Origin of the sequence: Nonomuraea sp. ZG12, assembly GCF_052068115.1 — a bacterium.
Classification (GTDB): Bacteria; Actinomycetota; Actinomycetes; order Streptosporangiales; family Streptosporangiaceae; genus Nonomuraea.
The window spans coordinates 171558-229228 of sequence record NZ_JBQHCW010000002.1; the positions used below are offsets into that span (position 1 = coordinate 171558).

41 protein-coding genes (2 of these 41 cut by a window edge) are annotated in these 57671 nt (G+C 69.8%); 19 read left to right on the plus strand and 22 right to left on the minus strand.

Annotated elements, in window-relative coordinates; translation table 11 throughout:
• The 3 genes in view from ACTMTF_RS07915 to ACTMTF_RS07925 are tightly spaced (at most 27 nt apart) and all read left to right on the plus strand, a layout consistent with a single transcriptional unit that may run on beyond the window.
• Nucleotides 1-7937, plus strand: partial view of an amino acid adenylation domain-containing protein gene (locus ACTMTF_RS07915; RefSeq protein ID WP_441109973.1) — the 3' portion only. It extends 1513 nt beyond the left edge of the window; 7937 of the gene's 9450 nt are visible here — the last part of the coding sequence; the start codon falls outside the window, past its left edge; the stop codon is at nt 7935-7937.
• 27 nt (nt 7938-7964) lie between these two features.
• Nucleotides 7965-8201 carry an MbtH family protein gene (locus ACTMTF_RS07920; protein ID WP_441109974.1) on the plus strand — a complete coding sequence of 79 codons (237 nt, stop codon included), beginning with the start codon at nt 7965-7967 and terminating at the stop codon, nt 8199-8201.
• Nucleotides 8198-8956, plus strand: coding sequence for a thioesterase II family protein (locus ACTMTF_RS07925; protein ID WP_441109975.1), 759 nt, complete (start codon nt 8198-8200; stop codon nt 8954-8956). Before ACTMTF_RS07920 ends, ACTMTF_RS07925 begins: the two co-directional genes overlap by 4 nt.
• 142 nt (nt 8957-9098) lie before the next feature.
• On the opposite strand, the gene ACTMTF_RS07930 is transcribed toward ACTMTF_RS07925, so the two are convergent.
• The 3 genes from ACTMTF_RS07930 to ACTMTF_RS07940 are packed head-to-tail and all read right to left on the minus strand — an operon-like array spanning nt 9099 to nt 12419.
• The gene (locus ACTMTF_RS07930; protein ID WP_397012719.1) at nt 9099-9611 is read right to left on the minus strand and encodes a flavin reductase family protein; all 513 of its coding nucleotides are present in this window, start codon (nt 9609-9611) and stop codon (nt 9099-9101) included.
• Nucleotide 9612: 1 nt separating this feature from the next.
• Nucleotides 9613-11163 carry a tryptophan halogenase family protein gene (locus ACTMTF_RS07935; protein ID WP_441109976.1) on the minus strand — a complete coding sequence of 517 codons (1551 nt, stop codon included), beginning with the start codon at nt 11161-11163 and terminating at the stop codon, nt 9613-9615.
• The gene (locus tag ACTMTF_RS07940; protein WP_441109977.1) at nt 11160-12419 is read right to left on the minus strand and encodes an MFS transporter; all 1260 of its coding nucleotides are present in this window, start codon (nt 12417-12419) and stop codon (nt 11160-11162) included. The genes ACTMTF_RS07935 and ACTMTF_RS07940 overlap by 4 nt, the downstream gene beginning before the upstream one ends.
• A 208-nt stretch (nt 12420-12627) precedes the next feature.
• On the opposite strand from ACTMTF_RS07940, the gene ACTMTF_RS07945 reads away from it, so the two are divergent.
• The 3 genes from ACTMTF_RS07945 to ACTMTF_RS07955 are packed head-to-tail and all read left to right on the plus strand — an operon-like array spanning nt 12628 to nt 20377.
• Nucleotides 12628-16599, plus strand: a complete 3972-nt coding sequence (locus ACTMTF_RS07945) for a non-ribosomal peptide synthetase (protein WP_441109978.1) — start codon at nt 12628-12630, stop codon at nt 16597-16599.
• On the plus strand, nt 16596-19784 hold the full coding sequence (locus ACTMTF_RS07950) for a non-ribosomal peptide synthetase (protein ID WP_441109979.1): 3189 nt from the start codon (nt 16596-16598) through the stop codon (nt 19782-19784). Before ACTMTF_RS07945 ends, ACTMTF_RS07950 begins: the two co-directional genes overlap by 4 nt.
• Nucleotides 19781-20377, plus strand: coding sequence for a TIGR00730 family Rossman fold protein (locus ACTMTF_RS07955; RefSeq protein ID WP_441109980.1), 597 nt, complete (start codon nt 19781-19783; stop codon nt 20375-20377). Before ACTMTF_RS07950 ends, ACTMTF_RS07955 begins: the two co-directional genes overlap by 4 nt.
• A 26-nt stretch (nt 20378-20403) precedes the next feature.
• Here ACTMTF_RS07955 and ACTMTF_RS07960 read toward each other — a convergent pair whose 3' ends face one another.
• On the minus strand, nt 20404-21432 hold the full coding sequence (locus tag ACTMTF_RS07960) for an aldo/keto reductase (RefSeq protein ID WP_441109981.1): 1029 nt from the start codon (nt 21430-21432) through the stop codon (nt 20404-20406).
• Between the two features lie 127 nt (nt 21433-21559).
• Between ACTMTF_RS07960 and ACTMTF_RS07965 the strand changes: the two genes are divergently transcribed.
• Nucleotides 21560-22138 (plus strand): TetR/AcrR family transcriptional regulator, encoded by a 579-nt coding sequence (locus ACTMTF_RS07965; RefSeq protein WP_441109982.1) that lies wholly within the window; start codon nt 21560-21562, stop codon nt 22136-22138.
• A gap of 15 nt (nt 22139-22153) precedes the next feature.
• Here the strand turns inward: ACTMTF_RS07965 and ACTMTF_RS07970 are convergent, their stop codons facing one another.
• From ACTMTF_RS07970 to ACTMTF_RS08005, 8 genes are all read right to left on the minus strand, one after another.
• Nucleotides 22154-23059 carry an alpha/beta fold hydrolase gene (locus ACTMTF_RS07970; RefSeq protein WP_441109983.1) on the minus strand — a complete coding sequence of 302 codons (906 nt, stop codon included), beginning with the start codon at nt 23057-23059 and terminating at the stop codon, nt 22154-22156.
• A gap of 168 nt (nt 23060-23227) precedes the next feature.
• Complete coding sequence (locus tag ACTMTF_RS07975) at nt 23228-25102, minus strand: serine/threonine protein kinase (protein WP_441109984.1); 1875 nt, start codon at nt 25100-25102, stop codon at nt 23228-23230.
• 131 nt (nt 25103-25233) lie between these two features.
• Nucleotides 25234-25641 carry a class I SAM-dependent methyltransferase gene (locus ACTMTF_RS07980; RefSeq protein WP_441109985.1) on the minus strand — a complete coding sequence of 136 codons (408 nt, stop codon included), beginning with the start codon at nt 25639-25641 and terminating at the stop codon, nt 25234-25236.
• 55 nt (nt 25642-25696) lie between these two features.
• Nucleotides 25697-26074: a MerR family transcriptional regulator gene (locus ACTMTF_RS07985; protein ID WP_441110629.1), complete on the minus strand. Its 378-nt coding sequence runs from the start codon at nt 26072-26074 to the stop codon at nt 25697-25699.
• A 181-nt stretch (nt 26075-26255) separates the two neighbouring features.
• Nucleotides 26256-27239: an SDR family NAD(P)-dependent oxidoreductase gene (locus ACTMTF_RS07990; protein WP_441109986.1), complete on the minus strand. Its 984-nt coding sequence runs from the start codon at nt 27237-27239 to the stop codon at nt 26256-26258.
• Nucleotides 27240-27432: 193 nt separating this feature from the next.
• Nucleotides 27433-27756, minus strand: a complete 324-nt coding sequence (locus ACTMTF_RS07995) for a DUF4387 domain-containing protein (RefSeq protein ID WP_397012742.1) — start codon at nt 27754-27756, stop codon at nt 27433-27435.
• Nucleotides 27749-29155 (minus strand): acyclic terpene utilization AtuA family protein, encoded by a 1407-nt coding sequence (locus ACTMTF_RS08000; RefSeq protein WP_441109987.1) that lies wholly within the window; start codon nt 29153-29155, stop codon nt 27749-27751. Before ACTMTF_RS08000 ends, ACTMTF_RS07995 begins: the two co-directional genes overlap by 8 nt.
• 61 nt (nt 29156-29216) lie before the next feature.
• On the minus strand, nt 29217-30509 hold the full coding sequence (locus ACTMTF_RS08005) for an MFS transporter (RefSeq protein ID WP_441109988.1): 1293 nt from the start codon (nt 30507-30509) through the stop codon (nt 29217-29219).
• A 100-nt stretch (nt 30510-30609) separates the two neighbouring features.
• Between ACTMTF_RS08005 and ACTMTF_RS08010 the strand changes: the two genes are divergently transcribed.
• Both ACTMTF_RS08010 and ACTMTF_RS08015 read left to right on the plus strand, forming a co-directional pair.
• A complete protein-coding gene (locus tag ACTMTF_RS08010; RefSeq protein WP_441109989.1) occupies nt 30610-31344 on the plus strand; it encodes a GntR family transcriptional regulator in 735 nt (244 codons plus the stop codon).
• A 45-nt stretch (nt 31345-31389) separates the two neighbouring features.
• Nucleotides 31390-33063: an FAD-binding dehydrogenase gene (locus ACTMTF_RS08015; protein ID WP_441109990.1), complete on the plus strand. Its 1674-nt coding sequence runs from the start codon at nt 31390-31392 to the stop codon at nt 33061-33063.
• A 226-nt stretch (nt 33064-33289) separates the two neighbouring features.
• Here ACTMTF_RS08015 and ACTMTF_RS08020 read toward each other — a convergent pair whose 3' ends face one another.
• From ACTMTF_RS08020 to ACTMTF_RS08035, 4 genes are all read right to left on the minus strand, one after another.
• On the minus strand, nt 33290-35395 hold the full coding sequence (locus tag ACTMTF_RS08020) for a hypothetical protein (protein ID WP_441110630.1): 2106 nt from the start codon (nt 35393-35395) through the stop codon (nt 33290-33292).
• Nucleotides 35396-35460: 65 nt separating this feature from the next.
• The gene (locus tag ACTMTF_RS08025) at nt 35461-35682 is read right to left on the minus strand and encodes a hypothetical protein (protein ID WP_441109991.1); all 222 of its coding nucleotides are present in this window, start codon (nt 35680-35682) and stop codon (nt 35461-35463) included.
• 59 nt (nt 35683-35741) lie between these two features.
• Nucleotides 35742-36506, minus strand: coding sequence for an ABC transporter permease (locus tag ACTMTF_RS08030; protein ID WP_441109992.1), 765 nt, complete (start codon nt 36504-36506; stop codon nt 35742-35744).
• Complete coding sequence (locus tag ACTMTF_RS08035; RefSeq protein WP_441109993.1) at nt 36503-37447, minus strand: ABC transporter ATP-binding protein; 945 nt, start codon at nt 37445-37447, stop codon at nt 36503-36505. Before ACTMTF_RS08035 ends, ACTMTF_RS08030 begins: the two co-directional genes overlap by 4 nt.
• A gap of 111 nt (nt 37448-37558) precedes the next feature.
• Between ACTMTF_RS08035 and ACTMTF_RS08040 the strand changes: the two genes are divergently transcribed.
• The 4 genes from ACTMTF_RS08040 (at nt 37559) to ACTMTF_RS08055 (ending at nt 40071) form a co-directional block, all read left to right on the plus strand.
• Nucleotides 37559-38680, plus strand: coding sequence for a sensor histidine kinase (locus ACTMTF_RS08040; RefSeq protein WP_441109994.1), 1122 nt, complete (start codon nt 37559-37561; stop codon nt 38678-38680).
• A complete protein-coding gene (locus ACTMTF_RS08045; RefSeq protein WP_441110631.1) occupies nt 38680-39330 on the plus strand; it encodes a response regulator in 651 nt (216 codons plus the stop codon). The genes ACTMTF_RS08040 and ACTMTF_RS08045 overlap by 1 nt, the downstream gene beginning before the upstream one ends.
• A gap of 65 nt (nt 39331-39395) precedes the next feature.
• Nucleotides 39396-39719, plus strand: coding sequence for an ArsR/SmtB family transcription factor (locus ACTMTF_RS08050; RefSeq protein WP_441109995.1), 324 nt, complete (start codon nt 39396-39398; stop codon nt 39717-39719).
• Nucleotides 39685-40071 carry a VOC family protein gene (locus tag ACTMTF_RS08055; RefSeq protein WP_397012765.1) on the plus strand — a complete coding sequence of 129 codons (387 nt, stop codon included), beginning with the start codon at nt 39685-39687 and terminating at the stop codon, nt 40069-40071. The genes ACTMTF_RS08050 and ACTMTF_RS08055 overlap by 35 nt, the downstream gene beginning before the upstream one ends.
• Nucleotides 40072-40075: 4 nt before the next feature.
• Here ACTMTF_RS08055 and ACTMTF_RS08060 read toward each other — a convergent pair whose 3' ends face one another.
• The 3 genes from ACTMTF_RS08060 to ACTMTF_RS08070 all read right to left on the minus strand — a co-directional run bounded on the left by ACTMTF_RS08060 (nt 40076) and on the right by ACTMTF_RS08070 (nt 44212).
• Complete coding sequence (locus ACTMTF_RS08060; protein WP_441109996.1) at nt 40076-41236, minus strand: ROK family protein; 1161 nt, start codon at nt 41234-41236, stop codon at nt 40076-40078.
• Between the two features lie 44 nt (nt 41237-41280).
• Nucleotides 41281-42774, minus strand: a complete 1494-nt coding sequence (locus ACTMTF_RS08065) for a glycoside hydrolase family 36 protein (RefSeq protein ID WP_441109997.1) — start codon at nt 42772-42774, stop codon at nt 41281-41283.
• A gap of 79 nt (nt 42775-42853) precedes the next feature.
• On the minus strand, nt 42854-44212 hold the full coding sequence (locus tag ACTMTF_RS08070) for an ABC transporter substrate-binding protein (RefSeq protein WP_441109998.1): 1359 nt from the start codon (nt 44210-44212) through the stop codon (nt 42854-42856).
• A gap of 146 nt (nt 44213-44358) precedes the next feature.
• Between ACTMTF_RS08070 and ACTMTF_RS08075 the strand changes: the two genes are divergently transcribed.
• Together ACTMTF_RS08075 and ACTMTF_RS08080 are read left to right on the plus strand one after the other, a co-directional pair.
• Complete coding sequence (locus ACTMTF_RS08075) at nt 44359-45750, plus strand: DUF4832 domain-containing protein (protein ID WP_441109999.1); 1392 nt, start codon at nt 44359-44361, stop codon at nt 45748-45750.
• Between the two features lie 61 nt (nt 45751-45811).
• Nucleotides 45812-47770 carry a DUF4832 domain-containing protein gene (locus ACTMTF_RS08080; RefSeq protein ID WP_441110000.1) on the plus strand — a complete coding sequence of 653 codons (1959 nt, stop codon included), beginning with the start codon at nt 45812-45814 and terminating at the stop codon, nt 47768-47770.
• 58 nt (nt 47771-47828) lie between these two features.
• Here ACTMTF_RS08080 and ACTMTF_RS08085 read toward each other — a convergent pair whose 3' ends face one another.
• Nucleotides 47829-48710 (minus strand): carbohydrate ABC transporter permease, encoded by an 882-nt coding sequence (locus ACTMTF_RS08085; protein WP_441110001.1) that lies wholly within the window; start codon nt 48708-48710, stop codon nt 47829-47831.
• Nucleotides 48711-48721: 11 nt separating this feature from the next.
• The gene (locus ACTMTF_RS08090; protein WP_441110002.1) at nt 48722-49663 is read right to left on the minus strand and encodes a carbohydrate ABC transporter permease; all 942 of its coding nucleotides are present in this window, start codon (nt 49661-49663) and stop codon (nt 48722-48724) included.
• Between the two features lie 622 nt (nt 49664-50285).
• Here ACTMTF_RS08090 and ACTMTF_RS08095 point away from each other — a divergent pair.
• Entirely contained in the window at nt 50286-50921 is a 636-nt protein-coding gene (locus ACTMTF_RS08095) for a hypothetical protein (protein WP_441110003.1), read from the plus strand.
• A 225-nt stretch (nt 50922-51146) separates the two neighbouring features.
• Here the strand turns inward: ACTMTF_RS08095 and ACTMTF_RS08100 are convergent, their stop codons facing one another.
• The gene (locus ACTMTF_RS08100; RefSeq protein WP_441110004.1) at nt 51147-51296 is read right to left on the minus strand and encodes a hypothetical protein; all 150 of its coding nucleotides are present in this window, start codon (nt 51294-51296) and stop codon (nt 51147-51149) included.
• 176 nt (nt 51297-51472) lie between these two features.
• On the opposite strand from ACTMTF_RS08100, the gene ACTMTF_RS08105 reads away from it, so the two are divergent.
• The 3 genes from ACTMTF_RS08105 to ACTMTF_RS08115 form a co-directional block, all read left to right on the plus strand.
• Nucleotides 51473-54817 (plus strand): family 16 glycoside hydrolase, encoded by a 3345-nt coding sequence (locus ACTMTF_RS08105; protein WP_441110005.1) that lies wholly within the window; start codon nt 51473-51475, stop codon nt 54815-54817.
• Nucleotides 54818-55074: 257 nt separating this feature from the next.
• On the plus strand, nt 55075-57393 hold the full coding sequence (locus ACTMTF_RS08110; RefSeq protein WP_441110006.1) for a hypothetical protein: 2319 nt from the start codon (nt 55075-55077) through the stop codon (nt 57391-57393).
• 139 nt (nt 57394-57532) lie between these two features.
• Nucleotides 57533-57671 carry the 5' portion of a DUF2945 domain-containing protein gene (locus ACTMTF_RS08115; RefSeq protein WP_441110007.1) on the plus strand. The gene runs 107 nt beyond the window's last position, so only the first 139 of its 246 coding nucleotides appear in the window; it begins with the start codon at nt 57533-57535; the stop codon falls past the right edge of the window.

Genomic DNA, 57671 nt, shown 5'->3' on the forward strand with positions numbered 1-57671 from the left:
TGCTCGCCCGGCATGGAGCCGGCCCCGAACGGGTGATCGGGTTGATGGTGCCGCGCTCGCTGGCCCTGGTCGAGACCTTACTGGCAGTGCTGAAGACCGGTGCCGCCTATGCGCCGCTCGACCCGGGGCATCCGGCCGAACGGCTGGCGTTCCTGATCGGAGATGTGGCGCCCGAGGTCGTCGTCACCGTGAAAGCTCTGGCGGCGACCCTGCCGGTCGGCATCGAGCGTGTCATCGTGGACGATCCCGACGTCGTCGCCTGCCTCGCCGATACCGCCGCGACCGCGCCGACACCGGGAAAGGTCTCCGTCCACCCGGACGGCGCGGCCTACGTCATGTACACCTCGGGATCCACCGGCCGCCCCAAAGGCGTGGTCGTCACCCACCGCAATATCGTCGATCTGGCGACCGACCGGTGTTTCCGGGCCGAGGAGCAGTCCGGAGTCCTGGTGCACTCTCCCCAGGAGTTCGACGCCTCGACCTACGAAGTCTGGGCACCGTTGCTGAACGGCGGCCGGCTCGTGGTCGCCCCACCCGGCCACCTGGACGTGCTCGAATACCAGCGCCTGATCGCCGGCGCGGGCATCACCTGTCTGTGGCTCACCGCCGGGCTGTTCACCGTCCTGGCCGAAGAGGCGGCCCCGTGCTTTCGCGGGGTGCGTCAGGTCTGGACGGGCGGTGACGTCGTGCCGGCCGCCGCGGTGCGCCGAGTCCTCGACGCCTGCCCGGACGTCGAGATCGTCAACGGCTACGGCCCCACGGAGACCACCACCTTCGCCACGAACGGGCCGGTCGACCGGGATCACCTGCCCGCCACCGTCCCCATCGGCCGTCCGCTCGACGACACGCGGGTCCATGTCCTCGACGCCGCTCTCCGGCCCGTCCCGCCAGGCGTGACCGGCGAGCTGTACATCGCCGGCGCCGGCCTCGCCCGCGGCTACCTCCGGCGCCCCGGGCTGACCGCCGAGAAGTTCGTCGCCGACCCTTTCGCAGCGGACGGCTCCCGGATGTACCGGACCGGCGATCTCGTGCGCTGGCGCGCGGACGGGCAGGTGGAGTTCGTCGGCCGAGCCGACGCCCAGGTGAAACTGCGCGGCTTTCGCATCGAGCCGGCCGAGGTCGAAGCGGTGCTGGCCGTCCAGGAAGGCGTCGCCGCCGCGCTCGCCGTGGTCAGGGAGGACCGTCCCGGCGATCGACGGCTCGTCGCCTATGTGGTCGCCCAGCGCGGCATGACCGTGGACCCACCGCGGATCCGCGCCGCCATGGCCGGGTCGGTACCCGACTACATGGTGCCCGCCGCGGTTGTGGTGCTGGACGAGCTTCCCCTGACAGGGAGCGGAAAACTCGACCGCAAGGGCCTTCCAGCGCCTGACTATGCCCCGGCAGCCAAACACCGCGAACCGCGCAGCCTGCAGGAGGAGATCCTGTGCGGCCTGTTCGCCGACGTGCTCGGCCTGCGCACGGTCGGCCCCGATGACGGCTTCTTCGAGCTCGGCGGCCACTCGCTGCTCGCCACCAGATTGGTCAACCGCATCCGCGCCGCGTTCAAACGCGAACTGTCGATCCGTACGCTGTTCGAGGCCACCACGCCGGCCGCGCTCGTCGTGCTGCTCGACGAGGCCCCGGACGCGCGGCCGGAGCTGGGCCGCGAAACCCGCCCGGCCCACCTCCCCCTGTCCTACGCCCAGCAGCGGCTCTGGTTCCTGCACTGCGTGGAGGGTCCCAACGCCACGTACAACGTGCCGTTCGTGTTGCGGATAACCGGGGAGCTCGACCGGGCCGCCCTCCAGGCCGCTCTCGGCGACCTGCTGGCCAGGCACGAACCGCTACGCACCACCTTCTCCGACGTGGACGGCGAGCCGTACCAGATCGTCCACGCGCCGGAGCGCGCTCACGTCGCGCTGGATGTGATCGGCATCGAGCCGGGCGAGCTTGACGCGATGTTGGCCGAGGCGGTGGCACACCGTTTCGACCTGTCGACCGACCTGCCCCTGATCGCACGGCTCCTGGTCGAAGGCCCGGACGAAGCCGTCCTGGTGCTGATCGTGCATCACATCGCCTGCGATGGATGGTCGGCCGAGCCGCTGGCCCGCGACCTGTCCGCCGCCTACGCGGCCCGCCGGCGAGGCCAGGCCGAGGCGGCCGCCCTGTCCGTGCAGTACGCCGACTACGTGCTCTGGCAGGACCGGATCATCGGTCGCGAAGACGACCCGCGTTCCCGGCTGGCCCGCCAATCGGAGTTCTGGCGGCATACTCTGGCCGATCTGCCGGTGGAGCTGAGGCTGCCGATCCGGATCGACCGGCCGGCCGTCCCCGGCGCCCAGGCCGATGTCGTTCGCCTGGCCGTACCGGCGGACCAGCACGCGGCTCTCGTCCGGCTGGCCCGTGGCGAGCAGGCGACGCTGTTCATGACGATCCAGGCGGCGCTGGCCGTCGCGCTCACCGGCCTCGGCGCCGGCACCGACATTCCCCTGGGCACGGTGGTGGCCGGCCGGGCCGACGACGCTCTGGACGACTTGGTCGGGTTCTTCGTCAACACCCTGGTGCTGCGTACCAGCACGGCCGGCGATCCGACGTTCCGCGATGTGCTGCGCCGGGTCCGCGAGATCGACCTCGCCGCATTCGCCAACCAGGACATCCCTTTCGACCGGATAGTCGAGGTCGTGAACCCGCCGCGGTCCCTGGGGCGGCACCCGATGTTCCAGGTCATGCTGGTGCTGCAGAACAACGCCGACCCGGTGTTCGCCCTGGAAGGCGCCGAGGTCACCGTGGAGCGGCTGGGCATGGCGGGCGCGGCGAAGTTCGATCTGACCGTGACGTTCCGGGAACTGCCGGAAGGCGGTCTCGACGGCACGGTCGAGTTCCGTACCGACCTGTTCGCACGCGAGACGGCTGAGGAACTCGGCGGCAAGGTGGCCCAGTTCCTCGCGGCCGCGATTTCGTCACCCGACGTGCCGATCAGCCGGTTGGGCGCGAACCCGGGCCTGCCCGCCCCCCTGGCTCACGCCTCCTACGGCACACCCGCGGACAACGGGCGCGGCGAGCCTCCCGGCGCCGCCGCCCTGCCACGCCTTCCCCGGCCGAGCGCCCAAGAAGAGATCCTGACCGGCCTGTTCGCCGAAGCCCTGGGCGTGCGGACGGTCGGGCCCGACGACCACTTCTTCGACCGGGGCGGGCACTCGCTGCTCGCGCTGAAGCTGGCCGCGCGGATCCGCAGCACGTTCGGGGTCGAGCTCACCGTCGCCGACGTCTTCCACACGCCGACCGTGGCCGGCCTGCTTCCGGCCCTGTCCAACGGGGCCTCGCCACCGCTCGCCGTGATCGCCGGCGATCGCCCCGAGGTGCTTCCCCTGTCGTTCGCACAGCAGGGTCTGTGGTTCCTCAACAGGATCGGGGACGAGCACGGCGTCTACAACGTCCCGCTCGCTTTCCGGCTCAGCGGGTCCCTCGACACCGGTGCCCTGACAGCGGCGGTCGGCGATGTGGCCGTCCGGCACGAAAGCCTGCGCACCGTGTTTCCCGAGGTGGACGGCGTGCCCCGGCAGGTCGTCCGCGACGCCCCTGCCGGGCTCCCCCCGGTGACGATCGTCCCCGTCACGGAGGCTCGGCTCGCCGACCGGGTGGCCGAGCACGCGCGCCGGGAGTTCGACCTGACCGAGGAACTGCCGCTGCGGGTGGCTCTGTTCACGCTCACGCCGACAGAGTCAGTGCTCTCGATCGTGATCCACCACATCGCCGTGGACGGGCTGTCGGCCGAGCCGCTCCTGCGCGACCTGGCGACCGCCTACACCGCTCGCCTCGCCGATGACGAGCCGCGGTGGGCACCGCTACCGGTGCAGTACAGCGACTACGCCCTGTGGCAACGGAAGGTGCTCGGCCAGGATGACGACCCGGACAGCCCGCTGTCCGCACGGCTGGCGTTCTGGCAGCAGGCGCTGGAAGGCCTCCCGGAACAGCAGAATCTCCCGATGGCGCGTCCGCGTCCGGCGGTGGCCAGCCATCGCGGCGACGTGGTCGACGCGTGGCTGCCGGCCGCGCTGCACGCCGATCTGGTGAGCCTGGCGAAGGCTCACCGGGTGAGCCTGTTCATGGTGCTGCAGGCGGCCCTGGCCACCGTCCTGTCCCGTGCGGGGGCGGGCCCGGATCTCTCCATCGGCACCTCGGTCGGCGGGCGGCCGGACCCCGTGCTGGACGACCTGGTCGGCGTGTTCCTCAACACCCTCGTCCTCCGCACCGACGTGTCCGGCGATCCCACCGTCAGTGACCTGCTGGCCCGGATCCGCGCCACCGACCTCGCTGCCTACGCACACCAGGACACGCCGTTCGAACGTCTGGTGGAATGGCTCAACCCGCAACGCTCACCGAGCTACAACCCGCTGTTCCAGGTCATGCTCGAACTCCACCACGGGGCCGAGCCCACCCCGGCCCTGCCCGGCGTCCGGTCCGCGGCGTACCCGCTGACCTACGCGGCCGCGAAAGTCGACCTGTCGTTCACGCTGCGCGAGACGTACTCGCATGACGGGGCTCCAGCCGGACTGGAATTCGGGCTCGAATACGCCACCGACCTGTTCGATCGCGCTATGGCGGAGCGCCTGTCCGAATGGTTCCGGCGCGTGCTGGAACAGATCGCGGCCGACCCGTCACGACCCGTCGGCGACATCGCCCTCCTGTCCGAGGAGGAACGGCACCAGATCCTGCAGGAGTGGAACGCCACGGAGCTGGAGATCCCGGACACGACCCTGTCCGAACTGTTCGAGGAACAAGTGGCCCAGCGACCCGACGCGGTAGCCATCGTCGACACCGACGGCACCGAGATCACCTACGACACCCTCAACAAACAAGCCAACCAACTCGCCTGGCACCTACGCGCCACAGGCGTCACCACCGAAACCTTCGTAGCAGTATGCCTCGAACACAGCCCCCACATGTTCGTCGCCCTGCTCGCCATCCTCAAAGCCGGCGCCGCATATGTCCCCCTCGACCCCCAACACCCAGCAGACCGACTCGCCCACGTCCTCCACGACACCGCCGCCACCATCCTGCTCACCCAATCAACCCTCACCCACCGCCTCCCCACCACCTACCCCGGCACCATCCACACCCTCGACGACCAACCCCACAACACCACCCACCCCGACACCAACCCACCCCCCACACACGGCCCCGACAACCTCGTCTACACCATCTACACCAGCGGCTCCACCGGACAACCCAAAGGCGTCCTCATCACCCACCGCGCCCTCATCAACTACCTCCACTGGGCCATCAACGGCTACCACACCGACGCCCACTCCGGCGCCCCCATGCTCGGCTCCATAGCCGTCGACCTCTCCATCCCCAACTTCTTCCTCCCACTGATCACCGGCAAGAACATCACCCTCCTCCCACCCGACCCCCACCTCCAACACCTCGCCCACCACCTCCTCCAACCCGCCGACTACAGCCTCCTCAAAATCACCCCCGGCCACCTCGACATGCTCCGCGAACTACTCCCCACAAACACCACACTCACCTCCGTACGCACCTACGTCATCGGAGCCGACGAACTCCGCGCCGAAACCGCCACCGCCTGGCGACACATCGCACCACAAGCCCGACTCATCAACGAATACGGCCCGACCGAAACGGTCGTCGGCTGTTCGGTGCACCCGATCGGGCCGGATCTCGACCCGTCGATGCCGGTCTCCATCGGCCGGCCGATCGCCAACACCCGCATGTACGTCCTCGACGAGCGGCTGAACCCGGTGCCGCCCGGCGTCGCCGGCGAGCTCTACATCGCCGGCCGCGGGGTCGCCCGCGGCTATCTGCGGCGGTTCGCGCTGACGGCCGAGCGGTTCGTCGCCGATCCCTTCGGCGCACCGGGCAGCCGGATGTACCGCACCGGCGACATGGCCCGCTTCCGGCCCGGCGGCGACATCGACTTCCTCGGCCGGACCGACCACCAGGTGAAGATCCGCGGCTACCGGGTCGAACTCGGTGAGGTCGAGGCTCGGCTGCTGCTCCATCACGACGTCAGCGAGGCGGTGGTCGTCGCCCGGAGGGACTCGTCAGGCCGCACGCATCTGGCCGCGTACGTGGTGGGCGCCGACGGCGCCCGACCGGCCACGGAGAGCCTGCGCGGCCACATGACGGCTCAGCTGCCCGACCACATGGTGCCGAACTTCTGGATGGTCCTGGACCGGATGCCGCTGACGCAGGACGGCAAGGTGGATCGGAAGGCCCTGCCCGCGATCAAGGAGCACAGCGCGGTCCTACGCCGGCCGCCCGGCACCGAGACCGAAGAGATGCTCTGCGAGCTCATCGCCGACGTCCTCGACCTCTCGGTGGTGGGAGTCGACGACAACTTCTTCGGGCTCGGGGGTGACAGCATCGCCTCCATCCAGTTCGTCAGCCGAGCCCGCAAGGCGGGACTGCGGCTCTCCCCCCAGCAGGTCTACCAGGCCCGCGACATCGCGGAACTGGCCGCACTGGCCCTCCCGTCCGAAGCGGCGTCCACCTCCGAGCACGACTCCGGTAGCGGCCGGGTGACACCCACGCCGGCCATCCGGTGGCTCGACGAGCAGCGCGGCCCGAGCGGCGGATACGACCAGGCAGTACTGCTCCACGTGCCCGCTGACCTCGGCCAGGACCGGCTGCGACAGGCCGTCCAGGCCGTACTCGATCACCACGATCTCCTGCGTGCCCGCACGATCCGCGGCGCGGACGGCCGCATCGACCACTTGTGGGTCGACGAGCCAGGAGCGGCCGGCGCGGCGTCGTCCATCACGCGCTGTGACGTGACGGATCTGGCCCCGGAGGAGATCACGGCGCGCGTCGAAGCGCACGCCCATGCCGCCAAGGCTCGGCTCGCGCCGGAAGCCGGACGGATGGTGCGGATCATCTGGTTCGACGCCGGTCCCGGCCGTCCCGGCCGGCTGTTGCTGATGGTGCACCACCTGGTGGTGGACGCGGTATCCCTGCGGATCCTCATCGAGGACCTGCAGGCGGCCTGGCAGGCCGCCGGGACCGACCGGCCTCCCGTCCTCGATCCGGTCCCGACCTCGTTCCGGACCTGGGCTGACCGCCTGCTCCAGGAGGCGACCCGGCCGGAGCGAGCCGCGGAGCTGGCGCTCTGGGAACGCATGTCCCTTCCGAGCCCGCCCCTCGGCGCCGGGCCGGTGGATCCGGCCCGTGACACGGTGGCGAGCCAGCGCTCGCTCACGATCCGGCTCTCCGCCGAGGAGACGAGGAACCTGACGGCTGCCGCGTCCGCCACCTACGGCGCGGGCCTGCACGAGGTCCTCCTGGCCGCTCTCGCCCTGGCCATAGCCGAGCGCGGTGGTGGAGGCGAGCCGACGGTGACCATCGAGATCGAGGGGCACGGCCGCAGCGATCGCATCGCTTCGGGGGATCTGTCCCGCACGGTCGGCTGGTTCACCGCGTCCTTCCCGCTCCGCATCGACCTTGAGCCGCTCGGCGGCGCCGCCGGAGCGGACGCCGACGGGGTGGTGTCCCTTGTCATGAGCGGCCTGCGGGCCCTGCCGGACGATGGGATCGGTTACGGGCTGCTCCGCTATCTCAACCCCGAGACCTCGCCGATCCTCGCCGGACTGCCGTCCGCGCAGGTGCGGTTCAACTATCTCGGCCGGCTCCCCCTCCCAGGGGCGGAGCCATGGTCCGCCTCGTGGGAGGAGCCGGTCGCGGGCAGCGGACCGCAGGGGGAGATGGCGGTATCGCATGTCCTGGACGTCCTCGCCTTCGTCCTGAACGGCCCCGACGGCGCCGTGCTGCACGTCTCACTGCACTGGCCGCAGGCGCTGCTGGACCGGGCCGAGGTGGCCGCCATCGGCGCCGCCCTGTCACGGACCCTGACCGCGCTGGCCGGCCGCGCCCGGTCGCTGGTCTCGCTGGAGCCGGACGAGTTCGGCGAACTGGAAGGCCTTCTCAGCAACCCCTGACCGTCCACCATCCCTAAGGAGAACCTGATGTCGAACCCGTTCGAGGACGAAGACGCCCGCTACCACGTCCTGATCAACGCCGAAGAGCAGTACTCCCTCTGGCCGGCCTTCGCCGAGATCCCGGCCGGATGGTCGGCAGTGATCGAGAACAGCAGCCGCCAGGACTGCCTGGACCACATCGAGGAGACCTGGACCGACATGCGGCCCAAGAGCCTGGTGCTGAACATGGCAGCCGCCGCGGACGCCCGCCCCGCACAGGCATGAGCACCACCGAGAAAAGCTGGGGAGGGCCGCTCTCCCCCCTGTCGTCGGCGACCGTGCGGCTTTTCTGCGTCCCGTACGCCGGTGGCGGAGCAGCCGTCTTCCGCCACTGGCCCGCCCTCCTTCCACCGACCGTGGCGGTGAGCGCGATCCGGCTGCCGGGACGAGAATCACGGATCAGCGAGCCACCGCTCGCCGATATCGGGCAGATGGTCGCCGCGGTCGCTGACGACCTGGCCGCCACCGCGGCGACCGGACAGCCGTACGCGCTCTTCGGCCACAGTTTCGGGGCGTTGGTCGCCTTCGAGCTGGCCCGCGAGATGCGCGCCCGAGATCTGCCCGCCCCTCGCCGCCTGTTCGTATCAGCCCACCGGGCGCCCGACGCGGACGTCGGCACTCCGCCGATCCGAGATCTGTCCGACAGGGATTTCCTCGACAAGGTCATCCGGTACGGAGGCATGCCGCAGGAGGTCCTTGACTCCCCGGATCTGCTCGCCATGGTGCTGCCCGCCCTGCGAGCCGACATCGACGCGGCGGAGGGTTATCGCTTCGTCTCCGGTGCGCCCCTGGACTGCCCGATCTCGGTGTTCGGCGGGCGAAGCGATTCCGTCACCCCGCAGGCCCAGCTGTACGGCTGGCGGTCCCACTCCGTCGCGGAGGTCGAGGTGCGCCTGTTCGACGGCGGCCACTTCTTCCTCCACGACAACCGCACGGCGGTCGCGACCGCGGTCGGCGCCGCCTTGGAGGTCAGTCCATGACGGCGCCGACCGGCCAGGCGCGACCTCCGCTCGGCGGGCGTGTCCGCACGGATCGCCGGGGAGACCGGTAGGCGCGTCGCGCAGGGTCCCGGTATCGACGAGGACACGCTGTGGCCAGGCGGGCCGGACTCGCCTGGCCACGCTAGGGGGCCATCTCTCCCGGCCAGTGCGCGAACCCGCGCAGCCCGTACAGCAGCGGCACGTCCCGCTCCTGGTCGACGCTCACGACGTCGCCCAGCACGATCACATGGTCGCCCACGACCACCGTCTCCTTCACGGCGCACTCGGCCCTGGCGAAGGAGTCGGCATGCAGCCACGGCACGCCGAGCAGCCGCGACGGCCGCCACGCCGCCCGGTCGAACCGGTCGGAGGCGACCGAGGCGAACAGCTCGGCCGTGTGGCGGCTGCCGGCGCGCAGCAGGTTCACCGCGAACGCGCCGCCGTCGAGCACTGCGCCCAGCGTGCCGCTCCGCACGTCCAGGCAGGTCAGCAGGACGGGTGGGGACACGGTCACGCTGGTCAACGAGGTACAGGTCATGCCGTGGGGCCGGCCGCCCGCGTCCACGGCGGTGATCACCGCCACTCCGGTCGGGAACGCGCTCATCAGCGCTCGGTACTCGGCCCCCGTCACCGGCCGGGTGCCGGCGATTCCCATGTCACCGGCCCTTCTCGTTGATCGACACCAGGTACTCCCGGGCTGAGGGCAGCCCGGCGACGAGCTGCCGGGCGTCGCTCTGCACCATCGCCAGCTCGGCGCGGGCTCTGGCCGGGTCCAGATGCTCCAGCGCGGGCCTGGGCCGCGCCGGCTGCCGGCCGAGCCCGAGCAGCATCGTGATCCACGAGTACGTCTCGAACCCGTGGTAGTGCGGGTAGATGCCGTGGTCGTCCGGCAGCACCGAGGAGGCCAGCCGCAGTCGCTCGGCGAGCCCGTCGGGCAGCGCGCGGGTCTTGGCGTCCTGCCAGTAGAGGGTGTCGTTCCGCGCCGCCGCCCGATAGTGCAGGACCAGGAACTCCTTGACCCCGTCCACGACATGCGCGACGCGCCGGTTGTAGCTTTCGGCGAGCGCCGGGTCCCACCTGGCGTCCGGGAAGTACTTGACGAGCTGCTCGATCGCCTGCTGGATGAAGAAGATCCCGGTGGACTCCAGCGGCTCGACGAACGCGCTGGACAGGCCGACGGCCACGCAGTTGTTCACCCAGGAGCGGCGGTTGCGGCCGATCCGCATCCGGATGTGGTTGGCCTCCAGATCGTCCATGCCGGGCGCCACGTGCTGCCTGAGCGTGCGCTCGGCCTGCTCCGGCGTGCAGTAGGCGTCGGAGTACACGTAGCCGTTGCCGTTGCGGCCGTACAGGGGGATGGTCCAGATCCAGCCCGCGTCCATCGCGTGCGCGGTCGTGTACGGGGCGATCTCGTTCCGCGCGGGATCGCGTGGCACGCGCAGCGCGACGGCCCGGTTGTTGGGCAGCACGTCCTCGAAGGAGTCGAACGGCTCCCCCAGCGTCTTGTTGATCAGCAGCCCGCGGAACCCGGTGCAGTCCACGAACAGGTCGCCGGGCACCCTGCCCTGCCCCTGCGTGGTGACGTGGCTGATCCAGCCGCGCTCGTCCTGGCCGACGTCGACCACGTCGTCCACGACGTGCTTGACGCCGCGGGCCACGCCGTACTCGGTCAGGAAGGAAGCCAGCAGGGCGGCGTCGAAGTGATAGGCGTACGGGAACTGCGCCCGCTGCTCATCCAGGGTGGAGCGGCCGAGCGAGTCGTCGAGGGAGGCCGCGAACAGTGACCCGTCCATGGTCCTGGGCGAGCGGCGCGCCTCGCACAGGTAGGGGGTGACGAAGCAGCCGAGGTCGAACGTCCGGCTGTGGTCGCCCTCCTTGAGCCACCACTCGGCCAGGTTGAACCCGTCGGCCACCCGCATGCGCTCGAACGGGTGGTAGAAGTGGTGGCCGGGCGCCCGCCAGTCCTGGAACCTGATGCCCAGCTTGTACGAACCTGAGCAGGGCGGCATCCAGTCCCGCTCGTCGAGCCCGAGGTAGTCGAAGAAGTGACGTACGGTGCTGAAGGTCGCCTCGCCGACGCCGATCGTGGCCACGCGCGCCGACTCCACGAGCGTCACGTCGAGGCGATCGCCGAAAGCGGCCTTGAGATAGGTCGCGGTCATCCACCCGGCGGTCCCGCCGCCGACGATCACCACTGACTTGATCATTTGATGCTCCCTGTTGGGTGGTTACGGAGCCGGCCGGCTGCTGCGCCTGGCACCTTGCGGGAAAGGCCGAAATAGGCGATCACCGCAGCGAGAATGTAGAAGCCTGCCTGAACGTCCAGCAGGACGACGGTGTCGACGAACCCGTCGGCCAGCCCGGCGATCAGCATGCCCAGAGCCTGGAAGCCGCCGAACACCGTGAGGAAGGCGGCCATGACGCGCCCCAGGTATTCGTCGGGAAGAGCCTGCTGGAGAAGGGCGAACGTGCCCGTGGAATTGGCGATCCCCGGAATTCCCACGGCGATGAACAACAGCACGTACAGCGTCATGGCCTGGGTGAAGTAGGAGCTGTTCCACATGGTCAGGGAGAGCAGACCGACCAGGAGGGCGCCGCCGACGATGAGGCTACGGTGGCCGGCCCGCGCACCGACCCAGGCGATGACGAAGCCGCCGATGACGCCGCCGATGGCCTGCACGCCGCGCAGCACCCCTATCTCAGTGCCGCCACCGTGCAGGACCTCAGCGACGAAGACGACGAACAGCACCAGGAACATCCCCTGGGCGATCGAACCGGCCGCCGTACTCAGCAAGAGGTTACGGACGTCGCGGCGGCCGATGATGAAGGCCATGCCTTCGTACCAGGCGCGTAGCAGCGTCGGCCGCTCGGCTTCAGACCCGTGCCCAGCCGCCTTCCGGGGGAAGCGGGCGATGGCGATGACCAGGGCCGCGAGCAGATAGGTGACCGCATCGCCGATCACCACCGTCATCAGCCCGCCCGAGGCGACGGCCAAACCGCCGAGCGAGCTGCCGATCAGGCGAGCGACGTTGGCGCTGAGCCCCATGAGACTGTTGGCCGACACCAGATCCTCAGGAGGGACCAGGGTCGGCAGCGCGGCGCTCCTGGCCGGCTCGAAGAGCTGGGCCAGCAGCGCCTGAGCCGGTGCGATGAGATACACGATCCACAATTGGTCGCTGTGGTGCACGGCCAGCAGCGGCAGCAGGAGTACGCCCTGCGCCGTCGCGACCACGACCATCGTGACCTGCCGGTTCCACCGATCCACCAAGACCCCGGCCAGTGAGCCGAAGACGACAGCCGGAACCAGCTCCAGGATGAACACGGTCGCCATGGCGAGCGTGGAGGACGTCAGCATGAAGACGTAGACCGGCAGCCCGATCAGCAGCAGCCAGTCACCGATCTCCGAGATGAGCCCGCCGAACCACAGGAGGGTGAAGTCCCGTCGGCGCAGAACGGCTAACACAGGTCACGCTCGGGCGCCATGTCGAAGGGCGCCGGACCACACGGAACTGAGACCATGGCCATCAGCCTGCGGACCTTCGGCGGAGATGGGCAAGAGGTGTCGGGCATTCTGCCACCGGAACTGCCGTGGGCAGATATCGCGGCAGCTCGGGTGCGGGTTGCCCGCACCTCATTGAGCGGCGTCTCACCGCCCTCCGACACTGACCCCTGTGTCACCTACCACGCAGACACCCGCCGCATTCATGTCCCCGGCCCAGACCCGTCTGTGGCTGATGAACGAGCTGGGCACATCCAGCGCCGCCTACAACATCCCGATCGCCGTCCGCCTGTTCGGGGTCCTGGACCGAGCAGCGCTGCGGGCGGCGATCGGCGACGTCGTCGACCGGCATTCGACTCTGCGCACGGTTTTCCCCGCACCCGACGGCGTCCCCCGTCCGGTGCTCCGCGAGGGCGTCGCGGCCCGGCCGGTCCTGGAGGTCGTCGAGTGCGGCGAGGAGGAACTCCCCGCCCTGCTGGCCGACCGGACGCGAGCCGGCTTTGACCTGCCCAGCGAACTGCCGATCCGGGTGACGCTGTTCCGGTTGCGGCCCGACGAACACGCCTTGCTGGTGACCCTGCACCATATCGCCGCCGATGGCCTGTCCATCGCGCCGCTGATGCGCGACCTGTCCACCGCCTATGCCGCTCGGCTGACGGGAACGGCGCCCGACTGGCCGGAAGCGACCGTGGACTACAGGGACTACGTGGCCTGGCAACACGAGGTCCTGGGCAACGAGAACGATCCCGGCAGCACGATCAGCCGGCAGCTGGAGTATTGGCGGTCGGCGCTGGCCGGGATGCCCGAGGAGCTCACACTGCCCACCGATCGGCCCCGGCCGCCCGTGGCGAGCCACCGCGGCGGCATGGTCGACTTCGAGCTCTCCCCCGACCTGCACGAAGCCCTCGCCGGACTGGCCCGACGATCGCGAGCCAGCCTCTTCATGGTCACGCACACCGCGTTGGCCGTCCTGCTGTCGGCGCTGGGCTCAGGGGACGACGTCGCGATCGGCACCACCGTCGCCGGACGGTCCGACGAAGCGCTCGACGGCCTCGTGGGGTTGTTCATCAACTCGCTCGTCCTGCGCGCCGACCTCTCGGCCAACCCGACGTTCGCGGAATCGGTGGATCGCGTCCGAGCGGCGGACCTCGCGGCGTTCGCGCACCAGGAGCTCCCGTTCGAGCGCTTGCTGGATGCTCTCCGGCCCACGCGATCGCTCAGCCGCAATCCTCTGTTCCAGGTTCTGTTCGAGCTTCATCAGGACGACGAGCAGGAGCTCCTGCTGCCCGGCCTGCGGACGCGGCCCCAACCGGTCCCGAGTGGGGCCGCCAAGTTCGACCTGACGTTCATGCTGTTCGCCAGGAGCGACGCCGCGGGAAACCCCGCCGGAGTCGTCGGCCGCCTGGAGTACGCCGAGGATGTCTTCGACCGGTCCACCGCCGAGGCTCTGGCCCAGCGCTATCTGCGCATCCTGGAAACCGCCGCAGCCGATCCCGATCAACCGATCAGCCGCTTCGCCATCCTCTCCAGCGACGAGCACGAACGCATCGTCGGCACCTGGAACGCCACGGAGCTGGAGATCCCGGACACGACCCTGTCCGAACTGTTCGAGGAACAAGTGGCCCAGCGACCCGACGCGGTAGCCATCGTCGACACCGACGGCACCGAGATCACCTACGACACCCTCAACAAACAAGCCAACCAACTCGCCTGGCACCTACGCGCCACAGGCGTCACCACCGAAACCTTCGTAGCAGTATGCCTCGAACACAGCCCCCACATGTTCGTCGCCCTGCTCGCCATCCTCAAAGCCGGCGCCGCATATGTCCCCCTCGACCCCCAACACCCAGCAGACCGACTCGCCCACGTCCTCCACGACACCGCCGCCACCATCCTGCTCACCCAATCAACCCTCACCCACCGCCTCCCCACCACCTACCCCGGCACCATCCACACCCTCGACGACCAACCCCACAACACCACCCACCCCGACACCAACCCACCCCCCACACACGGCCCCGACAACCTCGTCTACACCATCTACACCAGCGGCTCCACCGGACAACCCAAAGGCGTCCTCATCACCCACCGCGCCCTCATCAACTACCTCCACTGGGCCATCAACGGCTACCACACCGACGCCCACTCCGGCGCCCCCATGCTCGGCTCCATAGCCGTCGACCTCTCCATCCCCAACTTCTTCCTCCCCCTGATCACCGGCAAGAACATCACCCTGCTCCCACCCGACCCCCACCTCGAACACCTCGCCAACCTCCTGCGCCAACCCGCCGACTACAGCCTCCTCAAAATCACCCCCGGCCACCTCGACATGCTCCGCGAAGTACTCCCCACAAACACCACACTCACCTCCGTACGCACCTACGTCATCGGAGCCGACGAACTCCGCGCCGAAACAGCCACCGCCTGGCGACACATCGCACCACAAGCCCGACTCATCAACGAATACGGCCCGACGGAGACCGTCGTGGGCTGCACCGTTCACCAGCTCGCCGAGGACTTCGACGCATCCTCGCCGGTGCCGATCGGCAAGCCCATCGCGAACACCCGCATCTATGTCCTGGACCGTTTCCTCCGTCCGGTACCGCCCGGAGTCGTCGGCGAGCTCTACATCGCCGGCACGGGCGTCGCGCGCGGTTACCTGAACCAGCCCGGGCTCAGCGCCGGCCGCTTCGTCGCAGATCCCTACGGCCCCCCGGGCACGCGCGTATACCGCACGGGAGATCTGGCGCGGTTCACGCCTGACGGCACCATCCAGTTCCTGGGGCGCGCCGATCATCAGGTGAAGCTCCGCGGCTACCGGATCGAGCTGGGCGAGATCGAGGCCGGGATCCTGCGCCATCCCGGTGTCAGAGAGGCAGTGGTGGCCATACCCCCTGCCACCGACGCCGATCATCTGCTCGTCGGCTATGTCGTCCCGGCCGCTGACAGCCCCCCGAGCCCGGCCGACCTGCACGCCCACCTCGCGCGGTTCCTGCCCGACTACATGATCCCCGCAGCATGGGTCCTGCTGGACCGCCTCCCCCTGACCCCGGCAGGCAAGATCGACCGCGCCGCGCTGCCGAAGCCGGGGATGTCCCCGCCCGGAGGACGAGCGGTCGGCACCGAGCTGGAACGCTATCTGTGCGAGTTGTTCGCGGAGACGTTGAGCATCCCCACGCCTGGTCCCGATGCCAACTTCTTCGACCTCGGTGGGAATTCGATCCTGCTGGCGCGCGTCGCGGCCCGCATGCGCAACGCTCTCCAGGTCGAGGTGAGACTGACCGACCTCTTCGGCGCCCCGACGCCGGCCTCGCTCGCCGGCAAGATCAAAGAGGGCCGGGGCAGAGCGGCCGAGGTCCTGATTCCCATCAGCCCCCACGGCTCGGCGGCGCCCCTGTTCTGCGTCCACCCGGCCAGCGGCGCCAGTTGGGGCTACCTCAACCTGGCCCGGCACCTCTCGGCGGACCGTCCGGTGTACGGAATCCAGGCGCGTGGCCTCGACGAGCCCGCCCCGCTGCCGGCCAGCATCGAGGCCATGGCCGAAGATTACGTGGCGCAGATCCGCCGGATCCGGCCGGAAGGGCCGTACCACCTGCTCGGCTGGTGCTTCGGCGCCGTGGTGGCCTTCGAAATGGCTCGGCAGTTGCAGCGGGACGGCTCGGAGGTCGGCCTGCTGGCTCTGGTCGGACCGCATCCGCTGGGCTGGCAGGCGTACACCGAATGCCCGCCCGCCGCCGAGGTGCTCGCAGCGTTGCTGGAGGACCATGACGTCGTCCAGGACGGTGTCGACCTCACCCCGGACGCGGTGTCCGCGGCACTGGACGGCAGCATGTCGCTCCGGGAACAGGGGTTCACCCCAGGGCAGGTCCGCCGCCTGGTCGACATCGGGCTGAACAATCCGCGGATCGAGTGGGACTACCGTCCGCCGGAGAAGGCCCTCCGTGGGCCCGTGCATCTCTTCGCCGCCGATGCCGACGACGCCGGCCGGCCGGTTTCGATCGTGGAAACCTGGCGGCCGTACATCGACGGTGACATCACCGTTCACCACTACGCCGGCACTACCGATGACCTGCTGGCCGGTCAGCTGATCGGCCGGGTCGGCTCGGATCTCGACGAGGTGCTCGAAGGGGGCGTACGCCGATGAAGGCCTCGCTGATCGAAGAGGTTCTGCCGCTCACGCCGTTGCAGGAGGGGCTGTGGTTCCACGCCAACTACGATCGCTCCAGGGCGGACGTCTACGTCGGCCAGTGGGTGCTGGGGCTGCGCGGCCCGCTGGATCTCGATGCGCTCCGGCAGGCCGCCCATGAACTGGTCCGGCGCCACGGGAACCTCCGGGCGGCGTTCGTGCAACGCCGCGGCGGCGAACTGGCTCAGCTTGTCGTGCGGGAGGTGGAGGTCCCCTGGCGTTTCGTGGATCTCTCCGACGACCCGGCCTCCGCCGAACGGAGCCTCGCCAAGCTCACGGACGAGGAGCGCGAACTTCCGTTCACCATGACCGCCGCGCCGCTCCTGCGGTTCGCATTGATCAAGCTCGGCTCGGGGGTCCACCGCCTCGTGCTGACCGTGCACCACATCTTGATCGACGGGTGGTCGGCTCCGCTGCTGTTGCAGGAGTTGTTCGAGCTCTACCACGACGAGCGACGCAGCCGGGTCCGCTCCGGCGAGGTGCTCCCGTACCGCGACTACCTCAGCTGGCTCGACCGGCAGGACCATGAGGCGACCGAGCGGGCCTGGCTGGAGGAGCTCCGCGGCATCGAGGGACCCACCTTGATCGCTCCGGCGCATGACGGGGCCGGCGGCAGGCGGGAGTCGCTCGACCTGACCTTGCCGGCGGAAGCGACCGGCCGCCTCATCGGTTACGCACGCGCGAGCGGGCTGACGCTCAACACCGTCTTGCAAGGCGTCTGCGGCGTAACGCTCGCCGCCCGGACGAACCGCGACGACGCGGTGTTCGGCGCGACGGTCTCCGGCCGCCCGGCGGAGATTCCGAACGTCGACCGGATGATCGGGTTGTTCGTCAACACGATCCCGGTCCGCGTACGCTGCCGTCCACAGCAGACCTGGAGCGAGACGCTGCGGGCGTTGTGGGCCGCGCAGTCCCGGCTGCTCTCCCATCATCACCTCCGACTCAGCCGGATCCAGCAGCAGCTGGGCATGGGACCGCTGTTCGACACGGCGTACTCGTTCCAGAGCTATCCCGACGGTTTCGGCGAAGCCGCAGCGGTCGCCGGTGAGCTGGTCGTGGAGGTGTTGTCCGCCGACGACGGCACCCACTATCCCCTTGCCATCCAGGCGGCGCCCGGCCCGGAGCTACGCATGCGCCTGGCCTACGCACCGGATCTCCTGGACCGCTCGGTCGTGGATTCCATCGGTGACCAGATGGCGTCCTCGCTCACCGATCTCCCCGACTCCGGGGGGCGGTGCGTCGGGACGGCTCGGCTGCTGTCCGGGGCCGAGCTCGACCGGCTGCGACAGGACTGGGCCCACGCCGACGCGCCCCTGCCCGCCGGCTCGCTGACGCGGCTCGTCGAGGCGCAGGCGGCCGGCACACCGGCACAGCCCGCGGTCGTCACCGAAACCGGGACGCTGACGTACCAGGAGCTGAACGAACGCGCCAACCGGCTGGCTCGCCTGCTGACGGCTCGCGGTGCCGGACCCGAGCGGATCGTGGCCCTGATCCTCGAACGGTCCGCCGACATGGTGGTCGCGATGCTGGCGGTCATCAAAGCCGGGGCCTGTTATCTGCCGCTCAACGCCGACGAGATCGATCCGCGCACCGCGCGGATGGTGGCCGACTCCGACCCGTTGTGCGTCATCACGCACGAGACGCTGGCTCCCCGTCTGGCGGATCTGGAGGCTCCGCTCCTGGTCCTGGACTCATCGCCGACCGCTGAGGCGTTGGCCGGTCAGCTGAGCGGCAACCTGTCCGACGACGAGCTCACCACGCGGGTGCGACCGCACACCAGCCTCTACGTCACCTATACCTCCGGTTCCACCGGGCGGCCCAAAGCCATCGTGAACACCCACGAGAACCTCGTGGCCCTGGTCCTGGACCGCGTCTGGCGCAACGGCAGCCAGGAGAAGGTGCTGGGACACTCGCCGCCCGCCTTCGATGCCACCGCCTACGAGACCTGGGTGCCTCTGGCTCGCGGCGGCACGATCGTCCTCACGTCGCCGGGCCGGTTCGACCCGGCCGAGGCCGCCCGGTTGATCCGGCGGCATGGCGCCACCGCGATGTTCCTGACGGCGAAGCTGTTCACGGCCATGGTCGAGGACGACCCCGGCTGCCTGGCCGGATTGCACGAGGTATGGAGTGGCGGGGAGGCCGCGCGGGTCTCCACCTTCGACCGCGCGCTGCGCGAGGTGCCGGGATTGTCCGTCGTCAACGTCTACGGCCCGACCGAGACCGCCGTGTTCGCCACCCGCCGGACCTTCAGCGACGCCGGCCACCTCGGCACGACGGTCCCGATCGGCACGGCGATGGACAACACCCGCGTCTACGTGCTGGACGCCGCCCTGCGCCCCCTGCCCGCGGGGGTGGTGGGTGAGATCTACATCGCGGGCGCCGGCCTCGCCCGCGGCTATCGCGGGCAGCCGGGCCAGACCGCCGAACGGTTCGTCGCCGATCCGCTCGGCCCACCTGGCAGCCGGATGTACCGGACCGGTGACCTGGGCTGGAACCGCCCGGACGGTGACCTGGAGTTCGCCGGCCGCGCCGACCACCAGGTGAAGATTCGCGGCCACCGAGTCGAGCCGGCCGAGGTCGAAGCAGCGTTCTTGGGTCTGCCCGAGGTCACGCAGGTCGCCGTCGTGGTCCACGAGCACCGTCCTGGGGACAGGCGCTTGGTGGCCTATGTGGTTCCGCGGGACCGGCACGGTGCAGATGCCTCCTCCCTCCGCAGCCGGGCCGGCCGAGCGCTGCCCCACTACCTGGCGCCGGCCGCCGTCGTCCTGGTGGCGGACCTGCCGCTGACGACCAACGGGAAACTCGACCGGGACGCGCTTCCGCTGCCCGACTTCGGCTCGGAGCGCCGAGGCGGCTCACCGATCACCGACGATCAGCGAGCCATGTGCGCTCTGTTCGCCGAGATTCTCGGCGCCGACGAGGTCGGCCTCGATGACGACTTCTTCGACCTCGGCGGAGACTCGCTGTCGGCCATCCGCTTGGCCAACGGCATCCGGCGCGACCTGGGTGTCGAGGTCGGCATCCACCAGATCTTCGAAACCCCCGGCGTCGCGGCGCTGGCCGCGTGCCTTCGCACCGCGCCCACGGCCAAGCCCCGGCTTCGACCACGACAGACGCAGGTCACCTTCTTGGAGGCACCATGATCCCTCGTAACTTCCGGGTATGCGTATTCTGCGGATCGCGGCCCGGCAACTCTCCCCAGTACATGGAGTTCGCCACGCAGCTCGGTATGAGCCTCGGGCAGAACAACATCGACCTGGTCTACGGGGGTGGCCGGACCGGCATCATGGGCGCCGTCGCCGAAGGCGCCGCCTCCCTGGGCGCCCACGTGACCGGCATCATTCCCCACCACCTGCTGGAACGCGAGCAAGTCGCCGGCTTCGCTAGCCAGCTGCACGTGGTGGACTCCATGCACGACCGCAAGAGGTTGATGTACGCGCTGGCCGACGGCTTCGTCGCCCTGCCCGGAGGCATGGGGACCATAGAGGAGCTGATGGAGGTCCTCACCTGGGCCCAGCTCGACCTGCACACCAAATCAGTCACCCTGGCCAACGTCGGCGGATACTTCGACCCCCTGCTCACCTGGCTGGACCAGGCGCTGGAGTGCGGTTTCATCTCCTCGGCCGATCGCGCGCTGGTCACTGAGGTCACCACGGTGGACAGCGTTCTGGAATGCCTGCGCCTGTCCTCGTCCGTCACCGAGTTGCGGGCCGGCGCCGCGTCCCTCAACGGGTGAGCAGCCGGTCCCGCTCGCGGGGCGATCTATGCGGCGGTCCGTTCGCCGGTCGGGCGTCGGCGCAGGTGGGGTTCGGTGAGGGCGGGCGGGTCGTAGACCATCTGGAGCCGGCCGACGTCGGTGCCCGGTGGGACGATCATGTCGATCCGGTCGAGGACGTCGTCGCTCAGCACCACCTCGGCACCGGCGAGAAGGTCGTCGAGCTGTTCCATCGTGCGCGGGCCGAGGATCGCGGCGGTCACCCCACGGTGCGCGATCGCGAACGCCATCGCCATGTGGGTCAGCGAGATCCCGGCTTCCTCCGCGATCGGGATGAGCTGCTCCACGGCGTCGATACGGCGCTCATCGCTGAGATGCGCGAAGTAGGGGCCGCTCCGGGTCAGGGCCGACTGCCGCCCCTTGCGTACGCGGCCGGTGAGCAGGCCCTGCGCCAACGGGCTCCAGACGATGGCGCCCATGCCGTAGCGCTGGACGGCGGGCAGGACGTCGCGTTCGGCGCCGCGGTCCAGGATGGAGTAGGGCGGCTGCTCGCAGCGGAAGCGTTCGAGCCCACGGCGCTCGGAGATCCACTGCGCCTCGACGATGTCGATGGCCGGCTGCTTCGAGGTGCCGATCACGCGGACCTTGCCGCTGCGTACCAGATCGGAGAGGGCGGAGAGCGTTTCCTCCATGTCGGTCTCGGTGTCGGGGCGGTGGTACTGGTACAGGTCGATGTGGTCGGTCCGCAGCCGGCGCAGCGAGTCCTCGACAGCGGTCATGATCCAGCGGCGTGAGGCGCCTCGCCGGCCGGGCTCCTCGCCCATGGGGTTGGCGAACTTCGTGGCGAGCACGACGGCGTCGCGACGGTCCTGGATGGCCTTGCCGACGATCTCCTCGGACTCGCCGCGGGAGTACACGTCGGCGGTGTCGATCAGGTTGACACCGGCGTCGAGTGCTTTGTGGATGATGCGGGTCGATGCGTCGTGGCCGGTGTCGAACATGGCGCCGAAGTTCATGGCGCCGAGTGCGTAGGGGCTGACCTGGATGCCTGTGCGGCCGAGGGTACGGTAACGCATGGAGATCTCCACGGTGTGCGGCAGGAATCGGAGAATGTCTCCGCTTGTGTCGGCTACTATATGGAGAAAGTCTCCGCTTTGGCAACGCGATGTGGAGAGATCGTCCGGTTACGTTTGGGAGGACCCCGTGGGCGCACCGTCACAGCCGCGGCCGATGCGGGCCGACGCGCGCCGCAACTACGAGCACATCGTCGCGACCGCGCGCGAGGCGTTCGCGGAGCTGGGCCCGGAGGCGGCGCTGGACGTCATCGCGCGGCGCGCCGGCGTCGGGCCCGGCACGCTGTACCGGCACTTCCCCACCCGCGAGGTGCTCATCGAGGCCGTCTACCGGACCGACATCGCCGACCTGACCGACCGTGCCGCCGAGTTCGCCGAGCGGCATGCCCCGGGTGAGGCGCTGGAGTGCTGGGTGCGCGAGCATTTCGTCCCCGCGCAGGAGCAGCGTGGTGTCGCGACGACGCTGAAAGACGCGCTGGCCAGGGCTCCCGAGGCCTTCTCGCAGGACAAGGAGCGGTTCAACGATGCCACGGACGAGCTCGTGCGTGCGGCACAGAATGCCGGAGCCGTCCGGCAGGACGTCGAGACGCGCGACATTCTGCGGATGGCGTACGGCATCGCGGTGACCTCCGAGGGCGCGCCGGAGTCCCGCGAACGCATGCTGACCGTCATGTTCGACGGATTGCGCCCCGTCCGGCCTTTCGAGTAGCCGGCGGCCGACAGGTCACCGAGCGTTCGCCGCCTGCGAGGTGACGCGCTGGATGGCCTTGACGGCGATGTCGGGCTGGTCGACGTAGACGTGGTGCCCGCTCTTCGCGGCCGTGCTGAGCTTGCTGTCGCTGGACAGCGCGAGCCACTTGCGCTGGCCCGCGGCCCACGCCTTCTCCAGGCTCGGCCCGTACTCGGGGATGGCCGCGAGGTACTGCTGCCCGTGCTGGATCACCTCCACCGGGATGTTCCCGGCGGAACGGACCTCCCCGTCGGTGATGACGAGCATCTCCGGGTTCTGTCCCTCGAACACCGCGAGGTTCTGCGCGCGCATCTCGGCCGCCGGGCCCTTGGCGGACTCCGGGATCGCCTTCTTGATGTCGCCGAGCATCGTGGGTGACGTGGCGTCCATCAGGACCACCCCCTTGACCCTGTCCTGATGGTCGGGGGCGTACCTGGCGGCGATCAGCCCGCCCAGCGAGTGCCCGGCCAGCACGACCGGGGCGTCACCGGCGACGCGGTCGAGCACCCCGGTCAGGACCTTCCCGGTGCTGTCCAGGCTCTGCGCGCCTTCCGGCTTGCCACTCGCGCCCGAGCCGAGCCGGTCGTACGAACAGACCCGGTTCTTCTCGCTCAGCGTCTTCTGGACGGCGGCCATCTTGTCCAGCCCATCACCCGCTCCGTGCATCAGGATGATGACCGGAGCGCCCTGCGCCGGGTCGCCCGAACAGGACACGTTCACCGACTGGCCGGCGACGTCGATCTTCTTGGTCCCGGAGATCAGGTCGGCATCGGCCTTCTGCGTGGCGGCGGCGAACGGATCCCAGTTCTCCACCGCGTCGCCGTCACAGCCGGCGAGTCCCCCACCGATCACGGTGCAGCACAGCGCGGCCATGACGGATGTCTTGAGCTTGCGGATCATGAGGTCCTCCGGTGATTGGTTCATACGATGGGACAGCAGCCGAAGCGGGCCGTCGGCCAGGTCGTCAACGCTAGGGAATCGACGGTCCCGGATGCGTCCCCGCAAGGTGGACACTCGCCGGTAGCTCGCGCGGGGGACGAGCGCAGGGGACGAGCGCGGTTCGCGAGGCTAACCCGCCGCGGGCTTGGAGATCTCCCCCGCCTCCTTCCACCCGCGGTAGGTCGTGGTGAACACGGACTCGTACATGCCGCTGCCGCTCACCGGAACCTTCCAGGTCAGGACGAATTTCTCCGGACGGTTGTCCTCGTCGACGGTGAGCTCGTAATCGATGTACGAGTTGTCGTCCTGCCCGTCCACGTTCCCGCCCCGCCAGGAGTCCAGCAACATCCGCAGCCGGCCGCTCGTCTCGGCCGTGCGCAGGCCGCCGCTATAGGTCCGGCCCGTCCGGCGCATGTCGGCGGAGTGCATGACCACCTGGTGGACGACGGACGGCCCGGCCAGTCCGGCGACCATGAACGCGTACCAACGCGCGCTCCCGGCCTTCTGGTCCGCCAGGGCCATGGCGGACGCGCCCGGCTTGTCCACGTACAGATCCCCGCCTGCGACAACGTAACTGGCGGCAGGTGTGTCGGAGGGGGTGATCCGCATCTGGAAGTCGTCCTCGGCCGAGGAATCGCGGCCCAGGAGGCGGCCACTCGCCTTCGCGGAGACGCTGCTCTGCGTAAAGGCCCCGGCGAAGGAGAAGGTGGCGGCCGGGGTGGCACTGATCGCCAGGTCGAGGGCGGCGGCCAGGTCCGCCGGGGTGTCCGGGACGCTCGCCACGGGGGACGCCGGTGGCGACGACGGGGCGCCGGCCGTGGCGGAAGCCGATGATTCCGTACGCCGCCCGCTGGGTGAGTCCGGCTGGACGTTGAGCAGGATCGCGCCCGCGCACCCGACGGCCGCCACCACGGCGACGACGGGCGAGGCGCGCCGTAAGCGGCTCTTGCGCGCCCGGACGGGCTCCGACGGCCAGTCCGCGACACCTCCCCCGGGGGGAGCGGTGTCTCCCGGGGGGCCGGCGTCGCTCCCGGGGAAGGCCCAGACGCGCTTCAGCCGGGCCGTGACGTCGGTCGCGGGATCCCTCGTCCGGTGCCCCGTCTCGCCATGGTGATCGCGCCAGGCGTCGGCGACCACCGCCAGCACTTCGTCCATGGCCGGACGTGCCCCGGGCGCCTTCGCCAGGGCCCTGTCGACCGTCGGCCGCAGCCCCTCGGGCACCTTGGCGGTGTCGACCGTCGCGGTCATGACCCGGTGGGCGAGCACCTCCGGGCGGCTGGCGCCGTACGGCTGCTCCCCCATCGCCGCGTACACGACGACGAGCGCCCAGCCGTAGACGTCGGCGGCCGGTCCTGCCGGGGTACCGGCGTAGTCCTCAGGGCTCACCCATCCCGGAGAGCCGATCACGTGGCCGGTCGCCGTGAGGGACGTGCCGTCGAGCGCGCGGGCGATGCCGAAGTCGACCAGGCGCGGGCCCGCCGGAGAGATCATCACGTTGGATGGCTTGAGATCCCGGTGCACCACGCCCGCCCTATGGACGGCGACCAGCGCCTCCGCGAGCCCGGCGGCGAGCCCGAACAACCCGTCGCCGCCGAGCGGCCCCTCGACGCGTACGTGCTCATCCAGCGTGCGCCCGGCGATGTACTCCGTCGCCAGCCACGGCTGCCGGGCGTCGGCGTCGGCCGCGAGCATCCGTACGCAGCAGGTGCCCTGGACCCGGCGCAGCATCGCCACCTCGCGCCGGAACCGTACCCTGAACTCGGTGTTCGCGGCATGCATGTCGTGGATCAGCTTGACCGCGGCCCGCCGGCCGGCGGCGTCGACGCCCGCGTAGACGATCCCCATGCCGCCGGCCCCGAGCCGTCCGATGATCCGGTACGGTCCCACCTCCGCCGGATCGCCCTGCCTCGGGGCAGCGACGCCTGGGGGCGGATCGAAGGTCCGCTGGGGGTTGGGGCGAGGGGGGATACGCAAGAGGTCGTCCCACTCCGGGCTCGTTGACATGATCGCGCAAGAGTATTCCAGAGTGACAGGTCAAGACGGGGCGACTTGCGCATATCCCCGGTATCGCGGACATTTTGCAGGGCTCATGACCGGGTCGCGGCGACTGTGTCGACCAGCGCGGACGGGGAGGACTACGGGGTAAGGCGAGCCGGCTTCCGCCAGACCGAGACATGGCTCCTGCTGTCCTGCGTCGTGAGGTTCGTGATCGTGTTACGCACCAGGTAGACGAGCGCGAAGGTCCCGTCCACCCGGGTCGTCGCGAAGTCGCCGGTGACCACGGCGACGTTCTCCGCGCCCGGCTTCGCCCGGAGCCGCGCCACCATGGCGGGTGACAGGTCGATCCCCCGCACGCGGACCCCCCGCCCGCTCAGCGGCAGCGCGATCCGGCCGGTGCCGACGCCGAACTCAAGCGCGGCACCCGGCACGGCCAGGTCGGCAAGGAAGCTCACCGCCGGATCGACGACCGCCGGATCGAACAACTCCGGCCACTTGGCCTCATAGGTCTCCGCTACATGCTCACCGAAATGGTCCTCTGGCACAGTCCCACTGTGAGCACCGGCCCCCGGCGGCCACCACTCATTTTTCTCGCGTGAGTCAGGAGGCCAATGCCGGCCGGAGGGTCTCGCGGTGTGCCCGGTTCACGGCCATGAGCTCATCGAGGGTGTCCCGGGTGCGGATGAGGTCGGCGATGTGCTCGGACAGCCGGTCGCGTTCCTGCGCCATCCGCGCCAGCGCGGCGTCGGAGTTCTCCTCGCTGGGCGACTCGGTGCACGGCAGCAGTTCGATGATCGTGCGGCTGGACAGGCCGGCGGCATACAGCCGCTGGATGAGCGTGACCCGCTCGATCTCGCGACCCGTGTAGTGGCGCTGCCCGCTGGCACTGCGGGAGCTGATGAGCAGCCCCTGCTCCTCGTAGTAGCGAAGGGACCGGACGCTGACTCCGGTCCGTGACGCCAATTCCCCGATGCGCACGTCGCCCTCCCAGTTGTGACCTCTGCCACAGGTCGTTGCCTCTGACATCCATGTGAGGTTCTAGCGTAACCGCAGTGCCCGAGAGAGGGCGCCGTGGAACGCGAAGCAGCCTTAGGGCGGTGACGTTGGTTACCTCACCTACTCCGCGTACCAGTACACGGCCTGACGCCGGAGCGCCGGGTCACGCCTTGAGCATCCGCTCGCTCAGCTCCCAGAGCCGCTCGGCGGATCGCGGGTCGATGGAGTGGGACACGACGTCGGCCGAGATCTCCCGCGCGGTGACAGGCGGCTGTTCGTCGTTCAGCCGGGAGACGTCGTTGTTGTTCAGGTAGACCCCGCCGATCTCGGCGAGCAAGGGGCTGGTGGCCCCGAACACGATCGTGGCGGCTCCCTGCCGCAGTGTCTTCTTCCCGCGCTCGGGGTCGATGATCGGCCGGCCGGACTCGTCGACCAGTCCCATGGCCCGCTGCGCGTCCTGGCCGACCGCGCTGTTGAAGGCGGTGGCGGCCACGACGCCCGGGTGCGCGGCGTAACCACGGATCCCGTCGGCGGCCCAGCGGCGGTCCAGCTCGACCGCGAACAGCACGTTGGCGGTCTTGGACTGGGCGTAGGCGAGGCCGGGGTCGTAGCCGCCGGTGGTGAAGTGCGGGTCGTCCCACAGGATGCCGGACATCCGCTGGGCACCGGATGTCGTGTTGACCACCCGGGCGCCGTGGGCGGCACGCAGCGCGGGCAGCAGGCCCAGGGTCAGCTGGAAGTGGCCGAGATGGTTGGTCGCGAACTGCGCCTCGTAGCCGCGCGCATCCCGCACGATCTCGGCGGTGCCCGGGAAGGCCGCGTTGTTGAGCAGGATGTGCAGCGGACGGCCGGAACCGGCGTAGCGGGCGGCGAAGGCGTCGATCGAGGCCGGGTCGAGCAGGTCGAGCCGGCCGACCTCGACGCCTTCGATCCCGGCCACCGTGGCCGCGGCACGGTCCGGGTCGCGCGAGCCGACGGTGACCGAGGCGCCGGCCTCGGCCAGCGCACGGGTGGCCACCAGGCCGATCCCGGAGTGGCCGCCGGTGACGACGACGTTCCTGCCGGACAGGTCGAGGCCCGCGAGGACGTCGTCGACCGTCGACGCGGCGGTGAATCCGGTGCCGACGGGGTGTTGCCTGTGAGCCATGAGAGGCGTCCTTCAACTGGTGGATGTCAGTGTGAACGCTCCTTTGCGGCCGTACGCCGAATAAAAGCGGAGCGTCGTTCCGTTACTATACGGAAGGACGTTCCGGTTATGCAAGCCGCCCCTCCAGCCGCCGTCGCAGCCAGCGCAGCGTCACGCGGTTCGTCTGGCATGGCGGCTCCGGGTTCGGGAACTGTCATGCGGGCACGAGCGCCGCCAAGGGGACGTGGTGCTGGCCCGCGTGGATGTCCCGGTCGCGCAGGCTGCCCTGCGCCACCGGGCGGGGGAACGAGATCTTCACGACGTTGAGGGCGGGGATACGGAAGATCTGGATGTCCGCCGGGTCGAGGTCGTACAGTCGCGCGATGACCTCCTCGTTGATGAAGCCCTCGTCGGCGACGGTCGCGTAGCCTTCGGCGTCGCGCATGAAGAGCTCCATGGTGACCCAGAACGGGCCGGCGTTCTTCGAACGGACCTCCAGGGCCAGTTCGCCCAGCGTGGGCCTGCGGTCGTCAGTCACGGGTGTCACCTTCGGCGATCTCGATGCGGAACATGTCGGTGGGCTCGTCGACGTCCACGACGTGGTTGAGCACGAACTGGTAGGCGGGGCCGCGCTCGCTCTCAGCCGGCGAGGTGGCGAAGGCCAGGCTGGGCAGGTAGTCCATGTCGGGAGTCGGGAGATGGAGCATCAGCGGATTCGCGATCTTGGCGATCGCCGTGGCCGTGGCCTGGTCCGGGGCGTTGACCAGCAGCATCACCCCGACCTCCCGGGGCGGCCCGGACGCCGGGTCGATGGCCCCCAGGACGGCGTTGTACCCGTACAGACGGAGGTCCACGGCGTACTCGGCGGGGTCGAGGCTCAGGGTCTGCCGTACACGCCCGGCGAGGACCTCGTGCATCAGCGCGGCCCACTCCTCGATCCGGGCGAGGATGTGCGGATCCCGGATGGCGGTGAAGGACATGGTCTCGCAGCCCGTGACGCGGGCTCCTTCGAGCTTGATCGTGTACTGGTCGGCGAGTTCGAAACGGGACCCCTCCACGCGCACCCGGCGCTCGTCCAGCGCGGTGTAGACCGCGTCGGAGACCACCAGCGTGCCCGCCGGCTCGCGCATCTCGAACGGGTTGACCGTCTCGTAGAGCATGTGCGCCGCCACCGACGTCGTGGTGCACGCGGCGGCCGGGTCCAGTGGCTCGACGGTGAAGCCCTCCTGGTCGATGCTGGCGAGGACGCCGCCGGTGCGCGGGTTGGTGGTGCACTGCCCGCCACACTCGATGATCTTGGACGCGTGCCAGGTGGGGCCCGCCGGCATGCCCTTCATCAACGGGTACGCGGCGGCGACGGCGGTGTCGGTGGCGCGGCCGGCGAGCACCACGTCGGCCCCGGCCTCCAGGGCCAGCGCGATGGGTTCGTGGCCCATCATGCCGACGATGTGGCTGCAGTCGTCCAGCGTGGCGGCGTCCAGGTCGCCCATCGGGGGCAGCGGGTGCACCCGTCCCTCGTTGAGTTTCTCCTTCAGAGCGGCGGCCGTCTGCTCGCTGTAGACGCGGGCGACCTTCAGGTCCAGGCCCTCCTCCCGCAGGATTCCGTCCACGATGCCGGCGACCCAGTCGACGCCGGAGTCGGTGCCGCTCGTGCCGCACGAGCCGACGACCAGCGGGATGCCGGCGCCGGCCGCGGCCCGCAGCAGGATCCGCAGGTCACGGGCGACGGCCGCGGCCGTCGTCTTCGCCGTCCCCGAGCCCAGGTAGTACGGCCCGGAGTCGGTGGAACCACCGTCGAGAGCGATCACGTCGGCGCCGAGCTCGATCCCCCGATCGATCGTCTCCTTGGGGAACCCCGCCCCGAGCATTCCGCTGGGGGCCAGGACCCTGATCGTGTCCTTCGGCACGCGATCCTCGGTCGCGGGTGTCCTCATCATGTCGTCCTCATCTCGTCAGTGATCGCTGGTCATGCCGGCCCGGCGGGCCTCGGCGGGGTGGTCACTCGGCGCTCTCCCTGTTGTCGCTCGCGCGCCGGAGCCGGTCCACCCGGATGACCAGCGCGACGGCGATGACGGCCAGGACGGCGGTGTGCAGGAGCATCAGATGCCATCCCGTGAGGTCGACCGCCAGACCGACGAGGGCCGGCCCGGCGAATCCCCCGCTGGCCCATCCGACCGTGTACAGGCCGGTGTACGTGCCCAGGACGCGGCTCGACGGAGCCAGGTTCCACAGCACGACGAGTGCGTTGATCATGAACCCGGTGGCGCCGGCCGCCGCGAGGCACAACGCCACGACGGTCATCGTCGGGCTCTGGAAGACGGTCCCGAGGATCATGCCCGCGGTGAGGATCGATATCCCGGAAGCCATCACCCGCAGCCGCCCGAAACGCTCGGCGAGCAGCGCCGCGGGGAAGGCGGCGAGGATGAAGACGATCCCGCTCGGCAGCGTCAGTCCGCCCGCCTCGCCGTCGGACAGGCCGAGGACCTCCACGCCGTACGGAGTCATCAGAGAACGTGAGGAGAACCATGCTCCGCCGAAGACGAACACGGCGAAGATCACCAGAAGCCGGCTCCGGTCGGAATCGAAAACCAGGTCGCTGATGACGGTCCTGAACTTGACCTTGACGTTCGTGTCACGCGATCCCGTGGCCGCCGACGCCTCGTCCTCCGCGAGAGCGGCCTGGTAGGCCGGCGAGCGGTTGTCCCGTACCCGCCAGACGAGCACCGCCACCGCCACCAGCATGATCCCGGACGGAACGGCGAAGGCCAGCTTCGGGTGGTCGTCGACCAGCAGCAGGCTGACCAGGGCGGCCACGATGACGGTCAGCGCTGACGCGATCTTCACCACGGCGTTCGCCCGGCTGCGGCGCGCGGGCTCGATGAAGTCGGGCATGAGCGACTCGCTGATGGGCTTGGAGCTGTTCATCACCAGCGCGTAGAGGAAGATCGCCAGGATCAGCCAGCCCAGTGACGTCATGTGCGGGATGAGCAGGAACAGTGCGGCGCCCACCGGCATCATGACCGCCAGATACGGAATCCGGCGACCCCACGCGGTCCGGGTGTTGTCCGACCGGTTGCCCATGTAGGGCTGGATGAAGAGGCCCAGCAGGTTGTCCATGCCCATGATCAGGCCGATCACGGCGGCGCTCGCGATGTGGTCCCGCAGGAGCTCGGGCACCCGGCTGTCGTAGAAGTTCCAGGTCGACTCCTGGGCGAACACCGCCAGGGCCACGTAGAACGTGATCCTTCTGGTGTCGGCCGTACGGCTTTCAGCTCGCGTTGCGCTGGCCATGACGTCCTCCTCGGCTGTGGCAGGAGTCACACTAGTTGCCATAGCAAAAAAGTCAACGCATATCATCTGGGTACGCCATTGCTGCTGTTATCGTGAGGCCATGATGGTCAAGTCGACGACGGACCGGCCCCCTGCGCGCGGCGAGACCCGGGCCGATCTCGCCTACCAGACCCTCCGGGAGGCGATCGGGACCGGCAGGCTGCGCCCCGGCGAGAAGGTGACCGAGCGGGGCCTGGCCGAGCAGCTGATGGTGAGCCCGACCCCGGTGCGCGAGGCGCTGCTCCGGCTCGAACATGACGGGCTCATCCAGCGCACGGGCCCCCGGACGGTCGTCGTGGCCGACATCGCCGAGCGCGCCATCGACGATCTCGCCGAGGTGGAGATAGGTCTGCGGGGCCTGGTGGCCCGCTTCGCGGCCCGCAACGCCACGCCGGAGCAGCTGGACGTGCTCGACGCGATCCTCGACGACGCCGACGACCTGCTGATCGTCATCATCACCCGGCACCGCAACGGCGAGAACGTCGACCGGCACATCACCGCGCTGCTCGACCGGATGCAGGAGTTCAACGACGCGGTGAACGCCTGTGCGGCCAACCCGATGCTGATCCGCCTCCTGGAGCAGTCCCAGGTCTTCTCGCAGCCCGAGCGCCGGGCCCTGCGCCTGGAGAAGATCGCCGCGGACGACCGCTTCGGGCTGGACCGCTACGCCGGTCACCGCGCCCTGGTCCGCGCCCTGCGGCAGGGCGACTCGGCGACCGCCGAACGGCTGGTCATCGAGGACGTCCAGGGCGGCCTGGCGGCACTGGGCGCACGCCCCCGCAGGAAGAACGGATGACCGTCGCTTCACCATCAACACACGCTCGAGCAAGGGAGTACCACTGTGGACGCGGACGTCATCATCGTGGGTGCGGGACTGTCCGGGCTGGTCGCGGCCCAGGAGCTGACCGGCCAGGGCCGTAAGGTGGCCCTGGTCGATCAGGAGAACGCCGCCAACCTGGGAGGGCAGGCGTACTGGTCGTTCGGCGGGCTTTTCGTGGTGAACTCGCCCGAGCAGCGCCGGTTGAGGGTGAAGGACTCCTTCGAGCTGGCATGGAGCGACTGGCAGGCGAGCGCCCGGTTCGACCGCCTGGACGACGAGGACGCCTGGGCGGTGCGCTGGGCCCGTGCGTACGTCGAGTTCGCCGCGGGCGAGAAGCGGTCGTGGATTGCCGCCCAGGGCATCAAGCTGACGCCGATCGTGGGCTGGGCGGAGCGCGGTGGCCTGCGGGCCGACGGTCACGGCAACTCCGTGCCCCGGTTTCACGTGGCCTGGGGCACGGGAACGGGCGTGGTGGGCCCGTTCGTGCGCAGCGCCGAGCGAGCGGCCGACGCGGGACTGCTCACGTTCTACCACCGTCACCAGGTCGACGAACTCGTCGTCCAGGACGGCGCCGTCACCGGGGTGCGGGGCAGTGTCCTGAAGGACGACCCCTCGCTGCGGGGGGTGGCCTCCAGCCGTGAGACGACGGGCTCATTCGAGTTGACGGCGCAGGCGGTCATCATCGCCAGCGGCGGGATCGGCGGGGACCACGACCTGGTGCGCCACTACTGGCCCCAGCGGCTGGGCACCGCCCCGCAGAACATGATCACGGGCGTGCCGGCCTACGTGGACGGGCGGATGCTGGCCATCAGCACCGAGGCGGGAGCCCGCATGGTCAACCGGGATCGGATGTGGCACTACACCGAAGGCGTGCAGAACTGGAACTCCATCTGGCCCGAGCACGGGATCCGGATCCTCCCGGGGCCGTCGTCGATGTGGTTCGACGCGCTGGGCCGCCGCCTGCCGGACTCGTGCCTGCCCGGCCACGACACCCTCGGCACCCTCAAGTATCTGCGCACCACCCCCGACATCGCCGGATACGACCACTCGTGGTTCATCCTCAACCAGAAGATCATCGAGAAGGAGTTCGCCCTGTCGGGCTCGGAGCAGAACCCGGACATCACCAGCGGGAGCCGGCAGGCGGTGCTGCGGAATCGGATCTTCGGCAAGGGGGCGCCCGCTCCCGTGGAGGCTTTCAAGCGGAACGGCGCGGACTTCGTCGTCGCCGGCACGCTGGACGAACTGGTGGCGAAGATGAACGACCTGACCGACAAGCCGCTGCTCGACGCCGGCGAGCTGCGCCGCCAGATCGAGGCCCGTGACATGCAGGTCGACAACCCCTACAGCAAGGACGCTCAGGTGCAGGGCATCCACAACTCACGGCGCTTCCTCGGCGACCGGCTCAGCCGCACCGCCACCCCGCACCACATCCTGGACCCGCAGGCCGGTCCGCTGATCGGCGTCAAGCTGCACATCCTGACCCGCAAGAGCCTCGGCGGCATCCAGACCGACCTCGATGCGCGCGCCCTCGGCCTGGACGGCACCCCCATCAGCGGCCTGTACGCGGTCGGCGAGGCGGCCGGGTTCGGCGGCGGCGGCGTCCACGGCTACAACTCCCTGGAAGGCACCTTCCTCGGCGGCTGCCTGTTCTCCGGCCGCCAGGCCGGCCGCGCCGCCGCCCAGGCGGTCGCGTGAAGGACGACCAGGCCCAGGGGCGGGGCCCGTGGCGAACCGGTCGTGAGGAAGGCTCGCGAGCTAGCTGTACCAGTGGTCCCCCTAGGGGGTACCTACCTGGACTGAACCAGGTGAGAAGGAAGCGCGCGAATGGCCTCACGACCAGGATGGAGGAGAGCGGGAAGGCTGGAAATGACGCATAAGCGTGAGAAGGAAGCCCTCCCATGGCCTCACGATCGTGACCTTATCAGGCGGGGATCAGCTCGTGCAGCGTCGCCGGCGTGTACACCCGCGCTCCCTCCGGCAGGTCGGCCGGCGCCTGCAGCCCGATGTACGTGGTGTGCCCGGCCGTCGAGTTCTTCGCCCGCAGCAGGTCGGCCAGGTGGCGGACCCGCAGGTGGTCGCGCTCCACGATCGAGCGCACCAGCAGGGAGGCGGTGACTCGGTGGCCTTCCACCTGGTTGAAGTGCGGGTACCCCTTCAGGTAGAGGTGCAGCCACTTCACCCACCAGCGGCTGTCGTCGTCGCGCAGGACGACGAAGGGCAGCGCGACGCGGCCCGCGCCGCGCAGGTCGGACTTCATCCGCACCGTGCGGGGTTCGAACGGCCTGCCCTCCTGCTCGGCGTCCCTGGTCATGTAGCCGAAGAACGCCTCGGCGGCCTCGTCGAAGCCCTCGCCGGTGAAGATGAAGACCTGCGGGATGATGATCGGCCTGGTCGCGTCGGCCAGCCGGACGTTGATGAACTCCGACGCGCCGTCCTTCGCGCTGGTGAGGTCGCCGGAGTACTCGGCGAAGTCGTTGCCGTAGTTCGTCCACGAGATGTGCTCGGGGTTGCCGTAGTCGGCGTCCAGCATGAGCGCGGACAGGTCGTAGTCGGTGCGCTGCGCGGCCTGCCGCCAGTGCACGAAGAAACGCAGCAGCTCGCCGTCGACCGGCGACAGCGATCCGCGCGGCAGCATGCCCAGGCCGGGGACGACGGCCTTGCCCGACAGGGGCAGGGCGACGTCCAGCACGCCGGGATCGAGGATCAGCTCGCCCGGGTCGGGCAGGCGGCGGGTGATCTCTTCGTCCAGCATGGCGACCGCCCGCGCCAGGACCTGCTCGCCGAGCGGCGCGCGGGCGTCGGGGGCCGCCCACGCCCTGCCGTGCCGGTTGACGAAGACGCGGCCGGCGGCCGGGGCGAGGCGGTTCTGCAGGTGTTCGCGTAGCGACAGCAGGACGCGGCCGGAGACGCCCGTCGCGGCCTGCTCCGCGGCGTCGAGCACGGCCGACGCGGAGTGGCCCGTGCGCAGCAGGTGGTCGAGGCGGCGCAGCAGCGCGCCCGGCGTGTTCTCCAGGAGCGCGAGCGCGTCGCCGGTGCGGCCCGCCGACAGGGCGGCCTCGACGCGGCCGTCGAGGCTCGCGGCCCGGCGCACCCCTCTGGCCACCTCGAAGACGTGCGCGGCCCGAGGAAGGCGCGGGTACTCGTGGGGGTGCAGTCGCTCGCCGAGCCGCTTCCACTGCTCGCGGTGGCGGGGCACGTCGCCGAGCTTGGCCGGGGTGGCGACGGCGTCCAGCGCCTGGAGCAGGACGCGGCGCTCGGCGCGGCGGAACGAGCGGAACCTGGTCGGCGCCGACAGCGTGACATCGCCGCCGGAGACCCCGCAGGCGAGCCGCAGCACGTCGGTCACCGTGTCCACGAGCAGCGGCCGTCCCGCCGCCAGGCGCACCTCGTTGACGATGGCGCGGTTCTCACGCACCGGGACGCGCTCCGGCTCGTCGGCGCAGAACCCGGCCAGGGCGCGCAGCACCGCGAGGTCCTCCTCGGCGAGCGGCGCCTCTGAACCCGCCAGCGAGAAGTAGAGCTCGCGCGCCTCCTCCTCCAGGCTCCCGCCCAGGTCCAGCACGGTCACCCGGTCGCCCGCCAGCGGGACCAGCTCGGCGTGCGCGGCCAGCAGGTCGGCGTAGCCGTGCTGGTAGCGGCCGTAACCCGGCAACGTCAGCAGGTTCACCGTCGCCGGCTGGACCCGCTCGGCGACGACCACGTCGAGCAGGGCCTCACGCAGCAGACCGGCCCAGAACTCCAGGGTGTCGGGCACGTTCTCCGGGAAGTCGATGAAGTACGCGTTGTGCTGAACGTGGTCGCCCACCAGCTCGCGAACGGCGGCCAGGACGCGAACGCCCAGGTCGAGCACGGTCTCACCGCGCAGCCCTGACAGCCGTTCGAGCAGCGCCGGCGAGCAGGCGAAGCCGACGCTGAGCAGCGCCGCGTCGAGCTGGCGGGCGGCGATCTCCCCCCAGCCGGGCGTGGGACCGGCAGGGACCGCACCCACGGGAACGCGGAGCCGCCGGGCGATGACAAGGGATTCCATATCGTTCACGAGCGCACGATATCGGCGAAACCTCCACATGATCTGAAAGTTCAGCCGATACGCCGCTAAAGACGGACGTCGTAGCGCAGATGGGTGACCCGGTCGCCCTGGACAATCTCCGGGTCGCCGAGGAGCGCCGGTGGGCCGTCGTACGAGCCGAAGAACCGTATGTCCCCGTTGTCGTACCATCGGAAGAGCGGACCCACCCGGTCCGACTCGTCGGCGATGAAGCCGTCCAGCGAGACCGTCGCGCTGCCGATCACCTTGCCCATGACCTGTGCTCCCATCTGAGGACCGGATATACCCGGGACGTCGGAGCCGGCGCCCCGGATCGGACACCTCGGAATCAGTCCCAGCGGAAGAACACCGCCGCGACGACCGTGCCGAAGACCACGCAGCACCCGAGGCCGATCAGGTGCGCGGCCTCGACGGGCGCGCCCATCCAGGCGGCCGACAGGGCCTGGGTCCCGGCGCCGAACGGCAGCCACTGCCCGATCACGGCGATCGCCTCCGGCAGGCTGTCACGGCCGCCGAACATGCCGCCGGTGGCTCCCAGGAGGAAGAAGACGGTCAGGCCGATCGCCACGGCGGAGTTCGGCGTGGGCGACAGCGCCGCGACGATCAGCCCGACGGCGTACATGGCGGCCACCGTCAGCGCCAGCACGCCTATCGCCGCGCCGACGCGCACGGGCGGGTTGGCGTCGAACGCCAGCATGGCCAGGATCCACGCGGCCGCGATGCCCACGGCGATCTGCAGCACCCCGACCACGGCCTGGGCGACCAGGACCATCGTGGGCGAGGCCGGCGTCACGCCCAGGCGGCGCAGGATGCCGCTGCGGCGGTAGTAGGCCAGGAAACTCGGCATGTTGACGATGCCGGTCGTGGCCGCGACCATCGTGAACACCAGGGGCAGCACGAAGACGTCGAGCGCGGTGCGGCCGTGCGCGACGGTCTCCCGGCCGGCGGCCGAGGCGTTCATCACCAGGATGAGCATGGGCAGGCCGATCGGCACGATCAGCCCGGCGGTGTCGCGGGCCACCATCTTGAGCTCGCAGATCAGCAGCTCGGCGAAGGCCCGGGGGCCGGGGCGGTGCACGGCGATGTCGGTCATCGGACGGTCTCCTCCTCGGTGTCGAGCCGGTGGCCGGTCAGGGCGACGAAGGCGTCGTCCAGGCCGGCCTGCTCGCTGCGGGTCTCGGTGGCCACGACGCCGGCGCGGACGAGGGCGACGCTGACGGTCTGGAGCAGGTCGCCGCGCCCTTCGACGACGACCCGGCCGCCGTCGGCGCGTACCCGCTCCACCCCGGCGAGCCCTTCCAGCAGCCCGTCGGGCACCGGCGAGACCGCGTGGAAGGTGATCCGCTGGGCGAACCCGGCCCGCCTGATGAGCCCCGCCGGCGCGTCGAGGGCGACGACCCGCCCGGCGTCGAGCAGCGCGACCCGGTCGCACAGCCGCTCGACCTCCTCCATGGCGTGGCTGACGAGCAGGATGGTCACGCCGGACTCGCGCAGTCGCTCGACGGTGGACCACATCTGGCGGCGCGCCTCGGGGTCGAGTCCGGTGGTGAGCTCGTCGAGGATCACCACCCGGGGCCGGCCGACCAGGGCGAGCGCGATCGACAGCCGCTGCTGCTGGCCGCCGGACAGGCTCTCGAAGCGGGTGCGGGCGGAGGCGGTCAGGCCGACCGACTCGATCAGCTCGCCGGCCGGCAACGGGTCACGGTAGAAGGTCGCGTACAGGCGGACCAGCTCGGTGACGGTGAGCGCGGCGTGCAGGGTGGCGTCCTGCAGCTGGACGCCGAGGACCTGGCGCAGCCGGGCCCGGTCGCGCCGGACGTCCAGGCCGAGCACGCGGACGGTGCCGCGGTCGGGCCGTCTGAGCCCGGCGATCAACTCGACGGTGGTCGTCTTGCCGGCGCCGTTGCGTCCCAGGATGCCGAGGATCTCCCCGGTGGCGACCGACAGACTGACCTCCTCGACGGCGACCTTGGAGCGGTAGCGCTTGTGCAGTCGTTCCGCCTCGACGGCGGCGGACGGTGGTGTCGCAGGCATGCCGTCGACCTTAGGAAGGGTGGAGCCCCGGACGCCTGTGCCGATGGTCAGCATCGGCACCCATGACTTTCGGCACCGGGGCGTGCCGGGAAACGCCACTACAGTGGCGGTATGCGGCGAGTTGAGCCGGACACGTGGGCGGGCCTGGCGGTATTGCTGGTGTGTGTCGCGGTGGGCACACCGACCTTGCTCGGCGCGGCCGGGACGCGCGTGCCCCTGCCGGTGTGGGGGGTGCTGTTCGCGGCCCTGCTGACCACGTTGCTGGCCGCCGCGGCCTGGGAGGATCGCCGCCCCAGGGTGGCCTGGGCCTGCTACGGCGCGTCGGTCGTGCTGGGCTGGCTGACCGTCCTGACCGCGTCCAGCGCCGGGTGGCTGCCGATCCTGCTGGTCTTCACCGCGGCCATGGGCGCCTACGTCGCGCCGAGGTGGGCGGGGCCGCTGGTGATCGCGCTCAACACCGCCGTCATCGCCGCGACCGCGAGCCTCGCCGGCGCCTCCTACGCCGAGGTCGGCCTGCACACGCTGCTGTATCTGCTGATCCAGGCGGCGACGCTGCTCAGCTCGCTGGCGATCATCCGGGAGCAGCGGCTGCGCCGCGAGCTGGCCGAGGCGCATCTGGAGCTGCGGGCCGCGAGCGTCGTCCTGGCCGACACCGCGCGCGCCCACGAACGCCTGCGCATCGCCCGCGAACTGCACGATCTCATGGGGCACCAGCTCACGGCGCTCACCCTGGAGCTGGAGGTCGCCCGGCACCACGACGGCCCCGCCGCACGCACGCACATCGAGCGCGCCGACGGGGTGGCGCGCAACCTGCTGCGCGACGTGCGCGCGACCGTGGGTCAGCTCCGCGCCGACGCCCCCGACCTGCGCGAATCTCTGAACGCCGTGGTACGCGACATCCCCGGGCTGGACATCGGCGTGTGGATCGACGACGACGTACGCCCTTCCGAGGAGGTGACCCTGACCCTCATCCGGGTCGTCCAGGAGATCATCACCAACACCGTCCGGCACGCCGGCGCGACCTCCCTGAGCATCCGGATCGAGAGCACGCCGGATCGGGCCGTTCGGCTCACCTCGGTCGACGACGGGCGCGGCAGCCCGCAGCTACGGCTCGGCAACGGCCTGCGCGGCCTGCGCGAGCGCGTCGACGCGATCGGCGGCGACGTGCGGCTCGACAGCAGCGACGGGTTCCGGGTGACCGCCACTGTGCCCACCACCGTGCCGGCCCGATGATGATCCGCGTGATCGTGGTCGACGACCAGACCCTGGTGCGGCAGGGCATCCGCAGCCTGCTCGACCTGACCGAGGACATCCAGGTGGTGGGAGAGGCCGACGACGGCATGTCCGCGCTGGCGGCGATCGAGGAGCACTCCCCCGACGTCGTCCTGCTCGATCTGCGCATGCCGCGCCACGACGGGATCTGGACACTCACCGCGTTGCGCGAGTGGGCGGGCGACGTGCCGCCGGTGCTCGTGCTGACCACGTTCGACAACGACGATCTCGTCCTGGACGCGATGCGGGCGGGGGCGGGCGGCTATCTGCTGAAGGACGTGACGCTGGAGCGGCTGACCAGGGCCATCCGCGTGCTGGCGGGCGGGGGGACGTTGATCTCGCCGTCGATCACCGACCGGCTGTTACGCGCGGTACGCCGCCGCCCGTCGCCGGACGAGTCCGGCCTGCCCGCGATCCAGCGGCTCACCGAGCGCGAACTGGAGGTGCTCCGGCTGGTCGCGGAGGGGTACAGCAACCGCGAGATCGCGCGGGCGCTGTTCCTGGCCGAGGGCACGGTCAAGAACCACGTGTCGGCCGTGCTGCTCAAGCTCGGGGCGCGGGACCGGACGAACGCCGTGTTGCGCGCCCTGCACGCCGACATCCTCGACTGACCTGACCCCGGGCTGCGGAGTGCGGGTCTTGATAGGCAAGTGACGACTTGCCTATTGTGGGGGTCATGGCGGATGATGTCTTCAAGGCCCTGGCCGACCCCACCCGCCGGCACATCATCGATGAGCTGGTGGAACGGGACGGTCAGACCCTGTTCGAGATTTGCGCTCGGCTGGCGTCCAAGCACGGTCTGGGCCTTTCCCGCCAGGCGATCAGTCAGCATCTGGCCGTACTCGAATCTGCGGGTCTGGTCCGATCGCGGCGCCAGGGCCGCTACAAGTTCCACGACCTGAACACCGAACCCCTTGAGCTCATCGTCACCCGATGGCTCAAACCCGACAAATCGGAGAAACCTCATGAGAATCCACCTGACCAGCGTCTTCGTCGATGACCAGGACAAGGCCCTGCGCTTCTACACCGACGTGCTCGGCTTCGTGAAGAAGACCGAGGTCCCGCTGGGCGAGGACCGCTGGCTCACCGTGGTCTCGCCGGAGGACCTCGACGGGACCGAGCTGCTGCTGGAGCCCGACGGCCATCCCGCCGTGAAGCCGTACAAGGAGGCGCTGGTCGAGGACGGCATCCCGGCCGCCTCCTTCGCCGTGGAGGACGTGGCCGCGGAGTTCGAGCGGCTGCGCGGGCTCGGCGTCCGCTTCACCCAGGAGCCGCTGGAGATGGGCCCGGTCACCACGGCGGTCCTGGACGACACCTGCGGCAATCTGATCCAGATCGCGCACAGCAAGTAGGGCCTCAGGCGTGGGCGGTGAGGGGCGCGGGCATCCCGTCGGTGAACAGTCGCGCGTCGACCTGGTCCAGGGCGACGCGCAGCGCGCCGAGGGCGACGCTGTCCGCGCCCAGGTCGGAGGCCCTGATCTCGGGGACGCGCAGGCAGAGGCGGCGTAGCTCCTGCTCCAGGGGATCGATGAGGAGGTCGGCGGAGCGGGAGTAGCCGCCGCCGAGGATGACGACCTGCGGGTCCAGGGTCAGCACGAGGGCCGCGGCCCCGATGGCCAGGTCCTTGACGTAGCGGCGCAGCGCGGTTCTGGCGTCGCGGTCGCCTTCGCGGGCACGTTCGAAGACCCAGGCGGCCTTGTCGTTCGGATGGATGTCCGCAGGCACGCCGGGGCAGTTCTCGATATGGGAGGGGGCGGAGAGCCAGCGGACCGCCTTGAGCGCGCCGATCTCACCGGCCGCTCCGCCGTAGCCGCGCCTCAGGGTGCCGTCGAGGATGAGGCCGGCACCGGTGCGCATGCCCGCCAGCAGGTAGACGATGTCGTCGGCGTCCTGCGCGGCGCCCTGCCAGCGCTCGGCGACGGCGGCGAGTTTGCAGTCGTTCTCGACCAGGATCGGGCAGGTGAACCGGTTCGCCAGGTGCTCGGCGGGGGAAACGCTCGCCCAGCCCGGCAGCGGGGTGAACAGCGTGGTACGGCCGGTCGCGTCGACGGGGCCGGTCACCCCGACCGTCACCGCCCAGATCTGGTCGGGCCGCATCCCGGCGGCCGTCAGGCACTGGGAGATGGCGGTGTCGACGGCGTCGAGCCGCGCGACCGGGTCCGCGTCCGGGTCGACCGGCAGCCGGTGGCTGCGCAGGACCTGTCCTTCGAGGTCAGCGAGGAGAACGAGTATCTTGTGGCCGCCGACGTCGACGCCGAGCACGTGTCCGGCGCCGGCGTTGAAGCGGTAACGGCGGGCCGGGCGGCCGACGCTGCTGCCGTCGGGCTCGACGACCTTCACCCACCCGTCGGTGACCAGCCCGCGGACCACGACGTCGGTGCCGGGCCGGGACAGGCCGGTGCGGGCGGCGAGCTCGGTGACGGTCGCCGGTGGCTGCCCCCGCATCGCCCGGACGATGCTGAGCGAGTTGAGCTCGCGGAGCCTGCTGACATCGGCTCCGGCCGCCTCGGCCACCATGACCCCCCAATTATGCTGCGTTGAAGCGAAATTCTAGCCGCCCGTCACGAGATCGGGTACTGCTGCCCCGGGTGCAGCGCGGCGGTGAAGTCGACGGTACGGCCATCGATGGCGAAACTGTAGCGACCCTCCCTGGTGATCTCGGGCTGTTCGGCGAGGTATGCGGCCATCCGCTCCAGCTCGTCCGGGCTCAGCCAGGACGGCGGGTCGGAGACGGCCTTGAATCCGCAGATCGCGGCCAGGTCGTGCAGCCAGCCCATCTGGGTGTCGGTGAGCAGGTTGAGCCGGCTGCGGAAATAGACCACGTCGGGGTCGACCTGGAGGAGAGGCGACTGCCACAGCCGGTGCAGCGTGTTCACCACGGCGTTGTAGGCCATCGCGTCCGAGGGGTCGTCGGTGGCGTAGTTGGTCCACAGCGGGGCGACGTCGGGGCCGCTGCGCATCCCGTCGACGAGGCCGAGCGAGGGCAGCAGCAGGCCACCGCTGCCGAGCAGGTAGACCTCCGGACCCGCGACGCGCCGGATCAGGGCGAGCGCGTCCCGGTAGGCCTGCTCGCGCGGCGCCCCGGAGTGCCGGACGCCCCGGACGGCGCCGGCGTTGATGAAGTCGAGCTTGAGATAGGTGAAGCCCCACTCGTGGACCACGCGGTGGATCAGCCGGGTGAGATGCTCCTGGACACCGGGGTGGGTGAGGTCCAGCGCCCAGTATCCGGTGCCCCAGTTGTGGCCGGCGACGACCGGCTCCCCGTCGGCGTCGCGCAACAGGAACTCGGGATGTTCGCGTGCGGTCGCCGAGGTGGGCAGCACGATGAACGGGGCGAGCCACAGGCCGGCGCCCATCCCGGCGTCGGTGATCCGTTCGGTCAGGGCCCGCATGCCGGAGGGGAACTTGTCGTTGGGCAGCCAGTCCCCGACCGCCCGCTGCCAGCCGTCGTCGATCTGGACGACGTCGAACCGCAGACCGGCCAGGGCGGCGATGTCCTTGTTCAGCACCTGCTCGGTGATGCCCTCGTAGTAGGCGTACCAGGTGCACCACACGTTGCCGGCGCGCCGGTCGCTGCTGCCCAGCCGCTCGGCCAGCCGCGCGGTGTAGTGCGCGAAGACCTCCTGCTCGGGGCCGTAGGCGAGGAACCAGGGAGCCCCGTCGTCCTCGCACCAGCCGGCGAGGGTGTCGTGGTCGGCGGCCAGCCGGGGGGTGCCCAGGCCGAGAGAGCCCAGCAGCAGCACCTGGCCGTCGGCGCCCTGCAGCGCGGCCACGGCGGAGGAGTGGTGCCGGGCCGGGTCGTCCCAGACGGTGTCGTCGGCGGTCAGCCGCCGTTCGGGCTTGGCGATCCGCAACGGGGGCTCGCTGAGGCGGCGCCATCCGCACGGGCTCCAGGAGTTCTGGCCGTGGCGGTAGAACAGGGCGTCGCCGAGGCCGTGCAGGATCGCGACCCGGCCTGGCGGCAGCACCAGACCGCCTTCGACGGGCTCGGGGGGCTCGGAACCGGTGAGTTCGACCGCGAAGTCACGGCCGGCCAGGTCGACGAGCAGGGGCATGGTTCTCCTTCTAGCAGCGGTGACCGTCCGGCGGAATGCTCAGCGTGGCTCCCGCCGAACGGGGCAGATGATGGAACGGTCAGCCGAACAGGCCGTTGACCTGCTGATTGGCCTTCGTCAGCGCCTCAGCGGGGGCGGACTGGCCGAGGATGACCGACTGCAGGGCGTCCTGCACGATCTGGCTGATCTCGGTGCCGTGGTCGGTGATCGGCAGGAGGAACGTGCCGCCGGGAGTCTTGGTGTAGTCGACGTACACCTGCACGTCACGGCCCTTGGCCTGGTGGGCGGCCAGCGCCTTCTCGGTCGAGGTCTTGATCGCGGGGAACACCACGGCGTTGCCGGCGACCACGTCCTGGCAGTCGGCCGAGCCGAGGTACTTCACCCACTTCCACGCGGCGTCCTTGTTCTCGGTGCCCGCCCAGATCGCGTCCGACAGGCCGTTGATGGCGCTCTTGCGGACTCCGACCGGGCCGACGGGCAGGGGCGCGAGCGCGAACTTCTGCTTGGCGTCGGCGCCCAGGTAGGTGTTGATGGTCCAGGAGCCCGCGATCGTCAGCGCGGCCTTGCCGGAGTTCATCACCGCGTCGATGCCGAGCGTCGACTGCTTGTCGAACCGGGGCGCGTATCCCTTGTCCGTCAGCGCCTTGTACCAGCCGATGGTCTCGATCAGTTTGGGGTCGTCGTACTTGTACCGGGTGCCCCACGGGTTCTTGTCCAGGTAGGTGAAGCCGTTGGCGGCGGCCAGTTCGCCCCACCCGTTCTGGCCCTGGGAGCCGTCGTTCCACTCCGGCTGGTAGCCGTACACCTTGACGTTGTCCTTGTCGAAGGCCGGGTCCAGGCCGTTGCGGCCCTTGTCGTCGACGGTGAGCTTGGCGATGACCTGCTCGAAACTGCCGCCGTCGGCGGGGTTCCAGGTGAGGTCGGCCAGGTCGGCGGGCTTGACGCCGGCCTTGTCGAGCATCTCGCTGTTGTAGACGATCGCCTCGGTGTCCCAGTCCTTGGGCAGCCCGTACCGGTGGCCGTCCTTGGTCCAGAGGTCCGTCAGCTGGTCCTGGTACTGGCTCAGGTCGACCTTGTCGGCGTCGACGTAGGGCTGGATGTCGAGGATCTGCTGGCTGGACACGAACTGCGGGTAGTACGACACCTGGTTGGTCCACACGTCGGGGGCCTCGCCGGCGGCCAGCTGCGTGGTCAGGTTCTGCCAGTACTGCGCCCAGGCCGTCTGAGTGATCTTGACGGTGATGTTCGGGTTCGCGGCGTGGAAGGCATCGGCGCAGGCCTGGTAGGAGGCCTGCTGGTTGTCGTCCCACAGCCAGTAGTCGAGCGTGACCGGGCCGTTCGCCGGCTCGCCGGTCTCGGAGCCGCCGCACGCGGTGAGCACGGTGCCCGCCAGCAGCCCGCACAGCAGCGCCGCGCCGACCCGCTTCCTGTTGATCATCGAGGTGCCTCTTCCTGGGGGGTGGGGCCGAGGGCTGGAAAAGTTCCCTCTTGCCTTGTTCGCTCTCTCGAATAATGATGTGGCTCATCGAAAATTTGTCAAGGCTGGCTCATAAAGGCCTTGGCGGACGTCATGTGGAGGCTTCGATGGTCCACTCCCCGATCAACCGGGCCGCGCGGATGGCGGTCCTCGCCGTCCTGACCGCGGTCTCGACGGCGTTACCCGCTCCGAGCTCGACCGCGGCCACCCAGCCCGGCTGGCGGAACCTGGCGGCGGCGGAGGCTCCGGACGCCAATCCGCTGAAGGGCTTCATCCCCTACGCGGGCGCCTATACGACGTTCCCGCACTCGATGGAGTGGTTCTACCTGCCGCTGAACGCGGTGATGACCGGTCCCCACCGGTTCGACTGGCGGCAGCTGGAAGAGCAGCTGAACGCGATCGCCGCCCGAGGTCACCAGGCGGCGTTCCGCTTCTATCTCGACTATCCAGGCAAACCCAGTGGCATTCCGCAGTTCCTGCTCGACCAGGGCCTGCTGACCCGCCCGTACGACGACTTCGGCAACAACGGGCAGAGCGTGTCGCCCGACTACGACGACCCGAACCTGGCCGCCGCGCTCGACCGGTTCATCGCCGCGCTCGGCCACCGCTACGACGGCGACGCCCGGGTGGGGTTCGTCCAGCTCGGCCTGCTCGGTTTTTGGGGCGAATGGCACACCTGGCCGCACAACGGGGATCCCGGCACGGAGAACTGGTTCGCCTCCCAGGCCGGGCAGCTCAGGGTCCTGAACGCCTTCGACGCGGCCTTCGACGAGACCAGGCTCATGGTCCGCTACCCCAGCGCCGACAACAAGGCGCACGACCTGGGCTACCACGACGACTCCTTCGCCTACTCCACCCTGCCGGGGCCCGGCTGGCACTTCATGGACCTGATGGAGCAGGCCGGCACGACCGACAAGTGGAAGACCGACACGGTCGCCGGCGAGCTGCGGCCCGAGCTGCAGGGCTGCCTGTTCAACACGCCGATGGACTGCCCCGGCGACGGCGACAAGGACTTCGCCACGAGCGTCGCCCAGACCCACGCCTCCTGGCTGCTCAACCATTACGCCTTCACCCCCGGCTACACCGGCGCGGCCTACGACCAGGCCCTGGCCGGCGCGAAGTCGCTGGGCTACCGGCTACGGGCCACCGCGGTGCGGACCGGCCACCGCCGCCACGGCCTCGACCTCGCCCTCCGGATCCAGAACGACGGCGTCGCCCCGTTCTCCTACGACTGGCCCCTCCAGGTGGCCGCCGTCGGCCGCGACGGCCGGATCGCCAGGACCTGGACGACGTCGTGGCAGCTGACCGGCATCATGCCCGGCGCCCCGGCCGAGCTCACCGCCACCCTGCGGACCGCGGGCCTGCGGAAGGGCGACTACACCCTCGTCCTGCGGGCCGCCAACCCGTTGCGCGGCGGCATGCCGCTGCGCTTCGCCAACGCCGGCCAGGACACCACCGTTCCGGGCTGGCTCACACTCGGCCGGACCCGGATCTCCTGACCCCGGGCCGTCCGACCCTCGGGGGACCCCCCTTCCACCCCTCAACGGAGGTCACCACCTCATGCATCCCCTCCTGGCGCGGTCCTGCCGTGCCGCCCTCGCCCTCGCCGTCGGGGCACTGCTGACGCTGTCGTCAGCGGCGCCCGCGGCGGCGGCCCCGCAGGGACCGCCGCCCAGACCCCCGGCCCCCGCGGTCCCCGACCCGTCCCTGACCGTCCACCCGCTCGCCCCGGCCGACGGCCCGGTGGACAACCCGCTGAAGGGCTTCGCCCGCTTCTACAGCCCGGGCGCCGACCAGAACCAGGGCTACCCCCACTCCCTGACCTGGACCTACTTCGGGCTCTCCGAGGTCATGACGAACGCCGCCAACTGCGGCTCCTACGACTGGTCGCTGGTCGACGACGCCCTCAACGAGAGCGCGTCCTACGGCAACCAGGTCGCGATGCGGTTCTACATGGAATATCCCGGCGGCAGCGGCAGCCATCCGGCCAACGCCATCCCGCACTGCTTCGACGGTCACGTCGACTACCGGACCAACTCCTACTGGGGCACCACCAGTCCTGACTACGACAACGCCTACCTGCTCACCGCCCTGAACGACTTCATCGCCGCGTTCGGCGCCCGCTACGACGGCGACCCGCGCATCGGCTTCATCCACACCGGCCTCGTCGGTCTCTGGGGCGAATGGCACACCTGGCCGTACGACACCGACACCAGCGGTGACGGCTATCCCAACTACATGCCGACCGACGCCCACGGCGCGCAGATCTTGCAGGCGTACGACAACGCCTTCGACACGACCAAGCTCGAAGTCCGGTATCCGGGTTCCGGCGGATCCGGGACCAAGAATCTCCGCATCGGCTACCACGACGACTCGTTCTGCTACCGCGAGGGCAGCCCGCTCGCCGGGGTGACCCTGCCCCAATCGCTCGGCGGCGCCAGTTACTCCCAGCTCCAGCGGACGCTCGACCAGGGCGTGGAGAACAAGTGGATCACCGACTCGATCGGCGGCGAGGTCCGTCCCGAGATCCAGTCCCAGGCCTTCTCCTACTGGCCCGGCGGGTCGGGCCAGGTGGACGACATGAAAGCCTGCATCGAGCTGGAGCACGCCACCTGGAAGATCAACGAGCAGAGCGCGGGGTACAGCCCGGCCGATCCCAAGGTCGCGGCCGCCGTCCGGCTGATGGGCTACAACCTCAGCGTCACCAACGCCTACTACCAGAACACCGTGACCGGCACCGCGAAGGTCGGCGTCCAGATCAGCAACGACGGCGTGGCCCCGTTCTACTACCCGTGGACGGTGACGCTGGGCCTGAAGGACAACGCCGGCGGCGTGGTCAAGTCCTGGGACACCACCTGGGACCTGCGCACGGTGATGCCCCGTAAGATCAGGGCCTTCCCCGACTGGGGCGTGGGCTCCGATCCCACCTACCGCGACTACGGCTACCCCCAGTACTTCGCGACCACCGTCGACCTGTCCGGTGTCTCCAACGGCGGGTACCAGCTCGTCATGCGGGTGAAGAACCCGCTGGAGGCCGTCAGCGGCAACGCCAAGAAGCTGCGGTTCGCCAACGCCGCCCAGAACGCCGACGGGTGGCTCGGCCTCGGCGCCATGACCGTCGGCACGGGCGGCCCGACCACGCCGAGCGTGGAGGCGGAGAGTCCGGCCAACACCCTGACCGGTGGCGCCGTCACCGCGTCCTGCTCGGGGTGCTCGGGCGGCTCCAAGGTCGGCTACATCGGCAACGGCGCGGCCCTCACCTTCAACCAGGTCGCGGCGAGCACCGCCGGAACCCGTACCCTGGCGATCTCCTACCTCTCCGCCCTGCCCCGTACGGCGACGATCAGGGTGAACAACGGGACGGCGACCACCGTCAGCTTCCCGGCCACCGCCGACTGGAACACCGTGGGCGTCCGCACCCTGCCCGTCACCCTCGCGGCCGGGAACAACACCATCACCATCGCCAACCCCGGCGACTGGGCCCCCGACATCGACAAGATCACCATCACGGGAGGCTGAAACCCGTGAACGAACCCCCCGGACCGGTCACCGGTCCGGGGGTTTCCGCGTCATCCGGTCACTTCATGCCGGAGAAGTTCATCGACTGCACCAGCCGCTTGCCGAGGAAGATGAGCAGGAGGAGCACCGGGAGGATGGACAGCACCGATCCGGCCATGAGCCCGGTCCAGTCCGGCGCCCGGTTCGGGGACTGCTGGAGGAACACGCCCAGGCCGACGGTGAGGACGCGGGTGGCCTCCCCCTTGCCCACCAGCAACGGCCACAGATAGTCCTTCCAGCTCCACACGATGGTGGTCAGCCCGATGGTGACCAGCGGGCCCCGGCTCATCGGAAGCACGATCCGCCAGAACATCCCCCACCGGCTGATGCCTTCGAGCGTCGCGGCCTCCTCCACGTCCCTGGGGATGGACAGGAAGAACTGGCGCAGGAAGAACACCGCGAACGGGGTCATCAGCAGGCTGGGCAGGACCATGCCCGGGATGGTGTTCAGCACCCCGAGCTCCTTGACCAGGACGAAGTTCGGCAGGAGTGTGAAGATCGGCGGCACCATCAGCGCGGCGACGATGATGCCGAACATCAGGTCCCGGCCCGGGAAACGCAGCCGGGCGAAGGCGTAGCCCGCCATGGCACAGCAGAAGGTCTGCACGACGGCGATCAGCCCGCTGTAGATCAGCGAGTTCATCGTGTACCGCAGGAAGTTGATCTGCGCGCCCGACCCGCCGGCGGCTCTGGCCTCCTCGGGACCGACCAGGCCCAGCACCCGCGAGAAGTTGATCAGCGTGGGGTTCTGCGGCCACAGCGCGGTCGAGTCGCGGTAGAGGTCGGCCGCCGGCGTGAGCGCCGTACGGACCATCCAGTAGAAGGGGAAGACGGTGAGCACGACCGCGGCGATGAGGGCGAGCCAGGTGGCGCCTCTGCCGATCTTCAATCCGGGGAACATCCGAAGACTCCTTAGCCCAGGTCCGAGCGCGACGCGCGCAGCATCCGCATCTGCACGGCCGTCAGCACGCCGAGGATGACCACGAGGACCATCGCCACCGCGGCGGCGTATCCCATGTGGAAGTAGGTGAAGGCCTGCTGGTAGATGTAGTAGTAGATGACGCGGGTCTCCGGGATGGGCGCCTTGCCGCCGTACACCACCGCGACCGTGTCGAAGATCTGGAACGAGCCGATCAACGACACCACCAGCACCAGCGCCAGGATCGGCCGCAGCAGCGGCAGCGTGATCGAGCGGAACATCCGCACCTCGCCCGCGCCGTCGATCGCCGCGCCCTCGTACAGGTGCTGCGGGATCTGCAGCATCCCGGCGTAGAGCAGCAGCGCGGTGTAGCCGGTGTAGGCCCAGCTGTTGACCAGGGCCACCAGGGGCATCGCCCAGGTCGGGGAGTTGAACGACAGGGTGATGTCGAGCCCGGTCAGGCCGAGGAGGTGGTTGACGAAGCCGAGGTCGGGATCCAGCAGCCACGCCCACAGCAGGCCGATCGTCACGTTCGGCACCAGCCACGGCACGAGCAGCGTCGCGCGCAGCACGACCGACCGGGTCAGCCGATGCATCACCGCCGCCAGCCCCAGCGCGATCACGGTCTGCGCGACGATGTTCACGACCACGTAGTAGCCCGTGACCTTCAGCGCGTTCCAGAACTGGTCGTCGTCGACCAGCTGCCGGTAGTTGTCGCCGCCCACGTACGACGGATCGTTGAGCAGGCTGTAGTCCGTGAACGAGTACCACACGCCCTGGACCGTCGGGTAGGCGTAGAAGACGACGAAGCCGACGATCACCGGCAGCAGGAACAACCAGCCGACCAGGCGATCGTCGCGCCGTCTGCGCGGGCCGCCGCCGCGAGGCCGCGAACGCCGGTCGGTCCCGGAGTCAAGTGTCCCAACCGCGTGCATACGTGCTCCTTGTCGCCGGCCACTCACCGGCGTTCCACGGCCGGCCATCGGTAATAATGATGTGGGCTAGCGTTAGTTTGTCAAGAGCTAATCATATATACCGGTGAGAGGGTACGGCGGTCTCATTGTCGACAGCGGGAGGCGCCGCTCCCGCACCGCCGCCGGCGGGTCCTGCGCGCGGCCCTGGCCTGCGCGGCCGGACGGACGAGGCCGACTCCTGACCAGGGATCGTCATGAGCACCCGGGCGAGCGCCCGGACGAACGCTGTCGGCGGATGGCTGATCCTCGTGGTCCGCCCTGCCGTGCTCGGGCTGATGCGACAAGGGCGATATGGCCTTTTCAATGGTTTTCAAATAGAAATTCCTATTTGATAACCGAGTAATCTTGCGGATGTGTCTCCCTTGGCGATGTTGCCTTCTGCGAAGATTGATATTGACTCCGACTTGCGCAGCGAGACACACATGGTTCGGTTACGATCGGGCGCCGGTACACCATTGTTGACTTGATCTCAACGGGGTAGATCATGATCGAGTACGGCCCCCCGCCAGGGGACGGCGATGGAGCGCGGCGGAGTGACCAGAAAGGAGCACCTCCCCCAGGAAAGCGTCCGGGCGCGGGTGGCATGCGGCGTCTCGCTGTGGGCGCATTCGCGATCACCTGCCTGGGCCTCATCGCTGACCTGATGGGGATAGTGAGCTTCGATGTCAGCGAAGTCTGGTTTCTCAGGGGAGAAACGGCTCCAGGGAATACATCGGTAAGCATCACCGCGTGGCTGGGCGACCTCTGGGCGGGCCTTCTTCAGATAAGGGCGGACGCACCTGGATGGTTCGTCGCGCTCTCGATCTCGATCGTCTTCGTGGTGGCCTTCGGTCCGAGAACGGTCGCGCTCAGGGCGTGGAAGGCGCTTCGCCTGCTCACTCCCCTGGGCATCCTTCTCGGCGTGGTCTGGCTACTCATGCCCTGGATGGAGCGCTGGCCTGTCTGGAGCTGGTGGTCCGACAGCTGGTCGACCATCAGCGCCTGGCTGGCGATCGGAATGATCATCATCACTACTTTGGCAGCCGTCGCAGGGTGCGCCCTGCTCCTCGGCGAACTGGACGAAGGTTATTACGTCACCATTATCTGCTTCATTTTCGCGCTGGTCATGGCCATCCGGTGGGATGGGCTCCCGTTGTTCCTGAAAATTACGCAAGTGGCCGTGTGCATTATCATCCCCATCGCGACTGCCGCATGTGCCATCATGGGGCGCAAGGTTTGAACCGGTGACGTGAACGCCCCGCCCGGTTGCGAGTTCGCGGACGGTCGGCCTCAGAAAATTTGCGCCTGCCGAAACCCACGTCCGGTCAGTTCAAGCGGTATGTGAGTCTCGGCGGAAAACCCCGCCGAAGCCGATCCCGTCAGCCGTGTGTTCAGATCTGGACCGCGCCCGCGTTCCTCCCTGACGCCACGGTGTGGAGGCCGACGTCATCCGAAGCGTCCCGGATCAGATCGCACACCCGGCCTCCGGACCCATCACGAGGATCCTGGCCGACCAGGGCGCGGTCGGGTGGGCCGGGGCGCCCAGCGCGCGGACCCGCCTGCCGGCGTGCTCGATCGCCTCCAGGTGCCGCACCCTTCCGTCCTGACAAGTCATGACTTCCTCCGATTTTCGGCGAAAGACTATGGGCAAGTCGAAGATCTCGCCATATATTACGGCGCAGAACAGCGTTACCCCCCTCGACAGCAGCGAATGACACCCGGTATCCGCCGATGGATCACAGCCGATCCATCGATGCCGCACCCCCATCCCCCGCCGAGATGAGTTAGATCATGCGGAAATTGCCCCTGTTATCCGTCTCCCTGCTCACCGCACTCTCCTGCCTGGCCGCCCCCGCTCAGGCGCACGCGGCGGCGGTGCCGCCGCAGGAACCGGGCATCACCCTGCGCACCTACGACGTCCAGGTCGAACTGTCCAAGCTCTGCACGCTCAAGACCGGTCAAACCCCCAACGTGGACAAGCTGATGCCCACGATCGACTGGACCTCCGACGCCGATTTCGGCCTGGCCGACATGTTCGTCACCGAAGCCGTCGGCAACATCGACATCGCCACCGCGGGCACGTACGAGTTCCGGCTCACCAGCGACGACGGCTCCCGGCTGAGCATCGACGACTCGGTCGTGATCACCAACGACGGCCGGCACGGGCCGATCGCCCTCGACGGCATGATCACCCTGAGCACCGGCTACCACGCGCTGCGCGTCGACCACTTCGAGCACCTGTACGGCCAGCAGCTCAAGCTGGAGTGGAAGCCACCGGGATCGGCCGACTTCACCCTCGTGCCGAACTCGGTGCTGAGCACGGACGCGGACGTGGTGAGAGTCACCGCCCCCGGGCGCAAGGACTGCGAGAGCGGCGGTGACTCCCCCGGCGACGGGCTGCCGCTGGCGGCCGTACACCCTGACCTCACGCTCACCGACCTGCGCCCGGCCGGTTTCGAGCCGCAGGTGACCGCGATGGACTGGCTGCCTGACGGCCGGTTGGCGATCACCACGTGGGGCGGCTCGGAGAAGAAGCTCGGCGAGGTCTACCTGCTCGACAATGTGACCGGCGCGACCTCGGCCGCTCGGGTCACCACGAAGAAGATCGCCGAAGGGCTGCAGGAGCCCCAGGGCATCAAGTACGTGGACGGCAAGCTCTACGTCTCGGAGAAGTCCCGGCTGGTGGAGCTGAACGACACCGACGGCGACGAGGTGGCCGACGACCTCAGGACCGTGGCGACCTGGCCGTTCGGCGGCAACTTCCACGAGTTCGCGTTCGGGCTGCTCTACCGTGGCGGCCACTTCTACCTCAACCTCTCCGTCGCCATCAACTACGGCGGCGACTCCACCGACCCGCAGCCGGCGCCGGACAGGGGCACGACCATCAAGGTCAACAAGGCCACCGGCAAGGTCGAGTACCTGGCCGGCGGTCTGCGCACGCCCAACGGGATCGGCTGGGGTCCGGGGAACGACCTGTTCGTCACCGACAACCAGGGCGGCTGGCTGCCCGCCTCGAAACTGGTGCACGTCAAGAAGGACCGGTTCTTCAACCACTACACCAATCCTGACGGCCGCTTCGACGGCAACCCGGTGAGCCCGCCCGTGCTGTGGCTGCCGCACAACGAGATCGCCAACTCCCCCAGCACCCCGCTGCTCATGAAGCGGGGCGCGTTCGCCGGGCAGATGCTGTTCGGCGACGTCACCTACGGCGGACTCCAGCGCGCCTACCTGGAGAAGGTCAACGGCGAGTACCAGGGCGCGGTCTTCCGCTACACCCAGGGACTCGAAGCAGGGGTCAACCGGATCAGCCTCGGCCCCGACGGCGCCATCTACACCGGCGGTCTGGGCGCCGGCGGAAACTGGGGACAGCCGGGCAAGCTCGCCTACGGCCTGCAGAAGCTGACCCCGGGCGACGGCAAGGCGTTCGACATCCGGAAGATGCGCGCGACGGAGGGCGGCTTCGAGCTGGAGTACACCCAGCCGCTGTCGGCGGAGACCGCCACGTCGCTGGCGGCCAAGTACCAGGCCACCCAGTGGCGGTACGTCGCGGCCTCCACCTACGGCGGCCCCAAGGTGGACGAGGAGCCGCTGACCGTCACCTCCGCGAAGCTGACCGACGGCGGGAAGAAGGTCAAGCTCACGATCGCGGGCCTGAAGCCGGGCCGGGTGGTGCACCTGCGGTCACCGCGCCCGTTCAGCTCGGCGTCGGGGCAGCCGCTGTGGAGCACCGAAGCCTGGTACACACTCAACTCGATGGTCGGCGCCCCGGCGACGGACGTCACCTACGAGGCGGAGAGCGCCTCGCTCAGCGGCGGCACGAAGCTGAACACCGACCACCTGAGCTACTCGGGAAGCGGCTTCGTCGACGGCTACTGGACCGAGGGAGCGGCCACGCAGTTCGCCGTACGGGCGGCTGAGGCCGGCACGTACCACGTGGGCCTGCGCTACTCCAACGGCCCCCACCCCGCGCCCGGCGCCAAGTCGCTGAGCGTGTACGTCAACGGGACCAAGGTCAGGCAGGTCCCGCTGCCCACCACGGAGACGTGGGACCTGTGGGCCACCCGGGTCGAACCGCTCACGTTGCGGGCGGGCGCCAACACCATCGCCTACAAGTACGACAGCGGCGACGTGGGCAACGTCAACCTGGACTCCATCACCGTGTCCGAACGACCGGTGCTGGAGGCGGAGAATGCCTCGCTGCGCGGTGGCGCGAAGGTGAGCACGGACCACCAGGGCTACACCGGCAAGGGCTTCGTCGGCGGCTACACGACCGCCGGCGCGAGCACGACGTTCTCCGTACGAACGCATGAGTCCGGCACGCACAACGTCGGCCTCCGCTACGCGGCCGAGACCGGCACGTCGGTGAGCGTGTACGTCAACGGGACCAAGGTCAGGCGGGTGCGGCTGGCCCCGACCGGCGGCTGGGACGCCTGGGCCGTCCAGACCGAGCCGCTCGACCTGAGGCGTGGCACGAACAAGATCGCCTACAGGTACGACTCCGGCGACGCGGGACAGCTCAACCTCGACCACATCACCGTGTCGAAGGCCGAACGGATCACGCTGTTCGACGGCTCCGACCTGGCGGCCTGGGAGAAACGAGGCGGCGGGACGGCGACCTGGCCGATCGAGAACGGCTCCATGGAGTCCTACGGCGGCGACATCCGTACCCGGCGGACGTTCGGCGACTTCAAGCTGCACGCCGAGTGGTACGAGCCGGACTACCCGCCGGACGTGACCGGGCAGCAGCGCGGCAACAGCGGCATCTTCCTCCAGGAACGCTACGAGGTGCAGGTCCTCGAGTCGTCCGGTGACACCACACCGGCCGCCAACGAGGCGGGCTCGATCTACTCCAAGCGCGCGCCTGACCGCAACATGGCCACCGCCCCCGGAACGTGGCAGACCTACGACATCACCTTCCGCGCCGCCCGCTACACCAGCGCGGGAGCGAAGGTCGACGACGCGCGGGTGACGGTCGTCTGGAACGGCGCGGTGGTGCACGACGACGTGGCCATCGACGGCGGCACCGGCGACCACATCCCGGAGAGCGCGGCGTCGGGCGGGATCCGCCTCCAGGACCACGGCGATCCCGGCGAGAACCCCCGCTTCCGTGACGTCTGGATCGAACCCGTCTCCTGACGTCATCCTTGGCCCGGCAGAGCCGTCCCACCTGGGCGGCCTGCCGGGCCATGCGCATCTCCGCACCCGCGTGCGGCAGGACTCTCGTCGACCGGAGGACGCGGAATCGACCGGCATCGACGTCCCGGCGTTCGCGCACGGGATACCGGCGCGTGTCATCAGAGGTTCGATCTCATGCCGGACGGGTCTTGCCGCTTATTCACGGCACGGGACCACTTCTAGGCTCATGTCATACCCCTGGCGCGCTGGAGGCCTCCATGTCCGGGCCTGACCAACAGCCCGCCGAGCCGAGACCGGTCAGGCTGGCGCGGGCCCGCCTCTGGCTACAGCTGCTGATCCTGCTCGGCCCGCTGAGCCGGTTGCCCGGTGAGAGCCCCGAGGGCGGCATCGTGGACACTCACCACACGGCCGGTCGCAACGCGGCCGCTCGCAACGCGGACCATCGGCACGCGGACGTTCGGGACGAGGTGCGGCGGGACGGCGTGATCCGGCCGGCCTACGCATTCGCGGCGCGAAACCTGATCCGGCTGCTGGCGCCCGCCCTGCTGGTGTTCCTGCCGATCGGCCTGCTCGCCGCGTCGGCGCTGGCCGTACTCGTGGACGGGTCGGCGGCGGTGGTGAACGGCGACGTGGAGCTCGTCGGCACTCCCGGAACACCCCTGCTGGTGTGGTCGGCGGCGGCGCTGGTCGTCTCGGTGGCCGGGCAGGCGGTGGCCGTGTCCGCGACGGTGGTGCTCGTCACCGGGCTGCTGGTGGGCCGGCCCGTCTCCACCTCCGGCGCGATGCGGGCCGCGCTCCGGCGCTGGCCCGCGCTGACGCTGCTCGTCCTGGTCGGCGTGCTGGCGTTCGCGGCGGCCCTGGTGGCGTGGTTCGGCGTTCTGGTGTGGCTTGACGCGGAGGTCATGGTCTTCGCCGTGCCGGCGGCGGCGGCCCTGTTCGTGATGCCGTGCCTGCTGGCCGTGCCGGGCGTGGTCCTGGAAGGACGGTCCGCGATGGGCGCGCTCGCTCGCGCGTACCGGCTGACCGGCGGCGGCGCCCGGGCGATCCCGTTCACGCTGGCCTTCGGCGTCGTGATCTACCCGGCGCTGGTCCCCCGGGCGGTGAGCTGGGCGGCGTCCGGGCTGCCCATCGCGCCGGTCGCGGCAGGCATGGCGCTGGCGCTGGCCGCCGTGCCTTTCCAGGCGGCCGTGATCACCCGCATGTTCCTGCGCCGCCTGGTCGTCAAGGGGTCGATCGCCGAGTTCGAGGAGATCGACGACCGGCTTCCGCCGAGCCCGCCACGCCCGGCCAGGCCGCTGCCGGTGCTCGCGGCGCTGCTCCTGCCCGGCCTGGTGTACGGCGGCGCGGTGCTGATCAACCCGGCCGGCTGGATCGAGGTCGCGGAGACGGCGGTCACGGAGGGCTGGTCACGCGACCGGGACTCCGAGACCTTCGAGGAGGACGGGCGTCCGAAGCCACGACTCGACACCACGGACCTGCGAGCCCTGTACGTGGGGCCGGGCGGGCGCATGGTCATGCTCATGGACGACTCCGCCGCGGCGAAGCTGCTGACCTGCTCGGACAGCGGCTGCGCCCGAACCCGGCTCAGCTGGGCCGAGCCGGTCGGCGTCGCCGGCGGATTCACCGCGACCGGCGCCCGGCTGGCGGACGGCCGTCTCGTCGTGTCGACGTGGGGGCAGGAGGGCGTGTACGAGGACGGGCTGGTACGGGACGAAGAGAAGTGGCCCATCCGGCTCGGCCTGCTGATATGCGATGAGAAGGGCTGCCTGCGGGCCCCTGACGGCAAGCCCGTCACGGAGGTGACCTCGTTCGGAGAGCCCGGCGCGGTCGCCCTGGCGGCGCGGCCCGGCGGCGGTCTGCTGGTCGCCCGCCTTCACGAGCTTCCCTCGGACGACAGCGACGACGACACGGAAGCGCTCACGATCACCATCTGCGACGATCCGGCCTGCGCCCGCCCGCGTACGAAGGAGGTCGCCAGGCTTCCCGGCGACAGATACGCGAACGACGAACCCGGTCTCATCGCGAGCGTGGGTCCCGACGACCGCCTCGTGGCGCTGCGGTTCGACCGTGACACCGGCTCGATCTCCGTGATCGCCTGCGCCGACCCCGCCTGTGCCCGGGCACGCGTGGGGCGGCCCGTACGCGAAGGCTTCGGCGACCGCGCTCGTGGAGCGGGCGCCGCCATGGTGCTCCGGGCCGACTCCCGGCCGCTGATCGCCTACCGGGACGTGACCGACGGCGCGATCAAGCTGCTCGACTGCCACACCCGCGAGTGCCCGGAGGCCGACACCGCCACGCTGTCGGAGCCGGGTCGCAACGCGGGGCCGGTGATGGTGCTGGACCGGTCCGGCCGGGCGCTGGTGGCCTACCAGGACCTCGACCGCGACCGGATCGTTCTCGCCACCTGCACGGGAACCCGCTGCTCGGCCACCCCGGTCACGACGATCCGGCGCGGCGGCGGTGACGGCCTGGCGATGGCACTGGACGGCCACGACCGCCCGACGATCGCCTGGATGGACGTCGCGGACCACAACGACTGGGACCTGGTCGTGACCACCCCCCTCAACCTGCCCTGACCTGCGACAGCGCACGCGTGGACATCGGATCGGACAGGGCAGGTGGAGGGTGCGTGCATAGCTGAACGCATAGGGGAACATGGGGGTTTCCGGGGCCGCGCTGGGGCGTGTGAGCGCAGGTCAGGGTAGTGCACGGCGCATGGCGAAGAAGCGGAAGGAAGAGCCTTCGGTGGGCGACGAGGTCACCTGGCGAAGCCACGGATCGACCGCTCATGGCAAGGTGGAGAAGAAGATCACCGGCAGGGCGAAGGAAGCCGGTCGGACCGTGGCAGCCTCGC

Excerpts from the sequence above, each read along its gene's own strand:
- ACTMTF_RS07920 (WP_441109974.1), top strand. The coding sequence starts at position 7,965 with ATGTCGAACCCGTTCGAGGACGAAGACGCCCGCTACCACGTCCTGATC.
- ACTMTF_RS07925 (WP_441109975.1), top strand. The coding sequence starts at position 8,198 with ATGAGCACCACCGAGAAAAGCTGGGGAGGGCCGCTCTCCCCCCTGTCG.
- ACTMTF_RS07930 (WP_397012719.1), bottom strand. The coding sequence starts at position 9,611 with ATGGGAATCGCCGGCACCCGGCCGGTGACGGGGGCCGAGTACCGAGCG.
- ACTMTF_RS07935 (WP_441109976.1), bottom strand. The coding sequence starts at position 11,163 with ATGATCAAGTCAGTGGTGATCGTCGGCGGCGGGACCGCCGGGTGGATG.
- ACTMTF_RS07950 (WP_441109979.1), top strand. The coding sequence starts at position 16,596 with ATGAAGGCCTCGCTGATCGAAGAGGTTCTGCCGCTCACGCCGTTGCAG.
- ACTMTF_RS07955 (WP_441109980.1), top strand. The coding sequence starts at position 19,781 with ATGATCCCTCGTAACTTCCGGGTATGCGTATTCTGCGGATCGCGGCCC.
- ACTMTF_RS07960 (WP_441109981.1), bottom strand. The coding sequence starts at position 21,432 with ATGCGTTACCGTACCCTCGGCCGCACAGGCATCCAGGTCAGCCCCTAC.
- ACTMTF_RS07970 (WP_441109983.1), bottom strand. The coding sequence starts at position 23,059 with ATGATCCGCAAGCTCAAGACATCCGTCATGGCCGCGCTGTGCTGCACC.
- ACTMTF_RS07975 (WP_441109984.1), bottom strand. The coding sequence starts at position 25,102 with ATGTCAACGAGCCCGGAGTGGGACGACCTCTTGCGTATCCCCCCTCGC.
- ACTMTF_RS07990 (WP_441109986.1), bottom strand. The coding sequence starts at position 27,239 with ATGGCTCACAGGCAACACCCCGTCGGCACCGGATTCACCGCCGCGTCG.
- ACTMTF_RS08000 (WP_441109987.1), bottom strand. The coding sequence starts at position 29,155 with ATGATGAGGACACCCGCGACCGAGGATCGCGTGCCGAAGGACACGATC.
- ACTMTF_RS08005 (WP_441109988.1), bottom strand. The coding sequence starts at position 30,509 with ATGGCCAGCGCAACGCGAGCTGAAAGCCGTACGGCCGACACCAGAAGG.
- ACTMTF_RS08010 (WP_441109989.1), top strand. The coding sequence starts at position 30,610 with ATGATGGTCAAGTCGACGACGGACCGGCCCCCTGCGCGCGGCGAGACC.
- ACTMTF_RS08020 (WP_441110630.1), bottom strand. The coding sequence starts at position 35,395 with ATGGAATCCCTTGTCATCGCCCGGCGGCTCCGCGTTCCCGTGGGTGCG.
- ACTMTF_RS08025 (WP_441109991.1), bottom strand. The coding sequence starts at position 35,682 with ATGGGAGCACAGGTCATGGGCAAGGTGATCGGCAGCGCGACGGTCTCG.
- ACTMTF_RS08030 (WP_441109992.1), bottom strand. The coding sequence starts at position 36,506 with ATGACCGACATCGCCGTGCACCGCCCCGGCCCCCGGGCCTTCGCCGAG.
- ACTMTF_RS08035 (WP_441109993.1), bottom strand. The coding sequence starts at position 37,447 with ATGCCTGCGACACCACCGTCCGCCGCCGTCGAGGCGGAACGACTGCAC.
- ACTMTF_RS08040 (WP_441109994.1), top strand. The coding sequence starts at position 37,559 with ATGCGGCGAGTTGAGCCGGACACGTGGGCGGGCCTGGCGGTATTGCTG.
- ACTMTF_RS08045 (WP_441110631.1), top strand. The coding sequence starts at position 38,680 with ATGATCCGCGTGATCGTGGTCGACGACCAGACCCTGGTGCGGCAGGGC.
- ACTMTF_RS08050 (WP_441109995.1), top strand. The coding sequence starts at position 39,396 with ATGGCGGATGATGTCTTCAAGGCCCTGGCCGACCCCACCCGCCGGCAC.
- ACTMTF_RS08055 (WP_397012765.1), top strand. The coding sequence starts at position 39,685 with ATGAGAATCCACCTGACCAGCGTCTTCGTCGATGACCAGGACAAGGCC.
- ACTMTF_RS08060 (WP_441109996.1), bottom strand. The coding sequence starts at position 41,236 with ATGGTGGCCGAGGCGGCCGGAGCCGATGTCAGCAGGCTCCGCGAGCTC.
- ACTMTF_RS08065 (WP_441109997.1), bottom strand. The coding sequence starts at position 42,774 with ATGCCCCTGCTCGTCGACCTGGCCGGCCGTGACTTCGCGGTCGAACTC.
- ACTMTF_RS08070 (WP_441109998.1), bottom strand. The coding sequence starts at position 44,212 with ATGATCAACAGGAAGCGGGTCGGCGCGGCGCTGCTGTGCGGGCTGCTG.
- ACTMTF_RS08075 (WP_441109999.1), top strand. The coding sequence starts at position 44,359 with ATGGTCCACTCCCCGATCAACCGGGCCGCGCGGATGGCGGTCCTCGCC.
- ACTMTF_RS08080 (WP_441110000.1), top strand. The coding sequence starts at position 45,812 with ATGCATCCCCTCCTGGCGCGGTCCTGCCGTGCCGCCCTCGCCCTCGCC.
- ACTMTF_RS08085 (WP_441110001.1), bottom strand. The coding sequence starts at position 48,710 with ATGTTCCCCGGATTGAAGATCGGCAGAGGCGCCACCTGGCTCGCCCTC.
- ACTMTF_RS08090 (WP_441110002.1), bottom strand. The coding sequence starts at position 49,663 with ATGCACGCGGTTGGGACACTTGACTCCGGGACCGACCGGCGTTCGCGG.
- ACTMTF_RS08095 (WP_441110003.1), top strand. The coding sequence starts at position 50,286 with ATGCGGCGTCTCGCTGTGGGCGCATTCGCGATCACCTGCCTGGGCCTC.
- ACTMTF_RS08100 (WP_441110004.1), bottom strand. The coding sequence starts at position 51,296 with ATGACTTGTCAGGACGGAAGGGTGCGGCACCTGGAGGCGATCGAGCAC.
- ACTMTF_RS08105 (WP_441110005.1), top strand. The coding sequence starts at position 51,473 with ATGCGGAAATTGCCCCTGTTATCCGTCTCCCTGCTCACCGCACTCTCC.
- ACTMTF_RS08110 (WP_441110006.1), top strand. The coding sequence starts at position 55,075 with ATGTCCGGGCCTGACCAACAGCCCGCCGAGCCGAGACCGGTCAGGCTG.